46 protein-coding genes, 3 pseudogenes and 1 riboswitch are annotated in these 56329 nt (G+C 72.8%); of the genes and pseudogenes, 30 read left to right on the forward strand and 19 right to left on the reverse strand.

All coding sequences use genetic code 11. From position 1 onward, the window contains the following. The first annotated feature begins 139 nt into the window (after positions 1-139). The 5 genes from guaA (at position 140) to EAO76_RS28420 (ending at position 5375) form a co-directional block, all read left to right on the forward strand. Positions 140-1726, forward strand: coding sequence for a glutamine-hydrolyzing GMP synthase (gene guaA, locus EAO76_RS28400; protein WP_148838766.1), 1587 nt, complete (start codon positions 140-142; stop codon positions 1724-1726). A gap of 114 nt (positions 1727-1840) precedes the next feature. Beyond that, positions 1841-2449, forward strand: coding sequence for a Uma2 family endonuclease (locus tag EAO76_RS28405; protein WP_148838767.1), 609 nt, complete (start codon positions 1841-1843; stop codon positions 2447-2449). A 101-nt stretch (positions 2450-2550) separates the two neighbouring features. After that, complete coding sequence (locus EAO76_RS28410; RefSeq protein ID WP_148838768.1) at positions 2551-3345, forward strand: class II aldolase/adducin family protein; 795 nt, start codon at positions 2551-2553, stop codon at positions 3343-3345. A 113-nt stretch (positions 3346-3458) separates the two neighbouring features. Beyond that, positions 3459-4727 carry a hypothetical protein gene (locus EAO76_RS28415; RefSeq protein WP_187438903.1) on the forward strand — a complete coding sequence of 423 codons (1269 nt, stop codon included), beginning with the start codon at positions 3459-3461 and terminating at the stop codon, positions 4725-4727. A 111-nt stretch (positions 4728-4838) separates the two neighbouring features. Continuing rightward, positions 4839-5375: a DoxX family membrane protein gene (locus EAO76_RS28420; RefSeq protein WP_389531054.1), complete on the forward strand. Its 537-nt coding sequence runs from the start codon at positions 4839-4841 to the stop codon at positions 5373-5375. Positions 5376-5531: 156 nt separating this feature from the next. Here EAO76_RS28420 and EAO76_RS28430 read toward each other — a convergent pair whose 3' ends face one another. Continuing rightward, positions 5532-6896, reverse strand: a complete 1365-nt coding sequence (locus EAO76_RS28430) for a PspC domain-containing protein (protein WP_148838771.1) — start codon at positions 6894-6896, stop codon at positions 5532-5534. Positions 6897-7135: 239 nt separating this feature from the next. On the opposite strand from EAO76_RS28430, the gene EAO76_RS28435 reads away from it, so the two are divergent. Continuing rightward, positions 7136-8434 carry an ATP-binding protein gene (locus EAO76_RS28435; protein ID WP_148838772.1) on the forward strand — a complete coding sequence of 433 codons (1299 nt, stop codon included), beginning with the start codon at positions 7136-7138 and terminating at the stop codon, positions 8432-8434. Further along, positions 8418-9113: a response regulator transcription factor gene (locus EAO76_RS28440; RefSeq protein WP_148838773.1), complete on the forward strand. Its 696-nt coding sequence runs from the start codon at positions 8418-8420 to the stop codon at positions 9111-9113. Before EAO76_RS28435 ends, EAO76_RS28440 begins: the two co-directional genes overlap by 17 nt. Positions 9114-9200: 87 nt before the next feature. Here EAO76_RS28440 and EAO76_RS28445 read toward each other — a convergent pair whose 3' ends face one another. Further along, entirely contained in the window at positions 9201-9965 is a 765-nt protein-coding gene (locus EAO76_RS28445; protein WP_148838774.1) for a GNAT family N-acetyltransferase, read from the reverse strand. 122 nt (positions 9966-10087) lie between these two features. Next, positions 10088-11149: an NlpC/P60 family protein gene (locus EAO76_RS28450; protein WP_148838775.1), complete on the reverse strand. Its 1062-nt coding sequence runs from the start codon at positions 11147-11149 to the stop codon at positions 10088-10090. Positions 11150-11504: 355 nt separating this feature from the next. On the opposite strand from EAO76_RS28450, the gene EAO76_RS28455 reads away from it, so the two are divergent. Further along, a complete protein-coding gene (locus EAO76_RS28455; protein ID WP_148838776.1) occupies positions 11505-11858 on the forward strand; it encodes a hypothetical protein in 354 nt (117 codons plus the stop codon). 159 nt (positions 11859-12017) lie between these two features. Here EAO76_RS28455 and EAO76_RS28460 read toward each other — a convergent pair whose 3' ends face one another. After that, positions 12018-13181 carry a C40 family peptidase gene (locus EAO76_RS28460; RefSeq protein WP_148838777.1) on the reverse strand — a complete coding sequence of 388 codons (1164 nt, stop codon included), beginning with the start codon at positions 13179-13181 and terminating at the stop codon, positions 12018-12020. Beyond that, positions 13180-13348, reverse strand: a riboswitch (cyclic di-AMP (ydaO/yuaA leader). It overlaps the preceding gene by 2 nt. 255 nt (positions 13349-13603) lie before the next feature. Between EAO76_RS28460 and pcrA the strand changes: the two genes are divergently transcribed. Next, positions 13604-16084 (forward strand): DNA helicase PcrA, encoded by a 2481-nt coding sequence (gene pcrA, locus EAO76_RS28465; RefSeq protein WP_148838778.1) that lies wholly within the window; start codon positions 13604-13606, stop codon positions 16082-16084. A 99-nt stretch (positions 16085-16183) separates the two neighbouring features. Here the strand turns inward: pcrA and EAO76_RS28470 are convergent, their stop codons facing one another. Together EAO76_RS28470 and EAO76_RS28475 are read right to left on the reverse strand one after the other, a co-directional pair. After that, positions 16184-17776 (reverse strand): M23 family metallopeptidase, encoded by a 1593-nt coding sequence (locus EAO76_RS28470; RefSeq protein ID WP_148838779.1) that lies wholly within the window; start codon positions 17774-17776, stop codon positions 16184-16186. A 308-nt stretch (positions 17777-18084) separates the two neighbouring features. Beyond that, the gene (locus tag EAO76_RS28475) at positions 18085-19173 is read right to left on the reverse strand and encodes an alpha/beta fold hydrolase (protein WP_148838780.1); all 1089 of its coding nucleotides are present in this window, start codon (positions 19171-19173) and stop codon (positions 18085-18087) included. 413 nt (positions 19174-19586) lie between these two features. Between EAO76_RS28475 and EAO76_RS28480 the strand changes: the two genes are divergently transcribed. Continuing rightward, a complete protein-coding gene (locus EAO76_RS28480; protein WP_148838781.1) occupies positions 19587-20000 on the forward strand; it encodes a cobalamin B12-binding domain-containing protein in 414 nt (137 codons plus the stop codon). A gap of 137 nt (positions 20001-20137) precedes the next feature. Here EAO76_RS28480 and EAO76_RS28485 read toward each other — a convergent pair whose 3' ends face one another. Together EAO76_RS28485 and EAO76_RS28490 are read right to left on the reverse strand one after the other, a co-directional pair. Further along, on the reverse strand, positions 20138-21769 hold the full coding sequence (locus tag EAO76_RS28485; RefSeq protein ID WP_148838782.1) for a DUF5691 domain-containing protein: 1632 nt from the start codon (positions 21767-21769) through the stop codon (positions 20138-20140). A gap of 29 nt (positions 21770-21798) precedes the next feature. Further along, positions 21799-23292, reverse strand: a complete 1494-nt coding sequence (locus EAO76_RS28490) for an SWIM zinc finger family protein (protein WP_148838783.1) — start codon at positions 23290-23292, stop codon at positions 21799-21801. A 90-nt stretch (positions 23293-23382) separates the two neighbouring features. On the opposite strand from EAO76_RS28490, the pseudogene EAO76_RS28495 reads away from it, so the two are divergent. The 6 genes and pseudogenes from EAO76_RS28495 to sucD all read left to right on the forward strand — a co-directional run. Continuing rightward, positions 23383-23739: pseudogene (locus EAO76_RS28495) on the forward strand (hypothetical protein); the annotation flags it as partial. Between the two features lie 89 nt (positions 23740-23828). Next, positions 23829-24941: an AAA family ATPase gene (locus EAO76_RS28500; RefSeq protein WP_148838785.1), complete on the forward strand. Its 1113-nt coding sequence runs from the start codon at positions 23829-23831 to the stop codon at positions 24939-24941. Continuing rightward, positions 24938-27472 carry a DUF5682 family protein gene (locus tag EAO76_RS28505; protein WP_262375806.1) on the forward strand — a complete coding sequence of 845 codons (2535 nt, stop codon included), beginning with the start codon at positions 24938-24940 and terminating at the stop codon, positions 27470-27472. Before EAO76_RS28500 ends, EAO76_RS28505 begins: the two co-directional genes overlap by 4 nt. Beyond that, entirely contained in the window at positions 27469-28689 is a 1221-nt protein-coding gene (locus EAO76_RS28510; RefSeq protein WP_148838786.1) for a VWA domain-containing protein, read from the forward strand. The genes EAO76_RS28505 and EAO76_RS28510 overlap by 4 nt, the downstream gene beginning before the upstream one ends. Before the next feature lie 229 nt (positions 28690-28918). Beyond that, positions 28919-30100 carry an ADP-forming succinate--CoA ligase subunit beta gene (gene sucC, locus EAO76_RS28515; RefSeq protein WP_148838787.1) on the forward strand — a complete coding sequence of 394 codons (1182 nt, stop codon included), beginning with the start codon at positions 28919-28921 and terminating at the stop codon, positions 30098-30100. A gap of 21 nt (positions 30101-30121) precedes the next feature. Beyond that, on the forward strand, positions 30122-31006 hold the full coding sequence (sucD, locus tag EAO76_RS28520; RefSeq protein ID WP_148838788.1) for a succinate--CoA ligase subunit alpha: 885 nt from the start codon (positions 30122-30124) through the stop codon (positions 31004-31006). Positions 31007-31132: 126 nt separating this feature from the next. Here sucD and EAO76_RS46700 read toward each other — a convergent pair whose 3' ends face one another. Beyond that, positions 31133-32071: an RNA polymerase sigma factor gene (locus EAO76_RS46700; protein WP_399462943.1), complete on the reverse strand. Its 939-nt coding sequence runs from the start codon at positions 32069-32071 to the stop codon at positions 31133-31135. Beyond that, entirely contained in the window at positions 32068-32760 is a 693-nt protein-coding gene (locus tag EAO76_RS46705) for a helix-turn-helix transcriptional regulator (RefSeq protein WP_262375807.1), read from the reverse strand. The genes EAO76_RS46700 and EAO76_RS46705 overlap by 4 nt, the downstream gene beginning before the upstream one ends. A 125-nt stretch (positions 32761-32885) precedes the next feature. Here EAO76_RS46705 and EAO76_RS28530 point away from each other — a divergent pair, with 125 nt between their 5' ends. After that, a complete protein-coding gene (locus tag EAO76_RS28530; protein WP_222872213.1) occupies positions 32886-34619 on the forward strand; it encodes a DUF6350 family protein in 1734 nt (577 codons plus the stop codon). A 28-nt stretch (positions 34620-34647) separates the two neighbouring features. Here the strand turns inward: EAO76_RS28530 and EAO76_RS28535 are convergent, their stop codons facing one another. Beyond that, the gene (locus EAO76_RS28535; RefSeq protein WP_148838789.1) at positions 34648-35538 is read right to left on the reverse strand and encodes a hypothetical protein; all 891 of its coding nucleotides are present in this window, start codon (positions 35536-35538) and stop codon (positions 34648-34650) included. A gap of 309 nt (positions 35539-35847) precedes the next feature. Between EAO76_RS28535 and purN the strand changes: the two genes are divergently transcribed. Both purN and purH read left to right on the forward strand, forming a co-directional pair. Beyond that, on the forward strand, positions 35848-36504 hold the full coding sequence (gene purN, locus EAO76_RS28540) for a phosphoribosylglycinamide formyltransferase (RefSeq protein WP_148838790.1): 657 nt from the start codon (positions 35848-35850) through the stop codon (positions 36502-36504). Continuing rightward, positions 36491-38044, forward strand: a complete 1554-nt coding sequence (gene purH, locus EAO76_RS28545; RefSeq protein ID WP_148838791.1) for a bifunctional phosphoribosylaminoimidazolecarboxamide formyltransferase/IMP cyclohydrolase — start codon at positions 36491-36493, stop codon at positions 38042-38044. The genes purN and purH overlap by 14 nt, the downstream gene beginning before the upstream one ends. Positions 38045-38168: 124 nt before the next feature. Here purH and EAO76_RS28550 read toward each other — a convergent pair whose 3' ends face one another. After that, complete coding sequence (locus EAO76_RS28550; protein WP_148838792.1) at positions 38169-38891, reverse strand: RDD family protein; 723 nt, start codon at positions 38889-38891, stop codon at positions 38169-38171. A gap of 228 nt (positions 38892-39119) precedes the next feature. Between EAO76_RS28550 and EAO76_RS28555 the strand changes: the two genes are divergently transcribed. The 5 genes from EAO76_RS28555 to EAO76_RS28575 all read left to right on the forward strand — a co-directional run bounded on the left by EAO76_RS28555 (position 39120) and on the right by EAO76_RS28575 (position 44040). Further along, complete coding sequence (locus tag EAO76_RS28555) at positions 39120-39983, forward strand: bifunctional methylenetetrahydrofolate dehydrogenase/methenyltetrahydrofolate cyclohydrolase (protein ID WP_148838793.1); 864 nt, start codon at positions 39120-39122, stop codon at positions 39981-39983. A 30-nt stretch (positions 39984-40013) separates the two neighbouring features. Then, positions 40014-40757: a DUF3017 domain-containing protein gene (locus tag EAO76_RS28560; protein ID WP_148838794.1), complete on the forward strand. Its 744-nt coding sequence runs from the start codon at positions 40014-40016 to the stop codon at positions 40755-40757. A 357-nt stretch (positions 40758-41114) separates the two neighbouring features. Further along, on the forward strand, positions 41115-41336 hold the full coding sequence (locus EAO76_RS28565; protein WP_148838795.1) for a hypothetical protein: 222 nt from the start codon (positions 41115-41117) through the stop codon (positions 41334-41336). A 166-nt stretch (positions 41337-41502) separates the two neighbouring features. After that, positions 41503-42492, forward strand: coding sequence for a malate dehydrogenase (locus EAO76_RS28570; RefSeq protein WP_148838796.1), 990 nt, complete (start codon positions 41503-41505; stop codon positions 42490-42492). Positions 42493-42663: 171 nt separating this feature from the next. After that, positions 42664-44040, forward strand: coding sequence for a radical SAM protein (locus EAO76_RS28575; protein ID WP_148838797.1), 1377 nt, complete (start codon positions 42664-42666; stop codon positions 44038-44040). A 64-nt stretch (positions 44041-44104) separates the two neighbouring features. On the opposite strand, the gene EAO76_RS28580 is transcribed toward EAO76_RS28575, so the two are convergent. Continuing rightward, positions 44105-44839, reverse strand: a complete 735-nt coding sequence (locus EAO76_RS28580; protein WP_148838798.1) for an isocitrate lyase/phosphoenolpyruvate mutase family protein — start codon at positions 44837-44839, stop codon at positions 44105-44107. A gap of 144 nt (positions 44840-44983) precedes the next feature. Beyond that, positions 44984-45502: a carboxymuconolactone decarboxylase family protein gene (locus EAO76_RS28585; RefSeq protein WP_148838799.1), complete on the reverse strand. Its 519-nt coding sequence runs from the start codon at positions 45500-45502 to the stop codon at positions 44984-44986. Between the two features lie 47 nt (positions 45503-45549). Between EAO76_RS28585 and EAO76_RS28590 the strand changes: the two genes are divergently transcribed. The 3 genes from EAO76_RS28590 to EAO76_RS28600 all read left to right on the forward strand — a co-directional run bounded on the left by EAO76_RS28590 (position 45550) and on the right by EAO76_RS28600 (position 48559). Further along, positions 45550-46959: a PLP-dependent aminotransferase family protein gene (locus EAO76_RS28590; RefSeq protein ID WP_148838800.1), complete on the forward strand. Its 1410-nt coding sequence runs from the start codon at positions 45550-45552 to the stop codon at positions 46957-46959. Positions 46960-47080: 121 nt separating this feature from the next. Next, positions 47081-47353 (forward strand): hypothetical protein, encoded by a 273-nt coding sequence (locus EAO76_RS28595; RefSeq protein WP_148838801.1) that lies wholly within the window; start codon positions 47081-47083, stop codon positions 47351-47353. Positions 47354-47359: 6 nt separating this feature from the next. Next, positions 47360-48559 (forward strand): glutathionylspermidine synthase family protein, encoded by a 1200-nt coding sequence (locus EAO76_RS28600; protein ID WP_148838802.1) that lies wholly within the window; start codon positions 47360-47362, stop codon positions 48557-48559. A 38-nt stretch (positions 48560-48597) separates the two neighbouring features. On the opposite strand, the gene EAO76_RS28605 is transcribed toward EAO76_RS28600, so the two are convergent. Next, a complete protein-coding gene (locus EAO76_RS28605; RefSeq protein WP_148838803.1) occupies positions 48598-49362 on the reverse strand; it encodes an SMI1/KNR4 family protein in 765 nt (254 codons plus the stop codon). 165 nt (positions 49363-49527) lie between these two features. Beyond that, positions 49528-50733, reverse strand: coding sequence for an ornithine--oxo-acid transaminase (rocD, locus tag EAO76_RS28610; RefSeq protein WP_148838804.1), 1206 nt, complete (start codon positions 50731-50733; stop codon positions 49528-49530). Positions 50734-50979: 246 nt separating this feature from the next. On the opposite strand from rocD, the gene trpS reads away from it, so the two are divergent. Together trpS and EAO76_RS28620 are read left to right on the forward strand one after the other, a co-directional pair. Further along, the gene (gene trpS / locus EAO76_RS28615; RefSeq protein ID WP_148838805.1) at positions 50980-51993 is read left to right on the forward strand and encodes a tryptophan--tRNA ligase; all 1014 of its coding nucleotides are present in this window, start codon (positions 50980-50982) and stop codon (positions 51991-51993) included. Between the two features lie 111 nt (positions 51994-52104). Further along, on the forward strand, positions 52105-52695 hold the full coding sequence (locus EAO76_RS28620; RefSeq protein WP_148838806.1) for a 2'-5' RNA ligase family protein: 591 nt from the start codon (positions 52105-52107) through the stop codon (positions 52693-52695). Between the two features lie 102 nt (positions 52696-52797). On the opposite strand, the pseudogene EAO76_RS47740 reads toward EAO76_RS28620, so the two are convergent. From EAO76_RS47740 to EAO76_RS28635, 3 genes and pseudogenes are all read right to left on the reverse strand, one after another. Then, positions 52798-52947, reverse strand: a pseudogene (locus EAO76_RS47740) (decaprenylphospho-beta-D-erythro-pentofuranosid-2-ulose 2-reductase); the annotation flags it as partial. Positions 52948-53124: 177 nt separating this feature from the next. Then, positions 53125-53838 (reverse strand): annotated as a pseudogene (locus EAO76_RS46710) (SDR family NAD(P)-dependent oxidoreductase); the annotation flags it as partial. A 67-nt stretch (positions 53839-53905) separates the two neighbouring features. Then, positions 53906-55270, reverse strand: coding sequence for an FAD-binding oxidoreductase (locus EAO76_RS28635; RefSeq protein ID WP_148838807.1), 1365 nt, complete (start codon positions 55268-55270; stop codon positions 53906-53908). A gap of 142 nt (positions 55271-55412) precedes the next feature. On the opposite strand from EAO76_RS28635, the gene EAO76_RS28640 reads away from it, so the two are divergent. Next, the coding region (locus EAO76_RS28640) for a YihY/virulence factor BrkB family protein (RefSeq protein WP_148840356.1) at positions 55413-56329 on the forward strand (917 nt) is incomplete at its 3' end.

Below are 56329 nucleotides of genomic sequence, written 5' to 3' on the forward strand. Positions count from 1 at the left end.
GCACACGACCTTCGTCTTTACCTATGGCATCCGGCCCGCCGGCCCCGTGGGCATGACCTGAGCATGACGCCGGGTGGCTCGGTGACCCCGGTAGAATCGACAGAACCGACCCCTTTTTCCACCGCCGGAAGGCCGCCCCGTGCCAGCAGCACCCCCCGCCGCCGCCGACAGCACCACCGACGTGGTCCTGGTCGTCGACTTCGGCGCGCAGTACGCCCAGCTCATCGCCCGACGCGTCCGTGAGGCCCGGGTCTACAGCGAGATCGTCCCGTCCACCATGCCGGTGGCCGAGATGCTGGCCAAGAACCCCCGGGCGATCATCCTGTCCGGCGGCCCCTCCTCGGTGTACGCGGAGGGCGCGCCCTCCCTCGACCGCGCGCTGTTCGAGGCCGGGGTGCCGGTCTTCGGCATGTGCTACGGCTTCCAGCTGATGGCCACCACGCTCGGCGGCACGGTCGACGACAACGGTGCCCGCGAGTACGGCCGCACGCCGCTCACGGTCAGCAAGGCCGGCTCCACGCTCTTCGAGGGCACCCCCGCCGAGCAGTCGGTCTGGATGTCGCACGGCGACGCCTGCTCCGCCGCCCCCGAGGGCTTCACCGTCACCGCGTCCACCGACGTCGTACCGGTCGCCGCCTTCGAGAACGACGAGAAGAAGCTCTACGGCGTCCAGTACCACCCCGAGGTCCTGCACTCCACGCACGGCCAGCAGGTCCTGGAGCACTTCCTCTACCGCGGCGCCGGCATCGAGCCGAACTGGACCACGGGCAACGTGATCGAGGAGCAGGTCGAGGCGATCCGCGCCCAGGTCGGCGACAAGCGCGCGATCTGCGGCCTGTCCGGCGGCGTCGACTCCGCCGTGGCCGCCGCCCTGGTCCAGAAGGCCATCGGCTCCCAGCTGACCTGCGTCTACGTCGACCACGGCCTGATGCGCAAGGGCGAGACCGAGCAGGTCGAGAAGGACTTCGTGGCCGCCACCGGCGCCAACCTGAAGGTCGTCGACGCCAGTGAGCGTTTCCTGAAGGCCCTCGCCGGGGTCTCCGACCCGGAGGCCAAGCGCAAGATCATCGGCCGTGAGTTCATCCGTGTCTTCGAGCAGGCCCAGCTGGAGATCCTCCAGGAGGACGGCCCCGAGGTCGCGTTCCTCGTGCAGGGCACGCTCTACCCGGACATCGTCGAGTCCGGCGGCGGCACCGGCACCGCCAACATCAAGTCGCACCACAACGTCGGCGGTCTCCCCGACGACATCGAGTTCCAGCTCGTCGAGCCGCTGCGCCAGCTGTTCAAGGACGAGGTCCGGATGGTCGGCCAGGAGCTCGGCCTGCCGGACGAGATCGTCCAGCGCCAGCCGTTCCCCGGCCCCGGCCTGGGCATCCGCATCGTCGGCGAGGTCACCGAGGAGCGGCTCGACCTGCTCCGCGAGGCCGACGCCATCGCCCGCGAGGAACTGACCGCGGCCGGCCTGGACCGCGACATCTGGCAGTGCCCGGTGGTCCTGCTCGCCGACGTCCGCTCGGTCGGCGTCCAGGGCGACGGCCGCACCTACGGCCACCCGATCGTCCTGCGCCCGGTCTCCTCCGAGGACGCCATGACGGCCGACTGGTCGCGCCTGCCCTACGAGACGCTCGCCAGGATCTCGACCCGCATCACCAACGAGGTCGCCGACGTCAACCGCGTCGTGCTCGACGTGACGAGCAAGCCGCCGGGCACCATCGAGTGGGAGTGACCCCTCCCCGCAGGTCAACGCCGATGCCGTCGCTCATTCGTTTGGGCGGCGGCATCGGCGTATGCGCTGGGTACGCTGGCTGAGGAGACGAGACTCTGCCCCATGGGAGCAATCATGAGCGCCGCACCCGAGCCCAGGCTTGAGAAGCAGCGGTACCGCTGGCCCGTCCCCCCCGAGGGCGGCTGGACAGCGGACGACCTCGACCGGATTCCGGGCCTCCCGCCCCACACCGAGCTGATCGACGGGAGCCTCGTCTTCATGAGTCCGCAGCGGAAATTCCACACCCGCACGATGTGGTTGCTGGAGCAGGCGCTGCTGGCGCATCTGCCGCAGGATCTCGATGTCGACCGGGAGATGACCATCAGGATCGACAGGCGGAATCGTCCGGAGCCCGACATGGTGGTCTATCGTGCGGAGGCGGACACCGGAGCCGACCAGACCTGGTACGAGCCCGAGGATGTCGTTCTGGCCGTGGAAGTGGTGTCACCCGACTCCCAGGACCGTGACCGCGACGTCAAGCCACGCAAGTACGCAGCTGCCGGGGTCGTTCACTTCTGGCGGGTGGAAGCGGACGCAGACGGTCTGCCGATCGTGTACGTGTACGAACTCGACCCGGCCCGACAGGCGTACACCCCGACGGGCATCTACCACAACAAGCTCAAGCTGGACGTTCCGTTCCGGATCGAGGCGGACCTCACCCAGATCTACAACCGCGGCAGGTAGAGAGCGCCGAGCCAGGAGCAGAACCCCCGTACCCCTGGCCACTTGTGGCGACCGGCGGTAACTTCCGATCCCGTACGTCCTGGGAGTCCCGAGGAGCCGCCATGTCCGAAACCGCACCCGCGTCCGTCCCCGCCCCCGCGCCCATACCCGTGGACCGGCTCCACTTCGCGATGCCGCCCGTCCACGCGTCCGCGGCCGACGAGCGCGCGCACCGCAAGGAACGGCTGGCCGGGGCGCTGCGACTGTTCGGGGAGTACGGGTACGAGGACGGTGTGTCCGGCCACATCACCGCGCGGGACCCGGAGTTCGCCGACTGCTTCTGGGTCAACCCCTTCGGGGTCCCCTTCGAGGGGCTCGCGCCGGACGAGCTGATCATGGTCAACGGCGACGGGCAGGTCGTCGAGGGGCGTTACCACGTCAACCAGGCCGCGTTCGCCGTGCACGCCCAGGTGCACCGGGCCCGTCCGGACGTCGTCGCCGTCGCCCACACCCACTCCGTGCACGGGCGGGCCCTGGCCGCGCTCGGCGAACTCGTCGAACCGATCACCCAGGAGTCCTGCGCCTTCTACGAGGACCACGTCCTGTACGACGCCTACACCGGGGTCGTCGTCGACGAGGACGAGGGGCGCCGGATCGCCGCCGCGCTCGGCGGGCACAAGGCGATCGTGCTGCGCAACCACGGGCTGCTGACCGTGGGCGACTCGGTGGACGCGGCCGCGTGGTGGTTCATCGCGCTGGATCGCTCGTGCCAGGTGCAACTGGCCGCGCGGGCGGCCGGGAAACCGGTGATGATCGAGCACCGGGACGCGGTCGCCACCCGGGATCAGCTGGGCAGCGACCTGGTGGCGTGGATCAACTACCAGCCCCTGTGGCGCCGGATCAGTCGCACATTCTGACGATACGCGCCGTCGGTCCGCCCCGATGCGGCCCGAAGCCCCTCCGTGCGGCACAATTCGCAGCAATAACAGTCGAGTTGAATCGACCGGAGTGGGAAAGGGCGGCGTTCTCCGTGGCGTTGGACGAGGCGAGTGCGGGCAGCACGCACACGGGCGGCTGCACGTGCGGTGGCTGCCCGCACGGGGCGCGCGAGGGACATCGGCGTGCGGTGGCCGCGTTCCTGACCAAACGGGACGAGTTCGCCGCGGGGCAGGGACTGCCGTCCGGGGTCGCCCACTCCGCGTCCGCGACCCGGCAGTGGGTCTCCGACGAACTGACCCAGTCCGCCAGGACCGTCGCCGAACGGGGCCGGGAGGCGGGCGACGCCTGGCTGTACCGGGTGTGGCGGCGCACCCTGATCGCGGTGTGGGGCGGCGTCGTCCTGCTGGTCGTCGGCGAGGCCGTCACCGCCGTCGGAGGGGGCTGGACCAACGCCCGTACGGCGGGACTGATCGCCGGACTCGTCACCGCCGGGCTGCTCACCGGCGCCGCCCACCTCCACCGCGCCCGCGGCGGCCTCCTCGCCCCCGTGATCGGCGAGGACAACCGGCTCTCCACCTCCCGGGCGGTCGCCGCCTCCTGGGTGCTGCTCGCGGTCTTCTCCGTGCTCGTGCTGGCGCTCCAGCTCGCGGGCGCCTCCGACCACGCCGAGCGGGACGAACTGATCGAGGGACTCGACCTGGCGAGGGGCGCAGGGGTGGTGACGGTGCTGGCGCTGGTGTGCGCCGTCGCCGTGGTCGTGCGCCGGGTGGTGACCGTACGGACCCTGGCCGGCCGGCTCCAGAAGCTGCGGGCCGTCCGGCCGCGCGCCGCCGACCTGCTCACCGACGACTCCGGACGGGGCAGCTTCACGGACGTGCAGTACGTGCTGGTGAGCACCGTCGCCGTGCTGTTCGCCGCGGTCCGGCTGGCCCGCAGGCCCGAGCAACTGCCCGACCTGCCCTGGGGACTGGCACTGCTGGTCACCGTCTCGGCGCTCGCGTACTTCGCCGGGAAGTACGCGGAGGGCGGCCGTCCGGTGATCCTCTCGGTGGTGCGGGCCCGCGAGGCCGGGGACCTGGACGCGTCGGTGCGCACCGGCGACGACATCGAGATCCGCGGCGCGGGTTTCGTGCCGCCCGGGGCCGGGACGCCGGACCGGCTGGCCCGGCTGGTCGTCCGGATAGGGCGGGTCCATGTGCACGTACCGCTGATCCCGGTCACCGGCGGCTTCGCCAACCCGACGGACGGCGTCCTCACCGTGCCGGTGCCCGTCGAGGTCGAACCGGGGGTGGTGGAGGTGCAGGTCGTGACCGCCGCCGGGGTGGAGACGAACCGGGTCGAGATCGACGTGACGGACTGACCACCGCCCCTCGCCACCCGCCTGCCGTTCGGACGGCCCCACCGGGTGACCGGCGCGCGCGTCGCGTACGTATCGTCTGATGGCGGGGACGACGAGAGGTGAGGTGGCCACATGCGGGATCACGGCTTGTACGTACGAGGTATGGGCGGCCCGAACGGACTGAACGGATCGAGCGGGGCGCACGGAATCCGCGAACTGGCGCGGCGCCACGCCCTGCTGCCGCTGCGGATCTTCCTCGGCGTCACCTTCGTCTACGCCGGGCTCGACAAGCTGACGGACAGCTCGTTCTTCCACGCGAGCGGCCAGGGCTCCCTCGGCGAGACCCTGCACGCGGTGCGCGACTCGTCCGCGATCCCGGCCCTGGTCGACCTCGCGCTGAAGAGTCCCGGCGGCTTCGGCTACGCCATCGCCGTCGGGGAACTCCTCGTCGGCCTCGGCACCCTCCTCGGCCTGTGGGCCCGGATCGCCGCGCTCGGCGGGGCGCTGATCTCGCTGAGCCTGTGGCTGACCGTCAGCTGGCAGGTCGAGCCGTACTACCTGGGCAACGACCTGGCCTATCTCATGGCCTGGCTGCCGCTCGTGCTGGCCGGGGCACCCACGTTTTCGGCGGACGCCCTCCTCGCGGCGCGGCGGCGGCGGATCATGTAGTTCACCCAGGTCACGGTGGCGGCCAGCCAGAGGCCGCCGAAGAACAGGGGGAAGAAGAAGGTCCAGGGGGCGTTCCAGGAGCCCGCGGCGTCCGCCGCGTACCCCGCGGCCAGGGCGAGCACGACCACGCCCGTCACCGCACGTCCCGGACGGAACTCATGACGCAGCACGGGTGACCTCCACCTGTCCGATGCCGACTTCGAGAGTGAGCTCGACCGTGCCGGCCGGCTTGCTGCCCGGGGCCGGGGGCAGCGTCCGGTGCTCGTTCTGCGACGGCCTGATGTTCACGTCGACCGGCTGATCGGCCGATGCGTCGGCGGGGCGGGCGACCGGCAGCGAGATGTCCCCGAGGGTCGCCCGCGCGGCCACCTCCACCGTCACCTCCTTCGGCACGACGACGACCACGCGGCCGGCCCCGACGTCCACCTTCGTCGTGACGGTGTCGCCCCGGGGGACCGTGATCCCGGTGAGGTCCAGCCGGGCCACCCCGGTGCCCAGGTGGTAGTCGGGCCGGACGGCGGACGCCGAGGCCGGGCGCCAGCCCTCGCGCACCCACTGCGTGGAGATCTCCTTGGGCAGCGCGGAGGCGCCCGCCAGCAGAACGGCCGTGATCATTGCCAGCATGACCGTGCCGAACCCGGTCCGGCCGAGGAACGAGCTGACCAGCATGCCCAGCCCGAACACCGCGAGCGCGGCGGCCAGACCGAACTGCAGACTCGTGCCGAGCGGCTGCGAGTCCCAGCTCAGCCCCGTGCCCAGACCGCCCGCGATCAGCGCGAGCAGGAACACGAGACCGCCGATCGGGACCGGCCCCCGGGTGCCCGGCTCCCGCCGGGGCACGCGGAACGGATTGTCCGGGTTCTCCCAGGAAGGCCGGGGCGAGCGGCACGGCTTGCCCGGCCCGTCCGGCCGGTCCGGGGGCAGCGCGTCGTCCGGACCCCACAGATAGCCCAGGCCCACCGGCCCCGTCGTGCCGTCCTTGACGATCGGGTCGCGCCACCACGACGGGCTGCCCGGCGACGGCGGCGCCTTCACCTCGGGGGGCGCGTCGGCCACCGCCTGCGCGGCCGCCGGGTGCAGCGGGTCCGCGGGCGCCACCGTCCTGCGCTGCTGCGTCCACACGGCGAAGCCCACGACCGCGAGCGACAGCATCGCGGAGAACGCCAGCGTCCCGCCGTTGTTCAGCATGGAGAGGAACAGCCCGCAGCCGATCAGCGCGAGGAGCACCGCGATCAGCGACGCGCCGTCCACCCGGCCGGACAGCAGCCGGCGCGCCTCGTTCTCCTCCTCGCCGTCCGCGGGGATCAGCAGCCAGGCGAAGCCGTAGAAGATCAGCCCGATGCCGCCGGTCACCGACAGCACGCCGAGCACGATCCGGAAGATGACCGGATCGACGTCGCAGTAGCGGCCGAGTCCGCCGCACACCCCGGCCACGACCTTGTGCCGAGGGCTGCGCCGCAGCTGCGGAGCCGGTTCGGGGGGCTGGGCGACACCGGGGGCGGTGTCCTGGGGAACGGTCATGGCTCCATGGTGACGGGCCGGACGCCGGTCCGGGACCCGCCCCGACCCTGGCCGATCCCTGATATTGGCCCCGAGGCCCTCGGGGCCCGGGACCTCGAAGGACCCGGGAACCCGGCAGCCCGGGGCCCGCCCGGTCGGCCCGGAACCGGAGCCCGCCGCTCCCCGCCACAGGGCTCTCAGGGTCGAGTGGGGGACCGACCCTGATGCCACCACCCGCGCGGGCATGTGACGATCGATGCATGCCAGCCGCCACGCCCCGAGCCCCGGGCTCCCGCACCGCCGACCCGGACGAGCCGCCGCTGCGGCGGCTGTACCGCAGCGCGGACGGACGGATGCTCGGCGGTGTCGCGCGCGGCCTCGCCGGGCACATAGGGCTGCCGGTCGCCTGGGTCCGGTTCGTCTTCCTCGGCCTGTTCTTCGCGGACGGCCTCGGCGCGCTGCTCTACGCCGTGTTCTGGATCGTCGTCCCGCTCGGCGTCGGCGGCGTCGAACCGCCGCGCTCGCTCTTCGAGACCGCCCCGGACGGCACCCGCCGGCTCCGCAAACCCGACAAGGGCCAGGTCTTCGCCCTGATCGCGCTGTTCATCGGCGCCATGATCTTCGTCGGCAACGTCGACATGGGCAGCAAGGCCAACCGCTACATCTGGCCGACGCTGCTGATCGGCGCCGGTTCCGTACTGGTGTGGCGGCAGGCCGACAACGCCCGGCGCGCCCGCTGGATGGAGGTCGGCAGCCGCCGCCGGGTCCTGAACCTGGCCCGGGGCTTCGCCGGGGTCGCCCTGGTCGGCCTCGGACTGGCCGTCTTCATGGTGGTGCGCGGCTCCGCCGCCCAGCTCGGCAACGTCCTGACCGCCGCGATCGCCGTGCTCACCGGCATCGCGCTGCTGGCCGGCCCCTACCTCGTGCGCATGACCCAGGACCTGTCCGAGGAGCGCACCATGCGCATCAGGGCCCAGGAACGCGCCGAGGTGGCCGCCCACGTCCACGACTCGGTGCTGCACACCCTCACCCTGATCCAGCGCAACGCGGAGGACGCCGGGGAGGTCCGCAGGCTCGCCCGCGCCCAGGAACGCGAACTGCGCAACTGGCTGTACAACCCCGAGGGCACCGGCAAGGACGAGGACGACGAACCCGAGACCCTCGCCGAGGCCGTCAAGCGCGCCGCCGCCGAGGTCGAGGACAAGCACGGCGTCCCGCTGGAGGTGGTCGTCGTCGGCGACTGCCCGCTGGACGAGAAGCTGGCCGCACAGATGCAGGCCGCGCGCGAGGCGATGGTCAACGCCGCCAAGTACGGTGGCGAGGGCGGCGCAGTGCAGGTGTACGCCGAGGTCGAGGGCCGCACGGTCTTCGTGTCGGTGCGCGACCGGGGCCCGGGGTTCGACCTGGACTCCGTACCGGGGGACAGAATGGGCGTACGAGAATCGATCATCGGCCGGATGCAGCGCAACGGCGGCACGGCACGGCTGCGTTCGGTGCCCGACGGGGGCACGGAGGTCGAACTGGAGATGGAGAGGGCGAGCGATGACCAGGACCACTGAACCGGGCGGGGACCCGGAGCGCCGGGTACGGGTCGTGCTCGTCGACGACCACCGGATGTTCCGCACCGGCGTCCAGGCCGAGATCGGCCGCACCGAGGAGACCGGCGTCGAGGTCGTCGGCGAGGCCGCGGACGTCGACCAGGCGGTCACCGTCATCACGGCGACGCGCCCCGAGGTCGTCCTCCTCGACGTGCACCTGCCCGGGGGCGGCGGCGTCGAGGTGCTGCGCCGCTGCGCCCCGCTGATGGGCGCCGCGGAGAACCCGGTGCGGTTCCTGGCGCTGTCCGTCTCGGACGCCGCCGAGGACGTCATCGGCGTCATCCGGGGCGGCGCCCGCGGCTACGTCACCAAGACCATCACCGGCACCGACCTGATCGACTCGGTCTTCCGGGTCCAGGAGGGCGACGCGGTGTTCTCGCCCCGGCTGGCCGGCTTCGTCCTCGACGCCTTCGCCTCCACGGACGCGCCGCCGGTCGACGAGGACCTGGACCGGCTGACCCAGCGCGAGCGCGAGGTGCTGCGGCTGATCGCCCGCGGCTACGCGTACAAGGAGATCGCCAAGCAGCTGTTCATCTCGGTGAAGACGGTCGAGTCGCACGTCTCGGCGGTGCTGCGCAAGCTCCAGCTCTCCAACCGGCACGAGCTGACCCGGTGGGCGACGGCCCGACGGCTGGTCTGAGCCACACCGCCGGTCCCGCCGCCCCCGGGCCGCGGGTTGTTGCCGCGCTGCCGGGAGCACCGGCCGCGGCCGGCCGGCGGGTGATCGTCAGGCCGCCGGGTCGAGCGAGATGTTCAGCTTCTCGCCGATCCGGCGGAAGCCGATGCCCGCGTAGATCCGCTCGACGTCGGCGTCGCCCGGCTCCAGCCAGACCACCCGGCAGCCGCGGTCGAAGGCGGTCGCGGTGAGGTGGGCGGAGAGCGCGGCGCCGATGCCCCGGCGCCGGAACGCGTCGGCGACGGCGAGCCCGGCCAGTTCGGTGAGGCCGTCGACGGGGACCGAGCAGCCGCCCGCGCCCGCCGGTGTGCCGTCGACGGTGGCGAGGGCCGCGACCCCGCCGCCCCCGACCGCCGTGCGCAGCCACCGCTCCGTGCCGTCCTCGGGCTCGCCGGTCCCGCCGTACCCGTGGTGCTGGACGAGCGCGGCGGCGGCGAACTCCGCGTCGGTGGCCGGTTCGCCGATCACGAGGTCAGCCACCGGCTTCGGCGCCAGCAGACCGTCCGGGGCGCAGGCCATGATCGGGGCCCGGTTCTCGACGGTGAACCCGGCCGCGAGCAGCGCCGGTTCGACCGCGGGCGCCCAGCCGGGCAGGAACTCCAGCCGCGGCAGCCGGTCGTGCTCGCGGAACACCGCGATCAGGGCGTCGAGTTCCCCGGGCGTCGGTTCGGCGTCCTGGTCGGGTATGGCGTAATTGGCGTACTTGATGGACCAGTCGGGGTTGTACCGCACGGTGAACGGCCCGACCCGGAGGTGGTCGGGGGAGCGCAGGGCGAGGGTGCGGGCATGGGTCTGGACATCGACGTCCATGGGCATGTGTGGGTGTCCTCGGGCCGGTTGGTCGGTGGCGGGTCGCCCCCGACGGCGGGCCGACCCGGTGATGGTCCGACCCGGGCGCGGCCGCCCGCCGGCGCCCGCTCCGGATCGGAATCGGGAGCCTATGCCACGCGTGTCGCCCCGGCGAAGGGCATGTGGTCGATCGGCGCGATCCGGACCGTCGACCCGGTGCGCGGCGCGTGGATCATCTGCCCGTTGCCGATGTACAGCCCGACGTGACTGATCCCGGAGTAGAAGAACACCAGGTCGCCCGGGGCGAGTTGGGAGCGCGGGATACGTTGCCCGGAATTGATCTGGGTGTACGTGGTCCGGGGGAGGGAGACCCCGGCGGAGCGCCAGGCGGCCTGGGTGAGCCCGGAGCAGTCGAACGACGAGGGGCCGGTCGAGCCCCAGACGTACGGCTTGCCGATCGCCCCGTAGGCGAATGCGACGGCCGCGGCGGCACGGGCGTTCGGGGCCCGGACGGGGCCGCGCGCGGTGGCCCGGTCGGCCCGGGCGGCGGTGTCCGTACCGCCGGACCCGCCGTGGCCGGACTCCTCGTACGCGGCGCGCTCCGGCGGGGTCAGCCGGGCGAGGAGCCGCTGCGCCTCGGCCAGCTTGGCCCTGATCGTGGTCCGCTGCTTCTTCAGCTCGGCCTGGCGGGCGGCCAGCACGGTCAGCTTCTCGTCGGCCCGCGAGCGCACTTCGGCGATCCGGGCGACCTGCTTGCGGACCCGGTCGATCGCGGCGGCCCGGCGGTCGCCGACCCGGTCCACGAACGCCGCGCGTTCCAGGTACTGGTCGGGGTCGGAGGAGAGTGCCAGCTGCACGGACGGGCTGATGCCGGCGGCGCGGTACTGCGCGGCGGCGTACGCGCCCAGCTCGTCGCGCGCGGTGTTGAGCCGCTCGGTCCGGCGGGCGGCCTCGTCGCGCAGGGCGTTCAGGGCCCTGGTCGCGGCGCTCGCCTTCTCCTTCGCGCCGTTGTACTTCTCGGTGGCGACCTCCGCGTCGTGGTACAGCCGGTCCACCTCGGCCTTGACCTGGGCGGGGGTGAGGTCGGGGTCGGCGTGGGCCGATCCCGGCAGCACGACGGCGGTGGCGGCCCCGGTGAGGGCGAGACCGGCCGCGGTGCGGGCAGCAGAGCCGGAGAACGGGCGCTGCTTGGGTTTTCGATGCGCTGCCACGAGGGCGTGCGTCCTTCCTGATGACTGCCCGTCGGGGACTACCGACGGGCCCGCCGGCGAACCGGCGACGGGTGCCACGGGGGAGCGGTCCGCCGCCGGACCGCCGGCGGGGTGACCGGTGCGCCGTCCGGGGACGGAGCGGCGATGGAGTCGGTCACCTGGTCAGGGACGCTAGACCCGGGGCACGGGCAGGAGTCGTAATGACGCTTATTGTCTGAATTTGGCGCGGCGGTGTCGTCGAGTGATCGAGAAAAATGCACCAGAGTGAGGCATTGGGTGCAGACACGAGTGAAGCGGCCGGGAAGTGGCACCTGCCTGCGGGGCGGTGATATGGGCGGGGCTAGGCTGCGGCCTCATGGACGTACTCATTCATGTCTTCGTCGCCCTGCACATCATCGGCATCGCCTCGCTGCTGGGTGGTTTCCTGACCCAGATGAAGGCGATGGGCGCGGGCACGGCCCGGTTCGTGCCGGCGATGCTGCACGGTGCGCTGACCATGCTGGTCACCGGTGTCGCGCTGGTCGGGCTGAACGAGGCCGACGGCGGCCACGTGAACAACATCAAGATCGGGATCAAGACGCTGATCCTGATCGCCATCCTCGCGCTCGTCTACGTCAAGCGGGACGAGGAGACGGTCGGCAAGGGCGCCTTCGCGGCGGTCGGCGGCCTGACGCTCGCCAACATCTTCATCGCCACGCTCTGGACCTGAGCCCGCCCGCCGGGCCCCGCGCCCGGTTCCGGGCCTGTTTGCACCTCGGCCCCGGCCGCCGACCCGCCTCGCGCGGCGGGTCGGCGGTCGGGGCCGAGGTGCCGGACGGGCTCGGAGCGGCGAGCCCGTCCGGCGGCCGCAGGCCGGGCGGTAAGGCCGTCACGCAGGGCGCACGCTGCCGTAGATCGGCATGTAGTAGATCGACTCCTCGCGCACGTTCGCCCCGGGCTTCGGCGCGTGGATCATCATCCCGTCGCCCTTGTAGATGCCGACGTGGCTGATGTCGTCGTAGAAGAAGACGAGGTCCCCCGGCCGCAGGTCCGCCGTGGCGACCCGGGTGCCGACCTTCACCTGGTCCCATGTGGTGCGCGGGAGGTCGACGCCCGCCGCCTTCCACGCCGCCTGGGTGAGCCCGGAGCAGTCGTACGAGTCCGGCCCGGTCGCACCCCAGACGTATGGCTTGCCTATCTGGGCCCTGGCGAAGGCGAGCACCTTGTCCGTCTTGCTGGTGGCGTCGCTGTCCGAACCGGTCCCGGTGCCCGTACCCGTGCCCGTACCGCTGCCGGGACCCGTCTCCTTCGCGGCCTCCTCGGCCTTGCGGTCCGCCTCCGCCTCGGCGGCGGCCTGCCGCTTCGCCAGCTCCTCGGCCTTGCGCCTGGCCTCCGCCTCCTTCTTCCGCTCCAGTGCCGCGAGCCGCGCCTTCTCCTCGGCGGTCAGCTTCGACAGCAGCGTGCGCGCCTCGCCCAGCTTCTTCTGGACGTCCTGCTTGCTGGTGCGCAGCGTGGCCTGGGTCGTCGTCAGGGTCTCCAGGCTCCGTACCGCCTCGGAGCGCTTCTTCGCCGCCCTGGCCTGCTGGGCCTGGAAGTCGGTGACCGCCTTCTGCTGCCGGCTGGTCATCCGGTCCATCAGCCGGCTCTGGTCGAAGTACGCCTGCGGGTCGTCGGCCAGGAAGAAGGTGGCGGTCGGTGTGATGGAACCGCTGCGGTACTGCGCGGCCGCGTAGGCGCCGAGCGTCCGGCGCGCCTCGTTGAGCTTGTCGGCGCGCTCGGCCACGTCGTCCAGCAGGGCCCGGACCTTGGCGCGCTGGGCGGTGGAGGCCTCCTTGGCCAGGTTGTACTTCTGGGTCGCGGTGCCCGCCTGCCGGTAGAGGTCGTCGACCTTCTTCTGGACGTCCTCGATGCCGGGCTTCGGGTCGGGCGCGGCCGTGGCGCTCTGCGTGGAGAGCAGGGTCACGGACGCCAGCGCCGCCGTGGTGAGCCCGACGGCCGGCGCGGTGCCGAGTGTGCGGGGGCGCGGTTTGCGGTGCGATGCCAAGTCGGGCATCTCCTTCCGTGGACCGCCTGCCGGGTCAGCTGTCGGGTTCGGGCGGAACGGAAGGTTGCCCTACGGTCCGTTCAGTGGGGGATGAGGACCGATTCACCCCGGTGCTGCCTGTGGGTCCCCGGCTCCGAACGCCCGCGAGAGCAGCCCGGATTCGGCGTGGGCGCCCGCTCGGCGTGGTTCGCCGCAAAGGGGGTACGGGCGGCCCGGTCGAGCACGCTAGCCAACCGGTGTGCCGCTGGGAAGGTCGATGTTCGATATGCCCGATACATTTTCGTGACCTGGGCGGCGGGGACGGCCGAGGGGCCGGAACTCCTCACGTGGCGTGTACGCCCGCTCTCCACCCGTGTTCGACGGGTGGTCGCCGGGAGCGGTTCGGCAAGGGCCCGTCGGGTGTCGGCGCGGCGGCTTAGACTCGACAAGCGATGAGCAGCCTCTTTGACGACAGTTTCCTGGCCGGCCTCCAGCACTCGGAGGAAGAGCCCCCGCCGCCCCCCGAGGACGCCGCACCCGAAGAGGTGCCGGAGGGGCTCTTCGGGGACGTGTTCGACGGGCCGCCGCCCAGGGACGCGTACTACCGCGACGGCGCCCCCCGCCCCGTCATCGACCCGGCGGCGCTCCTCGACGGGCTGAACACCGAACAGCGCGCCGCCGTCGTGCACGCGGGATCCCCGCTGCTCATCGTCGCCGGGGCCGGTTCCGGGAAGACCCGGGTGCTGACCCACCGGATCGCCCACCTCCTGGCCGAGCGCGGGGTGCACCCCGGTCAGATCCTCGCGATCACGTTCACCAACAAGGCCGCGGGCGAGATGAAGGAGCGCGTCGAGCAGCTCGTCGGACCGCGCGCCAACGCCATGTGGGTCATGACCTTCCACAGCGCGTGCGTGCGCATCCTGCGCCGCGAGTCGAAGAAGCTCGGCTTCACCTCGTCGTTCTCGATCTACGACGCGGCCGACTCCAAGCGGCTGATGGCCCTGGTCTGCCGCGACCTCGACCTGGACCCGAAGCGCTTCCCGCCGAAGTCGTTCACGGCCAAGGTCTCCAACCTGAAGAACGAGCTGATCGACGAGGAGACCTTCGCCGGCCAGGCCGCCGACGGCTTCGAGAAGACGCTCGCCCAGGCGTACACGATGTACCAGTCCCGGCTGCGCGAGGCCAACGCGCTGGACTTCGACGACATCATCATGACGACGGTCCACCTGCTCCAGGCGTTCCCCGACGTCGCCGAGCACTACCGCCGCCGCTTCCGGCACGTCCTGGTCGACGAGTACCAGGACACCAACCACGCCCAGTACACCCTCGTGCGGGAGCTGGTCGGACCGGCGGGCGAGGGCGACGCCCCGGCCGAGCTGTGCGTCGTGGGTGACGCGGACCAGTCGATCTACGCCTTCCGCGGCGCGACCATCCGCAACATCCTCCAGTTCGAGGAGGACTACCCGGACGCGACCACGATCCTCCTGGAGCAGAACTACCGCTCCACGCAGACGATCCTGTCCGCCGCCAACGCGGTCATCGAACGCAACGAGAGCCGCCGCCCCAAGAACCTGTGGACGAACGCCGGCACGGGCGCCCGGATCACCGGCTACGTCGCCGACACCGAGCACGACGAGGCGCAGTTCGTCGCGGACGAGATCGACCGGCTCACCGACGCGGGCGACGCCAGGGCCGGTGACGTCGCGATCTTCTACCGCACGAACGCCCAGTCCCGCGTCTTCGAGGAGATCTTCATCCGCGTCGGCCTGCCCTACAAGGTCGTCGGCGGTGTGCGCTTCTACGAGCGCAAGGAGGTCCGGGACATCCTGGCCTACCTGCGCGTCCTCGCCAATCCGGAGGACACCGTCCCGCTGCGCCGCATCCTCAACGTGCCCAAGCGCGGCATCGGCGACCGCGCCGAGGCGATGATCGACGCCCTCTCCCTGCGCGAGAAGATCACCTTCCCGCAGGCGCTGCGCCGGGTCGACGAGGCGTACGGCATGGCGGCCCGGTCGGCCAACGCCGTCAAGCGGTTCAACACGCTGATGGAGGAGCTGCGCACGATCGTCGAGTCCGGCGCGGGCCCCGCGGTGGTCCTGGAGGCCGTCCTGGAACGCACGGGCTATCTGGCCGAGCTCCAGGCGTCCACCGACCCGCAGGACGAGACCCGGATCGAGAACCTCCAGGAACTCGCCTCGGTGGCCCTCGAATTCGAGCAGGAGCGCGCGGCGGCGGGGGAGGGCGCGACGGCCGGGGACGGCACGCCCGCGGCCACCACCGGGACGGGCACGCTCGCCGAGTTCCTGGAGAAGGTGGCCCTCGTCGCCGACTCCGACCAGATCCCCGACGAGGACGAGGACGGATCCGGCGTCATCACGCTCATGACGCTGCACACCGCGAAGGGCCTCGAATTCCCGGTGGTCTTCCTGACCGGCCTGGAGGACGGCGTCTTCCCGCACATGCGGGCGCTGGGCCAGACCAAGGAGCTGGAGGAGGAGCGGCGGCTCGCCTACGTCGGCATCACCCGGGCCCGCGAGCGGCTCTACCTGACCCGGGCGGCGATGCGCAGCGCGTGGGGGCAGCCCTCGTACAACCCGCCGTCGCGGTTCCTGGAGGAGATCCCGGACCAGCACCTGGAGTGGAAGCGGACCGGGCCGATGGCGGCTCCGGCCGGGCCGACGACGGGGATCACCTCGTCGCTGTCCGCCTCCCGCGCGCGCTCCGGCCCCTCGGGCTTCGCCACCCGGCGGGCCTCGGACAACAAGCCGATGGTCACGCTGGCCGTCGGGGACCGGGTCACGCACGACCAGTTCGGCCTCGGCACGGTGACGGCGGTCGAGGGCGTCGGCGACCAGGCGAAGGCCACGGTCGACTTCGGGGACGACCGGCCGAAGAAGCTGCTGCTGCGGTACGCCCCGGTCGAGAAGCTGTAGCCCCGGCCCCGCGCGCATGATTCTGCCCGCCACACCGACGGTGTGGCGGGCAGAATCATGCGCGTCCGTGTTCCGGGCCGCGGGCTCGGGGCCGTCGGCTCAGGTCGGGTCGACGCCGTGGCTGCGGAGCCAGGGCAGCGGGTCGATCGCCGCGCCGCCGCCGGGACGCACCTCGAAGTGCAGGTGCGGGCCGGTCGAGTTCCCGGAGTCGCCGGAGTAGGCGATGACGTCGCCGGCCTTGACCGGACCCGAGCGGATCTTGGTGCTGCTGAGGTGGCAGTACCAGGTCTCGGTGCCGTCGGCCGCGGTGACGATGGCCATGTTCCCGTAGGCGCTGTTCAGCTGGGTGCGCACGGTGCCGTCCGTCGCGGCCATCACCGGCGTGCCCTGGAGGACGGGGAAGTCGATGCCGGTGTGCCGGGACATCCAGTTGACGCCCGACTGGCCGAAGTACGCGCTGAGGGTGTGCTGGGCGACCGGCATGACGAACTTGGGCCGCAGCGCCTCCTTGCGGGCGGCCTCCTCCTCGCGCTTCTTCTTCTCGGCGGCCTGCCGCTCCCGCAGGTCGATGCGTTCCTGGGTGCGGCTGGCGCGGTCGGCGAAGTTCTCGGCGTCGGCGCTGAGGTTGGCCAGCTGGGTGTCCAGCTCGTTGTTGGCCACGCCCGGCTTGACGGTTCCGGCGTCGGGAGCCGCCATCGTGGTCTTGCCGTCGTCCTTCTTGTCCTCGCCGCCCAGTCCGCCGACGGAGGCGGCCGCGATGCCGGCCACGCTCATCACGCAGGCGGAGGGAATGGCGACGGTGAGGAGCGCGGAACGCTTCGCGGGGGAACGCCGCCTGCGGCTGTTGCCGCCGTTGCCGCGGGCCGAGGTGCGGCCGATCGGTCGGTGCGGGTCGTTCGCCGGGGCGGGCAGATCCGCGTCCAGGACCGGGAAGTCGCGGGTCGGGACGTCGTGGATCGAGGGGCCCCGGTCGGCGTCGCCGTCGGTGCCGTGGTCCGGGTCGGCCGCGTGCTCGGCGTCGTGCCCGTGCCCGTCGGTGCGGTAGGGGTCGTACGGGTCGTAGGAGCCCTCACCGGTGTAGAACTCGTACGACTCGTGCGCCGCGCGGGTCTCCTGGACCCCGTACGCGTCGTGCGCCGCCGGTGCCTCGTGCGGCACCTGTTCGGTCTGCGCGGTCTGTGCCGTCCGCTGTTCGTGCTCGGGCGTGGCGCCGGTGTTCCAGGCCGTGGCGTCGTACACGCCGGAGTCGTACGCGGCCGTGTCGGTCGCCGCCCATTGGTTGCCCGGCTGCCAGCCGCCGGTGTCCCACTGGCCCGTGGCGTCCGGGGAGTCGGCCTGGGCCGGGACGCCCATGAAGCCGGAGGTGTCGGTGAGCACGGTCGCGGTCGTGCCGTAGTCGGCGGCGGGCGTCCAGGTGGCCGTGGTCGAGTAGGTCGGCGCCGCCTCGTACTGCTGCTGGGGCTGTGCCGCGTACGTGCCGTACCCGTCGTACGAGGCGGTCGGGTGCGCGCCCGTGTCCCACTGCGTGGAGTCGTACTGGCCGCTGTGCCCCATCTGTCCGGCGCCGTAACCGTTGCCGTAGGCGCCGTCGTGGCCGCCGGGGAGCGAACCGAAGAGGGGGTCGGTGTGGAAGCTGCCGGTGGCATCGCTGTCGTACCCGGCATACCCGGCGTGGGGGTGCTGGTCGTTCACCAACTTCTCTCTCGCCTCGGCAGCAGGACCTGTGGGCCCGGGTTCCGGTGGGGGGATCCCAGGGGGGAGCAGTGGCCGCGACTGTACCCGGCGGTATGCGACGCCGACAATCTTCGGCGGGCCCTGACGGCTCAGGAAACGGGCAATCGGCCGCCTTTCGACGGTCCGGGCACACAGCCTTGGCTCTATGTTCGAAGTTTGTTCTATTTGCGGGGTGTCGGCGGACACGGTATGGGAGCGCGGAACGGGGCGCCGTGGGTGTCCAGGGCACCCGGGCTGCTCGGGGTGGCCCGGGAGTCCGGGCCGGGTCAGGCCGCCGAGACGGTCCCGTCGGTTCCCCCGGCCTTCCCGGGGCCTTCGGGCTCTTCGGCTCCGGCCGTCGGCTCACCGGATTCCAGTGCCTGCCGGACCGCGGCGACGACCGACGGGTGCACCGGCAGCGCGAGATGGCCGATTCCCGTGACCCGTACGTTCAACGCGTCGAGATCCGGATGGTCGATGCGGGCCGCCTCGGTCGGGACGACCACCCGGTCCAGCTCGCTCCAGAAGCTCACGAACCGGGTGCGGCAGCCGGGCGCGGGCCTGCGCAGCTCCTCGATCGGGACGGAATCCGTGCGCATCTGCCGCACGATGGGGTGGGCGCTCGCCAGCGGGGCGACGGCGGTGCCCTGGTGCGGGGTGCCGAGGGTGACCAGGGTGCGGACCCGCTGGTCGCCGCCCAGTCGCTGCACGTAGTAGCGGGCGATCAGGCCGCCGAGGCTGTGCCCGACGATGTCGACCTCGTGGTGCCCGGTGCGGGCGCAGATCTCCTCGACGTGCCGCCCGAGCAACTCGGCCGCCGTACGGATGTCGCAGGTCAGCGGCGAGTAGTTGAGCGATTCCAGATGGCGCCAGCCGTGCCGGGCGAGGGAGCGGCGCAGCAGGACGAAGACCGAGCGGTTGTCGACGAAACCGTGCAGAAGCACGACGGGCGGCCGCTCGTCGCCCTCGACGGGGAGGCCGGAGGTGCCGGCCGGAGCGGTGGGCTCGACGGGAACGGCGGGCGGGGGAACGGCGGGGCCGAGGCAGTCCGGGACGGTACGTGGCCCTGCGGAGCCTGCCCGGCCTGCGGAGCCTGCTCGGCCTGTGGGGCCTGCTCGGCCTGTGGGGCCTGCTCGGCCTGTGGGATCTGCGAGATCTGTGGGGTCTGTGGGATCTGCGGGGTTTATGGGATCTGTGAGGTCCGTGGGGTCCGACATGGGGTGGCGCTCTCCGGTGATGCCGGTGGGGTAGAGCAGTACGTGTCCGGCGAAGACCACCAGCTCCAGTGCTTCGGCCTTCAGTAGGGCGGGTGACGGCCGGGTGCGGACCGGGAGCGGCAGGCACAGCAGTGCGGGAAGGAAAGGCGGGACCTTCATGGCCGACCTCCTTGCTCCGGCATCCGGGGGCGGCCGCCGCGACCCGGATGCCCCCATGGGGTTCCGGGGCGAGGCCGCGGCCGGACCGGCCGGGGACCGGCCCCGGCGCGCGTACCCCTGCTCACCGGCGGTGACCGAGGGGCGGCCGACGGGCCGGACGGGCGGGGCTGGCCGTACCACCGTGCCGCGCGGCTGGCGGCGCGGTGGTACGGCGACCTCGTAGCGGCTCCCCTGGCGGCCGGTCCCGCGCGGCAGACCTGCCGTCTCCCGAGGGACCGGCGCCCGGTGAACATGTCCCAGGTGTGATTTCCCCCTCCCCGTCCACCGCGAAACGACGGCTTGCGGGATGCTGTAGATAACGTTCGTTCACATCCCCGGCCCTTCAGGCACGGGAGACGCATGTGGAGGCAGTGATGGGTGTGACCGGTCCGATCCGTGTGGTGGTGGCGAAGCCGGGCCTGGACGGCCATGATCGCGGCGCCAAGGTGATCGCGCGGGCCCTGCGCGACGCAGGGATGGAGGTCATCTACACCGGGCTCCACCAGACGCCCGAGCAGATCGTGGACACCGCGATCCAGGAGGACGCCGACGCGATCGGCCTCTCGATCCTCTCCGGTGCGCACAACACGCTCTTCGCCAAGGTGATCGAGCTGCTGAAGGAGCGCGAGGCGGAGGACATCAAGGTCTTCGGCGGCGGCATCATCCCGGAGGCGGACATCCCCCCGCTGAAGGAGCAGGGCGTCGCGGAGATCTTCACCCCGGGTGCCACGACGGTCTCGATCGTCGAATGGGTCAACGCGAACGTGCGCCACCCCGCCGAGGCCTGACCGCCCCGCCTTCTCCTTCCCCTCCTTCTCCCCCGGTTCCTTCCGGTCCCTTCCGGCGTCCATGTGGCGGCGGGCCACCTCTCCCGGCCCGCCCGCCAGGCTTCGCCCCGGAGTTTCCCGCGCCGCTCCGGGCCACGTCAGTCCGGTGCCGATGCCGGCGTCGACGCGGGTACCGGTGCCGGTACCGGTATCAGTTCCCGTTCCATCGCCGCGCGCAGCCGCAGCGTGGAGACCAGCCGCTGGAACGCCTCCGACCAGTAGCCGTTCGCGCCCGGCGAGGCGTCCTCCGGTTCGTCCGGGGTGGTGGTGAGGACCTCCAGGCGGTCGGCCTCGGCCGGGTTCAGGCAGCGTTCTGCGAGTCCCATCACACCGCTGAAGCTCCACGGGTAACTGCCCGCGTCCCGGGCGATGTCCAGGGCGTCGACCACCGCGCGGCCGAGGGGTTCGGCCCAGGGCGTCGGGCAGACCCCCAGCAGCTGGAACGCCTCGGACAGGCCGTGCGCGGCGACGAAGTCGGCCACCCACGCGGCCCGTTCGGGTGCGGGGAGCACCGAGAGGAGCTTCGAGCGCTCGGCGAGCGAGGCCGTGCCGGGGCCGTTCGACGGCGGGACGGAAGGAGCGCCGAGCAGTGCGCGGGCCCACTCCGGGTCCCGCTGCCGCACCGCCGCCCGGCACCACGCCGCGTGCAGCTCCTCGGCCCAGCCGTCGGCCACCGGAAGACCGACGATCTCCCGCGCGCCGCGGCCGCCGAACCGCGTCGGCCAGGTCGCGAGCGGGGTCGCCTCCACCAACTGGCCGAGCCACCAGGACCGTTCGCCCCGGCCGGACGGCGGCACCGCCACCACGCCGTCGCGCTCCATCGAGGCGTCGCACTCGTGCGGTGCCTCCACGGCGACCGAGGCGCCGTCGCCGGTGAGGTCCGGGCCCACGCACGACAGGGCGCGGGCCGCCATCCGACCGGCGAGCGCCGACTCCGGCAGCGCGGAGAGGAGTTCGGCTGCCGTGGAGCGGACGTTGCGGCTGCGGTCGGAGAGGGCCTGTTCCAGGAAGGGCTCGTCGGCCGCGGAGAGTCCGGAGCGCAGCGAGTCGAGGAACATCAGCCGGTCCTCGGCACGCTCGGTGGACCACGTGGACCCGAGCAGCGCGAGCGCCTCGGCGGGGTCGTGCTCCCGGACGGCCCCGAGCAGGGCGACCCGCTCCGCGAACAGCCCCTCCTCCCACAGCTCTGTGACCGCCTCCGGGTCCGTCACATCGGGCAGCGACGAACCGCCCGACGAGCCGCGCAGCGCGAACTTCCACTCGGGGTTCAGCCCGGCCAGCCACAGCCCGCGCGGCCCGGCGAAGGCCAGGGCCTGCGGCCGCAGATCGGTGCGGGCCCGGGCCGCGTCCAGCAGGGCCGGGAGCAGCGGGGCCGGGGCCCGGAAGCCGTACCGGTTGGCGACGGCCAGCCACTGCGGGATCAGCTCGGTGAGGTCGGGGGCGGTGCCGCGCCGGCCGCCGGAGCCGCCCGACGCCGACCGGTCCGCGAGCAACTGCGCGAGTCTGCGCCGCGCGGCAGGCGGCAGCGGCGGCCGGGGGTCGGAGGGCGCGGGTGCGGGCCGGGCCGCCGGGGCCGCGGGCAGCAGCCCCGCCCGGCGGCGCACGGTGTGCAGCGCCGCCGTGTCCAGCAGGCCGGTCGGTCCGTCGGCCCCCGCCGGGCGTCGGTCGGTGCCCAGGAGCGCCGTGGTGACGAGCTCTTCCCAGGCCGCGGGTGTGATCGTGCGAGGCATTGCTCCCCCTTCGAACTTCGAATCCGACGTCAGATGAGCGGTACGGTCCCGAACGCCGCGTCGACGGGACCGGCCCAGAGGTCCTCGGTGCCGTCCGCACCCGCACCCGTGCCCGTACCGGTATCGGCCCCGGCCCCGTTCCCCGTATCGGCTTCGGCTTCGGCTCCGGTGGACCAGGCCGCGAGCGGGTCGAAGCCGCGGTGGCCGCATTCGCCGAAGACGGTGACCGGGGCGCCGCCGGAGAGCGCGACCAGCTTCCACAGGCCGGGCCGGGACAGCGCCGCCGGGGCGACGGGCAGGGCCGCCCCGCCCGCCGCGTCCACCAACTGCCAGCCGTCCCCGGACGGCACGGGTATGACCTCGCCCAGCGTCACCGGCCAGGAGTCCAGCCAGGGATCGTCCCGCAGGGCCCGCCCGTACGCCCCGATCGCATCGGCCGCGGTGCCGCCGGGCGGCGGGGTGCCGACCTGTGACGGCGTCCCGAACTGCTCGCCCAGCTCCGCCCGCAGCTGACCGGCGCCCGGGTAGGGCGTGATCTCGGCGTCGATCGTGACGCCCACCGGCAGTGCCGGGGCGGGGGAGCGTCCGGGAGCCCCGAAGGACAGCAGCAGCGCCGTGCGGCCCGTCCTCCTGCCGTGCAGCCAGATGCGGCGGGCGACGATCCGGCCGTCCGGGGTGTCGTACCGGGCGAGGACCAGCCAGTGGTCGCGGACCGGCGGGCCCTCGGCGTGGGTCGTCAGCCCCACCCGGGTGCGGACCGTGGCAGCCAGCGGCTCCGGCAGCCGGTCGATGCCCAGCCAGGCGCTGTCCAGCAGATGGAGCAGCGCGCACTCCTCCAGCAGCCGCACCGGCCATCCCTGGCCGGACCCCGGGACGGACCCCAACTCCCGCACCCTGGCCGCCAGCCCGGGCGCCTGGGCGTCGACCATGCGGGCCGCCGTCTCCTCCCAGAGCCCGTACCCCGACTGACCGGCCGCCGCGAGCCCCCCGCGCAGCAGGTCCGCGAGCCGCTCCTCCAGCTCCTGCGCACCACCGGTGATCCGCTCGGCCCGGCGCTCGGCCCGGCGCCGGGCGGCCTCCGGATCGGCCGGACCGGACGCCGCACCACCCCCCGGTGCGTCCTTCCCCGTCTTCCCGGCCGTCCGCGCGCGACGGCCCGTCAGCCACTCCCCGGCCCAGTCCGGCGCCTCGCCGCCGGGCAGCGCCGCCCCGTCCGACGCCCAGACCAGCAGCAGCCCCAGGGCGTGCTTGCACGGGAACTTCCGGCTCGGACAACTGCACTTGTACGCGGGGCCCGTGACGTCCACGACCGTCCGGTACGGCTTGCTCCCGCTGCCCTTGCACAGCCCCCACACCGCACCCGAGCCGTCGCACCCGCCACCCGACCACGGACCCGCCGAACCGAGCTTGCTCCCCGCCTTGCGCGACGCCTCGTCAGGAGCGAGGGCCAGTACCTGCTCCACCGTCCAGCGCGCCACCGCAGCGGCGGTGCGCGAAGGTTCTCCCCCGTGAGATAGCAGCATGGGAACGACGGTAGAGCGCACCACTGACAATCGCCCTGACCTGTTGCTTCAGCGGCCGGCACGCATTTCGACCCCACTCGTCCTACGCGAGTCGACCAGGTGGACGAGGCCGTCGACGAGGCGTACGAGGTCACCGGCAAGGACATCGACGAGATCCAGTTCCACGGCGGCAGGGGCGATGCCATGGAACCGGAGATCGAGACGGTCGAGTCGCCCGGGCCGCCGTGGCGGAAGACCGTCACGCCGCGCGGGATCATGCCGTCCGCCGTCATGCCGTTCATCGTGGACGGGAGCACCGCCGACGTCCGCTGCTCGATCACGTACAAGGGCAAGGTCATCAAGGAGGGCGAGGGCAGGCACATGATCGCCGCGGGCGGCTGCGTGGCCGTCTCCCCGGTGGCGGGCCGACCCCCGGGCCCGCGGCGGCCCCGCGCCCGTGACGGGTGAATCGGCCCCCGGTCGGGGCCGGGGGCCGATTGTCAGTGCCGTGGTGCACGGTGGAACCACATCAGGTCGACCGATCTGGAGGGGGATCCATGACCGTGCCCGAAACCACCGCCGCCACCGGCGCGCAGGCACTGCGCCCGCACGCCGAGGACGCCTTCGCCCACGAGCTGAAGGCCCTCGCCGCGGCCGACGACCGCCCGCGGCCCGCCCGTTGGCAGCTCTCGCCGTGGGCCGTCGCCACCTACCTGCTCGGCGGCACCCTGCCCGACGGCACGGTGATCACACCCAAGTACGTGGGCCCGCGCCGCCTCGTCGAGGTCGCGGTGACCACGCTCGCCACCGACCGCGCCCTCCTGCTCCTCGGCGTTCCCGGCACCGCCAAGACCTGGGTCTCGGAGCACCTCGCGGCCGCCGTCAGCGGTGATTCGACCCTGCTCGTCCAGGGCACGGCGGGCACCCCCGAGGAGGCCGTCCGCTACGGATGGAACTACGCGCAGCTGCTCGCGCACGGCCCCAGCCGCGACGCCCTGGTGCCCAGCCCGCTCATGCGCGCCATGTCCGGCGGCATGACCGCCCGCATCGAGGAACTGACCCGGATCCCCGCCGACGTCCAGGACTCGCTCATCACGATCCTGTCGGAGAAGACGCTCCCCGTCCCCGAGCTGGGCCAGGAGGTCCAGGCGGTCCGCGGGTTCAACGTCATCGCCACCGCCAACGACCGCGACCGCGGGGTCAACGAACTGTCCAGCGCGCTGCGCCGCCGGTTCAACACCGTCGTGCTCCCGCTGCCGGCCACCCCCGACGCCGAGGTGGACATCGTGTCCCGGCGCGTCGACCAGATAGGGCGTTCCCTCGACCTCCCGGCCGCCCCCGACGGCATGGCCGAGATCCGGCGTGTCGTCACGGTCTTCCGCGAGCTGCGCGACGGCGTCACCACCGACGGCCGCACCAAGCTCAAGTCCCCCTCGGGGACGCTGTCGACGGCCGAGGCGATCTCCGTCGTCACCAACGGCCTGGCCCTGGCCGCGCACTTCGGCGACGGAGTGCTGCGCCCCGGCGACGTGGCGGCCGGCATCCTCGGCGCGGTCGTCCGCGACCCCGCGGCCGACCGGGTGGTCTGGCAGGAGTACCTGGAGACGGTGGTCCGGGAGCGGGACGGGTGGAAGGACTTCTACCGCGCCTGCCGCGAGGTATCCGCATGACCCGGGCCGAGCGCCCCGCGGGGCCGCTGCTGCTGGGGGTGCGGCACCACGGCCCCGGCTCGGCGCGGGCCGTCCGCGCCGCCCTGGACGCCGCACGCCCGGGGGCCGTGCTCGTCGAGGGGCCGCCGGAGGGCGACGCGCTGCTGCCGCTGGCCGCCGACGAGGGGATGCGGCCGCCGGTCGCGCTCCTCGCGCACGCCGTGGACGATCCGGGACAGGCGGCGTTCTGGCCGTTGGCCGCGTTCTCGCCCGAATGGGTCGCGATCCGCTGGGCCCTCGAACACGACGTCCCGGTCCGCTTCATCGACCTGCCCGCGGCACACTCCCTGGCCATGACACGCGCCGCGGAACAGGCGGCGGCCGACGGCGGTGACGGCGACGAGGCGGGGGACGGGCCCGCGGCGGCCGACGGCGCGGGCGCGTCCGACGCGGGCGCCCCGTCCGCCACCCCATCTGCCGATCCGTCCGGAGACCCGTCCATCGGTCCATCCGTCGATCCGTCCGTGCGGGCACCGGTCGATCCCGTCGCCGTGCTCGCCGGGGCGGCGGGCTACGACGACCCGGAGCGCTGGTGGGAGGACGTCGTCGAACACCGCACCCAGGACGGCGGCCCCGCCGACCCGCTGGCCCCCTTCGCCGCGCTCACCGAGGCGATGACCGCCCTGCGCGAGGTGTACGGGGACGGCGGCCACCCGCGCGACACCGTCCGCGAGGCGTACATGCGCATCCAACTGCGCAAGGCGGTCAAGGAGTTCGGCGACGGCATCGCGGTCGTCTGCGGCGCCTGGCACGTCCCCGCCCTCGGCGCGGTGACCACGCTCACCGCCGACCGCGCCCTGCTCAAGGGGCTGCCCAGGATCAGGACCGAGATGACCTGGGTGCCCTGGTCGCACCGCAGGCTCGCCCGGCACAGCGGATACGGGGCGGGCATCGAATCGCCCGGCTGGTACGGGCACCTCTTCGAGGCCGCCGACCGCCCGATCGAGCGGTGGATGACCAAGGTCGCCGGACTCATGCGCGACGAGGACCGGTTCGTTTCGTCCGCCCACGTCATCGAGGCCGTCCGGCTCGCCGGGGCCCTCGCCGCCCTGCGCGGCCGCCCGCTCGCCGGGCTGAGCGAGACGACCGACGCGATCAGGGCCGTGATGTGCGAGGGCTCCGACGTGCCGTTGGCCCTCGTCCGGGACCGGCTCGTCGTCGGCGAGACCCTCGGCGAGGTCCCGGACACCGCCCCCGCCGTCCCCCTGCAACGCGACCTCGCCCGCCGGCAGCGCACGCTCCGGCTCAAACCGGAGGCGCAGGAGCGTGAGCTGGAGCTCGACCTGCGCAAGGACAACGACGCGGCCCGCAGCCGACTGCTCCACCGGCTGCGCGTCCTCGCCGTCGGCTGGGGCGAGCCCGTGGCCGGCCGGGCGAGCACCGGCACCTTCCGGGAGAGCTGGCTGCTGCGCTGGGAACCCGAGCTGTACGTACAGGTCGCCGAGGCCGGGACCTGGGGCACCACCGTGCTCTCCGCCGCGACGGCCAGGGCCGGGGCGCTGGCCGAGGCGGCCACCACGCTCGCCGAGGTCACGGCACTGGCCGAGCAGTGCCTCCTCGCGGAGCTGCCCGAGGCCCTGCCCGTCGTGATGCGGGCCCTCGCCGACCGGGCCGCGCTCGACTCCGACGTCGGCCACCTCGCCGACGCCCTGCCCGCGCTGGCCCGCACCCTGCGCTACGGCGACGTGCGGTCCACGGACACGACGGCGCTCGGCGAGGTCGCGGCCGGGCTCGCCGAACGGATCCGGGTCGGGCTGCCGCCCGCCTGCACCGGGCTCGACGCCGACGGAGCCGAGGAGATGCGCCGCCGGGTGGACGGCGTGCACACCGCGATCGGGCTGCTCTCCGGGACCGCGCGGGCGGTGGCGGACGCGGACGGGCTGCGCGAGCGCTGGGCGGACGGGCTGCGCGAGCGCTGGGCGGACGCACTGCGCGGACTCGCCGCCCGGGACACGGTCGCGGGGGTCGTCCGGGGCCGCGCCGCCCGGCTGCTGCTCGACGAGGGGCGGCTCGGGGAGGACGACGCGGCACGGCTGATGGGCCTGGCCCTCTCGCCGGGCACGCCCCCGGCCGACGCCGCCGCGTGGATCGAGGGGTTCGTCGGGGGAGCCGCCGGGGGCGGGATGCTGCTCGTCCACGACGAGCGGCTGCTGGGCCTGGTCGACGCCTGGCTCACCGGAGTCCCCGCCGACACCTTCGTCGACGTGCTGCCGCTGCTGCGCCGGACGTTCTCGGCGTACGAGGCGGGCGTACGGCGCACGCTGGGCGAGCTCGTGCGGCGCGGCCCGGCCGCGGGCGGTCCGGCGGCCGTCACCGGGGCCGGTGCGACGGCACCCGGTTTCGGCCCCGCACTGGACGGGGCCAGGGCCGACGCGGTGGAGCCGGTGCTGCGCCTCCTGCTCGGCCTGCCCACCGCCCCGCACGCCGGAACCACCACGGAGAACACCGAGAGCACCGAGAACACCGAGGAACCGCTGGGGGCAACGGGATGACCACGCACACGGCCCGCACCACGGACACGGCGACAGGGACGGCGGGCACGGCGACAGGGGCGGCGGACGGGGAGCGGCTGCGGCGGTGGCGGCTGGTGCTGGGCGGGGCCGGCGCCGAGAGCACCGGCCACACCCTCACCGGGCGAGACGCCGCGATGGACGGCGCGCTGACCGCGCTGTACGGCGGGGGCAGGCCCGGCGACCGGGGCAGGGGCAGCCGTTCGGCCGGGCTCGGGGCCTCCGCGCCCTCCGTGGCCCGCTGGCTCGGCGACATCCGCACGTACTTCCCCAGCTCCGTCGTCCAGGTCATGCAGCGCGACGCGATCGACCGGCTCGGCCTCTCCGCGCTGCTCCTCGAACCCGAGATGCTGGAGGCCGTCGAGGCGGACGTCCACCTCGTCGGAACGCTCCTCTCGCTCAACAAGGCCATGCCCGAGACGACGAAGGAGACCGCGAGAGCGGTGGTGCGCAAGGTCGTCGAGGACCTGGAGAAGCGGCTCGCCACCCGTACCCGGGCGACCCTCACCGGCGCGCTGGACCGTTCGGCGCGGATCAGCCGGCCCCGTCACCACGACATCGACTGGGACCGCACCATCCGGGCCAACCTCAAGAACTACCTCCCCGAGTACGGCACCGTCGTCCCCGAACGGCTCATCGGCCACGGACGGGCCGACCGGTCCGTGAAGAAGGACGTGATCCTCTGCATCGACCAGTCGGGGTCGATGGCCGCCTCCGTGGTCTACGCCTCCGTCTTCGGCGCGGTGCTCGCCTCCATGCGCACCCTGCGGACCAGGCTCGTCGTCTTCGACACGGCGGTGGTCGACCTCACCGACCAGCTCGACGACCCCGTCGACGTCCTCTTCGGCACCCGGCTCGGCGGCGGCACCGACATCAACCGGGCGCTCGCCCACTGCCAGTCGCACATCACCCGTCCGGCGGACACCGTCGTCGTTCTCATCAGCGACCTCTACGAGGGCGGCATACGCGACGAGATGTTGAAGCGGGTCGCCGCGATGAAGGCGTCCGGTGTGCAGTTCGTGGCCCTGCTCGCGCTGTCCGACGAGGGCGCGCCCGCCTACGACCGCGAGCACGCGGCGGCGCTCGCCGCCCTGGGCGCACCGGCCTTCGCGTGCACCCCGGACCTGTTCCCCGAAGTGATGGCGGCGGCCGTCGAGAAGCGGCCGCTCCCCGTGCCGGACCGGGAGCCGGACCGGTGACCGGGCCACCGCGACCCGGCCACCGGCGTGATCTGTGACCGTAATCACCGCTCCGTCGGTATCTGTGATTTAGGGTCCTGCGGGACGCGGGGATAACCTGCGAGATGGACATGCCGCGTACCGGGGTCACCGTGTGCGCCTTCCTGGTGACTCAGCAGTCACGTTGCCCCTCGCGGCACGCCCACGCAGAAAACGAACCGCGAGACCATTGATTAAGGGACGGACGCGCGTGGACCTGTTCGAGTACCAGGCGAGGGACCTCTTCGCCAAGCACGGTGTACCGGTGCTGGCCGGTGAAGTCATCGACACGCCTGAGGCGGCCCGCGAGGCGACCGAGCGGCTGGGCGGCAAGTCTGTCGTCAAGGCGCAGGTGAAGGTCGGCGGCCGCGGCAAGGCCGGCGGCGTCAAGCTGGCCGGCACCCCCGACGAGGCGGTCGCCCGCGCGACCGACATTCTCGGCATGGACATCAAGGGCCACACGGTCCACAAGGTGATGATCGCCGAGCTGTCTCCGGAGATCGAGGCGGAGTACTACGTCTCGTACCTCCTCGACCGCACCAACCGCACCTTCCTGGCCATGGCCTCGGTGCAGGGCGGCATGGACATCGAGGAGGTCGCGGAGAAGACCCCCGAGGCCCTCGCGAAGGTCCCGGTCAACGCCGTCGATGGCGTCACGATCGAGAAGGCCCGCGAGATCGTCGCCCAGGCCGCGTTCCCGGCGGAGGTGGCCGAGAAGGTCGCCGAGGTGCTGGTGACGCTCTGGGACACCTTCGTCGCCGAGGATGCCCTCCTCGTCGAGGTCAACCCGCTGGTCAAGACCAAGGACGGCCGCATCCTGGCCCTGGACGGCAAGGTCTCGCTCGACGAGAACGCCGACTTCCGCCAGCCCGAGCACGAGGCGCTGGAGGACAAGGCCGCGGCCAACCCGCTGGAGGCCGCCGCCAAGGCCAAGAACCTCAACTACGTCAAGCTCGACGGCGAGGTCGGCATCATCGGCAACGGCGCCGGTCTGGTCATGTCGACCCTGGACGTCGTCGCGTACGCCGGTGAGAACCACGGCAACGTGAAGCCCGCCAACTTCCTCGACATCGGTGGCGGTGCCTCCGCCGAGGTCATGGCGAACGGCCTGGAGATCATCCTCGGCGACCCGGACGTCAAGTCCGTCTTCGTCAACGTCTTCGGCGGCATCACCGCGTGCGACGAGGTCGCCAACGGCATCGTCCAGGCGCTCGCGCTCCTCAAGTCCAAGGGCGAGGAAGTCACCAAGCCGCTGGTCGTGCGCCTCGACGGCAACAACGCGGAGCTGGGTCGCAAGATCCTCTCCGACGCGAACCACCCGCTCGTTCAGCGCGTGGACACCATGGACGGCGCGGCCGACAAGGCCGCCGAGCTCGCCGCGGCTGCGAAGTAAGGGACGAGGGACTCCAACACCATGGCTATCTTCCTCACCAAGGACAGCAAGGTCATCGTCCAGGGGATGACCGGCGCCACCGGTATGAAGCACACCAAGCTCATGCTCGGTGACGGCACCAACATCGTCGGCGGTGTGAACCCGCGCAAGGCCGGTACGTCCGTCGACTTCGACGGCACCGAGGTACCCGTCTTCGGCTCCGTCGCGGAGGCGATGGAGAAGACCGGCGCGAACGTGTCCGTTCTCTTCGTGCCGCCGGCCTTCGCCAAGGCCGCCGTCGTCGAGGCGATCGACGCCGAGATCCCGCTCGCCGTCGTGATCACCGAGGGCATCGCCGTCCACGACTCGGCCGCCTTCTGGGCGTACGCGACGTCGAAGGGCAACAAGACCCGGATCATCGGCCCGAACTGCCCCGGTCTGATCACCCCCGGCCAGTCCAACGCCGGCATCATCCCGGGCGACATCACCAAGCCCGGCCGCATCGGTCTCGTGTCCAAGTCCGGCACGCTGACCTACCAGATGATGTACGAGCTCCGCGACATCGGCTTCTCGTCCGCCGTCGGCATCGGTGGCGACCCGGTCATCGGCACGACGCACATCGACGCCCTCGCGGCGTTCGAGGCGGACCCGGAGACCGACCTGATCGTGATGATCGGTGAGATCGGCGGCGACGCCGAGGAGCGTGCGGCCGACTTCATCAAGGCCAACGTCACCAAGCCGGTCGTCGGTTACGTCGCGGGCTTCACCGCCCCCGAGGGCAAGACCATGGGCCACGCGGGCGCCATCGTCTCCGGCTCCTCCGGCACCGCCCAGGCGAAGAAGGAGGCCCTCGAGGCCGCCGGCGTCAAGGTCGGCAAGACGCCGACCGAGACGGCCAAGCTGGCGCGCGAGATCCTCGGCGCCTGATCGCCCGATCGCATCGCGGCACCGCACGGACGGCGCGGGCCCGTACCCCGGTCAAGGGGTACGGGCCCGCGCCGTTGCCGTCGGTTGTGCCGGTCCTGTCGTTCCTGCGCTGTCCGGGCCGGTGGTTCAGCCGGCGCCGGGGACCAGCCGTGCCGGACCCTGCACGAGTTCGCCGTGCAGCTTCTTCCGCAGCTTCAGGTCCTGCGGCGTCAGCTTCTCCGGACCGTTGTGCGGCGGCACCCCGTCGACCTGCCGGGCGGGTGACGCCGGGGCCTCGTACCGTGCCGTGGCCGTCGCCAGGGTGAACAGCGTCAGGCCGATGATCAGCACCGTGAAGGAGACGGCCGCCCTGGTCCACAGCTGGGCCTTGCGCTCGCTGCCCTCGCGGACCATGGCGGGCGGAAGGAGCGAGCCGCAGGGCTGGGCCAGGGCGAGCGCGCCGAGCTGTTCGTGCAGGAGCGCCGACCGGTCGGCGGACGCCTCGGCGCCGGACTGCCCGGAATCGGCGCCGGACCATCCGGAATCGGCGTCGGGCCCGGCAGGGGCGCCGGGTTCCGTCGGCGCGGAGAGCCGCTCGGCGATCGCGGCGCGGGCGTTCATCAGCCGGCTCGCCGCCGCCGGGGTGCTCGCCTCCGTCTCCGCCGCCGTGTCCGGCAGGTCCAGGCCGACACCGTCATGGAGCAGCAGGGTGCGCCGGTAGGACGGCGGCAGTTCGAGCAGTGCGTCGAGCAGGGCCCGCGCACCGGGCTCGGCCTGCGGCGGGTCGGGGTGGCGGTGGGCGCGGCGCAGCCGGTGCCACGGCGACACGGCGTACTCGTACGCCGCGGCCCGTACCCAGCCCACCGGGTCCCGGTCCACCGCGACCTCGGGCCAGCGGTCCCAGGCCAGGGCGAAGGCCTGCGCGACGGACTCCCGGGCGAGGGCCCGGCGCCCGGTCAGCAGGAAGGCCTGCCGGAAGAGGGCCTCGGCGCAGTGCCGGTACAGGGCGTCGAACGCCTGGGCGGGGGAGGGCCCGTCGGCCCGGTCCTCCGCGGTCCCGTTCTCCGGGGCCTCGGCGGGCGTCACGGGTGCCGCGGGTGTCGAGGGCGCCGCAGGCGGTGCCGCGGGGGTCTTGGAAGCCTTGGGGGCCTTGGGCGCCGCAGCCGGTGCTGCGGACGCGCGTTCAGCGGTCGGCGCGCGTTCGGCGGTCGGCGTGCGTCTGATGGTCGGCGTGCGTCTGGTGGCGGAGGCGCGTTCGGGCGCGGGGGCGCGGCGGGTGGTGGGCGTGCCGGGCAGATCGGGGGTGGTGCCGGGCGCAGATCGGGGGTGGTGCCGGGCTCGGTCGGGGCCATGGTGGTGCTCCCGGTGGCTTCGACGGGGTTCGGCGGACGGGACGGCGGCCGTGCGGACGGTCCCGGCTTCGTGGACACCACCGGTTTGGCCAGCCTCGCGACCGACGTCGGCGACGTCGGCCGGGCGGCCCGCTTGGCGGCGGCCTTCGGCCGGGTGTTCGCGGCGGCCGTCTTGGTCCGTGCGTTCGGAGGCGTGGCCTGTGGGCCCGTCCTGCCTCCGCCGATCAGCCTGGCGTATGCCTCGCGCTTCCGCCCCCGGGGAGAACTGCGTCCCGTCTCCCAGGACCGGACCGTGGCCCGGGTGACGCCCACGGCCGTCGCCACCTGCTCCTCACTCAGTGACTTCGCCTCGCGCAGTCTGCGTCGCTCCTTGGGGGAGGGGAGTGGGTGGGCAGCGGCCGGGTCGGCCGGACTCCGCGTCATGTAGAACCCCCGTTGGAGCGACACCGGGTGGAAAAGAACATAAACGTATATTGAGCGACACAGCGGCCATTCGCCTGTTGCGCGAAATAAGCGCGTGTCGTTGGGAGCATTGCGGTGTGACCCGAATGACCGAACGCAGTCCGTCGTCGCCGGCGGAGTCCACCCGGTCCACCGCGCCGCTCTTCGCCCTCCTGCGCGGAGCGATCGCGGCCGGGCTGGGGCTGGGCTCGCTGACCGTGCTCGTCCTGGTGCTGTGGATCTGCTCCCCGGACCCGGACAGCAGCCCCGGCGGCGCCCTCCACACGGCGGCCGGGCTCTGGCTGCTCGCGCACGGCGCCGAGCTGATCAGGACCGACACGCTCAGCGGGGTTCCCGCTCCGGTCGGCCTCGTTCCGCTGCTGCTCGCCGTGGTGCCGGTGTGGCTCGTGCACCGGGCGGTCCGGGACGCGCTGGCCGACGAGGAGCGCCCGGCGTCCTCGACGACGGTCACCTTCCTCATGGTCGTCGGCGGGTACCTGCTGGTGGGTGCGGCCGTCGTGGTCTACGCGCGGGGCGGCGGCGCGCTGTCCGTGCGTCCGATGTCGCTGCTCCTCCCCTCGGCCGTCGTAGTGATGGGCGCCGCGGCGGCCGGGGTCTGGACGGCGGCCGGACGCCCGGTCGGACCGCCGCCGTCCTGGGCACCGGTGCGGCTGCACGAGGCACTGGCGCGCGACCGGTTCGGGGAACGGGTGAGGACGGCGTGCCGCTCGGCCGCGGCCGGGACGGCGGTACTGCTCGGCGGCGGCGCGCTGCTCGTCGCGGTGGCGCTGGTCCGGCACGCGGAGTCCGCGCAGCAGTCGTTCGCCCGGCTCTCGGACGACGGGGCGGGGCAGGTCTCGGTCCTGTTGCTCGCGCTGGTGCTGGTGCCGAACGCGGCGGTCTGGGCCGCTGCGTACGGGCTCGGGCCGGGCTTCGCGCTCGGTACGGCGTCCACGGTCACCCCGCTCGCCTTCTCGGGGAGCCCGGCGCTGCCCGCCTTCCCGCTGCTCGCCGCGGTACCGGCGGAGGGCCCCGGCACGGCCCCGAACTGGGCGGCCGGTGCGGTGCCGGTCGCGGCGGGGGTGACGATCGCCTGGTTCACGGTGCGCCGGGCCGTGCCCGTGCGGGCGGCACGGGAGGAGGCGTGGAGTCAGCGGGAGACCGCGCTGACGGCCGCCCTGGGCGCGGTGGGGTGCGGGGTCGGCGCGGCGGTGCTGGCGGCGGCGTCGGGAGGGCCGCTCGGGACCCGGGCCCTGGCGGAGTTCGGGCCGGTGTGGTGGCTGACGGGGGCGGCGGCCCTGGCATGGGCGATGCTCGTCGGCGTTCCGGGAGCGCTGCTGCTGAGGACCTGGCGGCTGCGGGAGCCCGACGAGAACGGGAACGGGGAACAGCCTGCCCGGGAGCAGAAGGAGCAGAAGGAGCAGAAGGAGCAGAGGGAGCAGAGGGAGCAGAAGGAGCAGAGAGAGCGGCAGGACCGGCGGGAGGAGGACGGCGAGGGGCGGTGGTGGTGGTGGCCGTGGCACGGCCATTGGGGCGACGACGGTACGGCGGGGGCCGAGCCGCCCGTGCCGGACGCCGTGTCCGCGACCGCCCCGGCTCCCGCCCCGGAACCGGGCTCCGAACCGGAGCGGAAGGCGAGGTCGAACGCCGGTGTCGGTGCCGGCGGTACCGGTGGGGCGGCGATGTCCGCGCCCGCCTCCTCCGCCCGGGTGCCGGGCCCGGCCGTCGCGCCCGGAGCGGACGAGGACGACGGCTTCGAGCCGTACGACTTCCTGCCGACCGACCCGTGGCACGAGCGGACGGCCCGGCCGGGAGAGGCCGGACCGTCCGGGGACCGGTGAGCGCGCGGAGGGCTCGTGCCGGTTCTTCCTAGTTCTTCACGCCGAAGAACGGCTCCAGCGGCTTCGGCAGCTGGTCGTTGCAGGCCAGCTGGGCGGACTTGGTCAGGGCGTCGTTCACGCAGGTGTAGTAGTCGCGGTAGACCAGCTGCACCGTGAACGTCGTCGCGACGATCGAGAGCGCGATCAGTGCCGTCACCAGACCGCTGATCGCCGCCGTGGTCTGCTGCCTGCCGCCGTTCTGGACCGCGGGGGCGCCGGGGGTGCCGGGCGCGGCCGCCGGGACGTGTCCGGAACCGGAACCCTGGAGCGGTCCGCCGGCCGGGGCCCCCGGAGCCGGGGCGGAACCGGCCCGGCCGGTGGCCTCCCCCGGCTTGGCCCGGAGCGAGCTGATCGACCAGTACACGGCGAGCGCGCCGAGCAGCAGGGCGATCTCCGGGAAGTCGAAGATCGCGAAGAAGAAGGCCCACATGCCGCAGAGCAGCGCGTAGCGCGCCCGGCGCTGGGCGGGGTCGGTCGGGTCCCAGCGCAGACCGCCGGGGTTGCCCTCGGATCCGCCCTGGCCGTTCGGCCCGCCCTGGCCCCCGGGGCGCCCGCCGAAGCCGCCGCCCTGGCGGCCCGGCTGCCGGCTGCTCCACTGACCGCCCCGGCCGGACCGGTCGTCGGAGGAGCCGCCCTCGGACGAACCCTCGCCGTTACCGCCGCCGTTGCCGGTGTTCGAGGGGAGGCGGGGCTGCCAGGGCTGGTCGGGCCGGTTCTCGGGCGGTGCGGCGAACGGGTTGTCGTCCGCGGGGCCGGGCGTCCCGGCGGACCCCGGGGTGCCGGAGGAGGAGTCCGTGGAGGACTGGCGCTCCCGCATCAGCAGTGGGGCCCGCTCGGGCAGCGGGCGGCGGAAGGCGGTGCTGCGGCGTGGGTCCGGCATGTGGTGAACGTCTTCCCCATCTCGTCATTTCCGCCCTGTGGACGGTTCGCTGTCCCCTGACGCTACCTCCCGGCCAGGAGCAGCCGAAAGCGGGGAGCGGAGCACGGATGGCCGATACCCGTCACCCGGGCGCGCGCCGCGGGGCCGGGGGCCCGCGCCCCCCGTCCCGTGGGGGTTCTCCGCGGTGCCGGTATCGTTGCTGGCGGTCGACTTGTTCGTAGAGTTCCCCGTATCGAGGGGCTCGGTTCTTTCGTACGACCATACAAATTCAGCACCGCTCTGCTTCATCACGCGAGAAAGGGCCCAGCCGTGGCCTCCCCGCCCCCCTCCGCCGCCCCGGCCCGTCTGGTCGTACTGGTCTCCGGCTCGGGCACGAACCTCCAGGCACTGCTCGACGCCATCGGCGACGACCCCGAGGGCTTCGGCGCACAGGTCGTCGCGGTCGGCGCCGACCGCTCGGGCATCGCCGGTCTCGAACGGGCGGAGCGCGCCGGACTGCCGACCTTCGTGTGCCGGGTCAAGGACCACGCCACCCGCGAGGAGTGGGACGCGGCGCTCGCGGCCGCGACGGCCGAACACCGCCCGGACCTCGTGGTGTCCGCGGGGTTCATGAAGATCGTGGGCAAGGAGTTCCTCGCCCGGTTCGGCGGCCGGTTCGTCAACACCCACCCCGCCCTGCTCCCCAGCTTTCCCGGTGCCCACGGGGTGCGTGACGCCCTCGCGTACGGCGTGAAGGTCACCGGGTGCACCGTCCACTTCGTCGACGACGGCGTCGACACCGGCCCGATCATCGCGCAGGGCGTGGTCGAGGTGACCGAAGAGGACACGGCGGAGGGCGAAGAGGCCCTCCACGAACGCATCAAACAAGTCGAGCGCAAGCTGCTCGTCGAGGCCGTCGGCCGGCTCGCCCGCGACGGCTATCGCATTGAGGGACGAAAGGTTCATCTCGGTCATGTCGGTGAATAAGCCCATCCGCCGCGCCCTGGTCAGTGTCTACGACAAGACGGGGCTCGAAGACCTCGCCCGCGGTCTGCACGAGGCGGGTGTCGAGCTGGTCTCCACCGGCTCCACCGCCGGCAGGATCGCCGCCGCCGGAGTCCCGGTCACCAAGGTCGAGGAGCTCACCGGCTTCCCCGAGTGCCTCGACGGCCGCGTCAAGACGCTGCACCCGCGCGTCCACGCCGGCATCCTCGCCGACCTGCGCCTGGACGCCCACCGCGAGCAGCTCGCCGAGCTGGGCGTGGAGCCGTTCGACCTGGTGGTCGTCAACCTCTACCCGTTCAAGGAGACCGTCGCCTCCGGTGCCTCCGCCGACGAGTGCGTGGAGCAGATCGACATCGGCGGCCCGTCCATGGTCCGCGCCGCCGCCAAGAACCACCCGTCCGTGGCGGTCGTGACCAGCCCCGGGCGCTACGCCGACGTCCTCGCGGCCGTCCGGGCGGGCGGCTTCGACCTGACCGCCCGCAAGCGCCTGGCCGCCGAGGCGTTCCAGCACACCGCCGCGTACGACGTCGCCGTGGCGTCCTGGTTCGCGGACGACTACGCCGCCGCCGACGACTCGGGCTTCCCCGACTTCTTCGGCGCGACGTACGAGCGGAGCAACGTCCTGCGGTACGGCGAGAACCCGCACCAGCCCGCCGCGCTCTACACCACCGGCACCGGCGGCCTGGCCGGGGCCGAGCAGTTGCACGGCAAGGAGATGTCGTACAACAACTACACGGACACCGACGCCGCGCGCCGGGCCGCGTACGACCACGCCGAACCGTGCGTCGCGATCATCAAGCACGCCAACCCGTGCGGCATCGCGATCGCCGACGACGTCGCCGAGGCCCACCGCAAGGCCCACGCCTGCGACCCGCTCTCCGCCTTCGGCGGCGTCATCGCCGTCAACCGCCCGGTGACCGTCGCGATGGCCGAGCAGGTCGCGGAGATCTTCACCGAGGTCATCGTCGCCCCGGCCTACGAGGACGGCGCCGTCGAGGTGCTGGCCCGCAAGAAGAACATCCGCGTGCTGCGCTGCCCCGACGCCCCGGCCGCCGAGGTCGAGGTCAAGCCGATCGACGGCGGTGCGCTGCTCCAGGTCACCGACCGCCTCCAGGCCGACGGCGACGACCCGGCCAACTGGACCCTCGCCACCGGCGAGGCCCTGACCGCCGACGAGTTGAAGGAGCTCGCCTTCGCGTGGAAGGCGTGCCGCGCGGTCAAGTCCAACGCGATCCTGCTCGCCAAGGACGGCGCCTCGGTCGGCGTCGGCATGGGCCAGGTCAACCGCGTCGACTCCGCGAAGCTGGCCGTCGAGCGGGCCGGCGAGGAGCGCGCCCGCGGTTCGTACGCCGCCTCCGACGCCTTCTTCCCGTTCCCGGACGGACTGGAGATCCTGACCGCGGCCGGTGTGAAGGCCGTGGCCCAGCCGGGCGGTTCGGTCCGTGACGAACTGGTCGTCGAGGCCGCGAAGAAGGCCGGCGTGACGATGTACTTCACGGGTACGCGCCACTTCTTCCACTGATTTCGCCGACGGTTCACAACACCGTTCCGCAACGCCGGTGCACAACACCGGCGCACAACACGAAGGGCCGGAACTCCGGGAGGAGTTCCGGCCCTTCGTGTCGTGGAACGGAAAAGGCGTCGCGTTACTTCTTGACGACGATGGTTCCGGCGGCGCGGTCGTGCCAGCCCTGGAGCTTGCCGGAGTTGTCGAAGAACGGCGACAGGTAGACCAGGATGGCGCCGATGTAGCAGAGGAACGCGCCGACGATCGGGATGATCCAGCGGATGAAGCCGCCGCCGAGGCCCGGGTTCTGCCCGGTGTTCTCCTTGACGACCTTCAGGCCGAGGGCCATCTTGCCGAGGGTCGCGCCGGCCAGCGCGATCATCAGCCACTCGTAGAGCAGCGTGATCAGACCGAAGAGGGCGACCATGCCGAGCATGGTGACGATGATGCTGCCGCTCGCCTCGTTGACGCAGGACTGGTAACCCGGGTCCAGAGCGGAACCGCAGTCCTCGGCGCTCTCCGCGAGGCCCAGGGCGCCGGCCACGCCGACCGCGGTGAGGATGCCGTAGAGGACACCGATGATCAGGCCGTCGAGGAGGCGCGCGCCGAAGCGGCGGCCCATCGAGGCGACCTGGACCGTGCCGAGGACCGGGACGTTGATGTAGCCGTTGTTGGCCTGGAGCGTGCCCGGGGCCTGGGGCGGGTAGCCGTAGCCCGGCTGACCCTGCGGCGGCTGCTGCGGGTAGCCGTAACCCGGCTGACCCTGCGGGGGCTGCTGCGGGTAGCCGTAGCCGGGCTGGCCCTGCGGGGGCTGCTGGCCGTACGGATTGTTCGGGTCCGGGTTCGGGGCGCCGAAACTCATGTGGGCGTTCCTCCAACGTGCATGCGGGGACGATGCGGCCGCACGGAGGAAAGAAGAGTTCAGTGGTCCGCCCCCCGGGTACTACTGCGGCACTGCGGCGTTAATCGTTATAAATGAAAAGTAAGTTTGTCCAGTCGCGGCCGGTGGATGTTGCCCAAGTGCAACATCGTGGCCGCTCACAGCAGCTGGAATTGGTATGGGGGCGGGGTCATCCGCGAGTATGGGGACATGACTGCCCAGATTCTCGATGGCAAGGCCACCGCAGCCGCGATCAAGTCCGATCTCACCGTCCGCGTGGCGGCCCTCAAGGAACGGGGCATCACCCCCGGCCTGGGAACCCTGCTGGTCGGGGACGACCCGGGCAGCCGTTGGTACGTGAACGGCAAGCACCGCGACTGCGCGCAGGTCGGCATCGGCTCCATCCAGCGCGAACTCCCCGACACCGCCACCCAGGAGGAGATCGAGGCGGTCGTGCGGGAGCTCAACGAGAACCCCGACTGCACGGGTTACATCGTGCAGCTCCCCCTGCCCAAGGGGATCGACACCAACCGCGTCCTGGAGCTGATGGACCCGGCCAAGGACGCCGACGGCCTGCACCCGATGAACCTCGGCCGCCTGGTGCTCAACGAGACGGGCCCGCTGCCCTGCACCCCGCAGGGCGTCGTCCAGTTGCTCCGCCACCACGGCGTGGAGATCAACGGGGCGAACGTCGTGGTCGTGGGCCGGGGCGTCACGATCGGCCGCCCGATGCCGCTGCTGCTGACCCGCAGGTCCGAGAACGCCACCGTCACCCAGTGCCACACCGGTACGCGTGACCTCTCCGCCCACCTCAAGCAGGCCGACATCATCGTCGCCGCCGCAGGGGTGCCGCACATCATCAAGCCCGAGGACGTGAAGCCGGGCGCCGCCGTGCTCGACGTCGGCGTCAGCCGGGACGAGAACGGCAAGATCGTCGGGGACGTCCACCCGGGCGTGGCCGAGGTCGCCGCCTGGATCTCCCCGAACCCGGGCGGTGTCGGCCCGATGACCCGCGCGCAGCTGCTCGTCAACGTGGTCGAGGCGGCCGAACGCAACGCGGCCGCCGCCGTCTGAACCGGCCGACCCGAATCCGGAAGGAACCCCATGGGTGCTGGTACGAGTCCGGCCGACCCGACCGCCGAGGACACGCGTACGGACGAGGCCCCGGAGACGGGTGCGGGGACGGGCGCGGGGACCGGGGCGGAGACCGGAGCGGGCCCGGGGAAGAAGAGGACCGGCCCGGAGCCGGAGAAGAGCGCCGCCGGTGGCGGGGCGCGGCCGGACGCGGACGCGGGTGAGGACGCGGGTGAGGAAGCGGTCTCCGCCGCGCCCGCCGACGTGCCCGGCCCGGACTCCGGGAAGGAAGCGGGTTCCGGTACGGATACGGCCCCGGACGCCGCGCCCGCCGCCTCCGGCAGCACCCGGGCCGGGGGCTCCGGCACCGCTCCGCGGGCGTCCCGGCGGTTCCCCCTGTTCACCAAGGACACCGCGCGACCCGAGGGCGGCGGCCGGGCCGCGCCCGGGGACGCACCCGCCCCGGCCCGGCAGTGGCCGCTGCTCGCCGTGCTCTGCACGGCGGGGATCGGGCTGCTGATCGTGGCCGTCGATCCCTTCGCCGAGGCGTTCCGGGTCGGCACGATGCTGATCGGCGCGGCCCTCATCGGCGGCGCGGTGCTGCGGATGACGGTCCGGTCGGTCGGCATGCTGGCGGTCCGTTCCCGCTTCACCGACCTGGTGACCTACGGAGTGCTCGGCTTCCTCATCGTGATGCTGGCGCTGGTGGCTCAGCCCAAGCCGTGGCTGGACGTCCCGTTCCTCGAACAGGTCGTCCACTTCACGATCCGCTGATCCGTCGACTCGTCGGTCCGCGAGCGGCCGGCGAGCGGTCGGCCGGTCGACGACCGGCCGGTTCGCGGTCCGTCGGCCCGGTCCGTCGGGCCCGGTCCGTACGGGCGGTCGCGCGGTTGCGGGACGGTGCCCGTCCCCTCCCCCGAGAAGGGACGGACACCCGGGGCGAGACCCGGTCCGGAACGCTTCCGTCCCGGACCGCGGCGACTTGATCGGCCTTGCCCCCGTCCTGCGTTCAGCCTGGTCGAGGGGACGATGGTGTTCAAGGGACGGCTGGGGCCTGTGGCACGGAAGTGACCATTCCGCCAAGGTGTGATTGTCCGGCAACGGAGTGGCGAACAAGGGCGCACGGAGGGCGTGAGCCTGGTTCCGAACACTCCCGTGCACCCCGTCCCCCCACTGCTGATGCGGGAGCGCCAGTCCTCCACGGACTCCTCCTCCGGCACCCCGGGGTCCGCCGGGACGCCCGGCCCCGCGGACGACAACCCGTTCGCCGCACCGCCCGAGAACCGGCCCGACCAGCCCTGGCAGCCCCGCCTCCCCCCGGCCTCCTCCGAGCGACCGGATTCGTCCGGGTGAGCGCTGTGTGACGGGTTGTGTGCGGTGCCACAGGGGGCCGGGCCGCCGGAAGGTTCCGGGTCGGATAGCCTGACCGCTGGATATCTCTTCACGTCAAGATTCAGACCGGGGATGTCCAGCACCAGGGGCAGGGACCCCCACCGCCAGCTGTCTAACGGAGATCGCCATGACCCGCACTCCCGTGAATGTCACCGTGACCGGCGCAGCCGGCCAGATCGGCTACGCGCTGCTCTTCCGCATCGCCTCCGGCCACCTGCTCGGCCCGGACGTGCCGGTCAACCTGCGCCTCCTGGAGATCACCCCGGCCCTGAAGGCCGCCGAGGGCACCGCGATGGAGCTCGACGACTGCGCCTTCCCGCTGCTGCGCGGCATCGAGATCACCGACGACGCCAACAAGGCGTTCGACGGCGCCAACGTCGCCCTGCTGGTCGGCGCCCGCCCGCGCACCAAGGGCATGGAGCGCGGTGACCTGCTCTCCGCCAACGGCGGCATCTTCAAGCCGCAGGGCAAGGCCATCAACGACAACGCCGCGGACGACATCAAGGTCCTCGTCGTCGGCAACCCGGCCAACACCAACGCGCTCATCGCGCAGGCCGCCGCCCCGGACGTACCGGCCGAGCGCTTCACCGCGATGACCCGTCTGGACCACAACCGGGCGCTGACGCAGCTGGCGAAGAAGACCGGCACCACGGTCTCCGACATCAAGCGCCTGACCATCTGGGGCAACCACTCGGCGACCCAGTACCCGGACATCTTCCACGCGGAGATCGCGGGCAAGAACGCCGCCGAGGTCGTCAACGACGAGGTGTGGCTGGCCGACACCTTCATCCCGACCGTCGCCAAGCGCGGCGCCGCGATCATCGAGGCCCGTGGCGCGTCCTCCGCCGCCTCCGCCGCCAACGCCGCCATCGACCACGTGCACACCTGGGTCAACGGCACCGCCGAGGGCGACTGGACCTCCATGGGCATTCCGTCGGACGGCTCCTACGGAGTGCCCGAGGGCATCATCTCGTCCTTCCCGGTCACCACGAAGAACGGCACGTACGAGATCGTCCAGGGCCTGGAGATCAACGACTTCTCCCGCAAGCGCATCGACGCCTCGGTGAAGGAGCTCACCGAGGAGCGCGACGCGGTCCGCGAGCTCGGCCTGATCTGATCCGTACGCCCCTTCGCGCGTACCCCGTCGCCCCCGGCAGCACCCGCTGCCGGGGGCGACGTGTGTCGGGGAACGTGACAGAAGGGCCCCCGACTGTCACGTTCCCCGACGACGTGGAGTACCCGGCCCCGGCCGGGAACTGATCGCGGGGCTTCCCGAGTCTGGGCTTTCATGCGCGTGACGATGATCCTCCCGGCACTGACCGAGGCGACCAGCCCGCTGTTCCGGCCCATCAAGTACTCGCTCTTCCCGCCGCTGGGCCTGGCGACCCTCGCCGGGTACCTCGACCCGGACGACGAGGTGACGCTCCTCGACGAGCACGTCGAACGGGTGGACATCGAGGCGCTCGAAAGCCCCGACCTCCTGGTCGTCCAGCCGTACATCACCTCCGCGCGGCGCGGCTACGAGATCGCCGACCACTTCCGCGCCCGGGGCGTCCACGTCGCCATGGGCGGCCTGCACGTGACCTCGCTGCCGGACGAGGCCGCCGCGCACGCCGACACGATCTTCACCGGGCCGGGCGAGGACACCTGGCCGCTGTTCCTCAAGGAGTTCCGGGACGGGGCGCCGGGCCGCCGCTACGACTCGAAGCTGCGCACCCTGGCCGGGCTCCCGCCCGTACGGCGCGACCTGATCAAACGTCATCTGTACCTGGTGCCGAACTCGATCGTCGTCTCGCGGGGCTGTCCGCACCACTGCGACTTCTGCTACAAGGACGCCTTCTTCGAGGGCGGGAAGTCCTTCTACACCCAGGCGGTGGACGACGCGCTCGCCGAGATCGAGCGGCTGCCCGGCAGGCACCTGTACTTCCTCGACGACCACCTGTTCGGCAACCGCCGCTTCGCCGAGGCGCTGTTCGACGGGATGGCCGGCATGGGGCGGCTCTGGCAGGCGGCCGGCACGGTGAAGTCCGTGCTCCAGCCGGACCTGCTGGAACGCGCCGTGGACGCGGGGCTGCGCAGTCTGTTCGTCGGCTTCGAGACGGTGAACAGCGCGAACCTCGCCGAGCGGCGCAAGGACCAGAACATCGGCAAGGACTACACCGCCGCCGTGCGCCGGCTCCACGACGCCGGGGTCATGGTCAACGCCAGCTTCGTCTTCGGGCTCGACCACGACGGCCCGGACGTCTTCGACCGCACGGTGGAGTGGGCGGTCGGGCAGGGCATCGAGACGGCCACCTTCCACATCATGACGCCGTACCCGTCCACCGGGCTGTGGAAGCAGCTGGAGGCGGAGGACCGGATCGTCCACCGGGACTGGGACCTCTACGACACCCGCCACGTCGTCCACCGCCCCAAGGGCATGACGCCGCGCCAGTTGGAGGACGGCTACTGGCGCGCGTACCGCGACTTCTACCGGTGGTCCAACATATGGCGCGGCGCCGCGGCCCAGCCGGGTACGCACGAACGGCTCAGGCACCTGGCGTACGCGGGCGGCTGGAAGAAGTTCGAGCCCGCCTGGGACGCCCTGATCCGCTCCCGCAACGTGGTACGGGCCATGCCGATGCTGGAACGGACCCTGGCGGCCTTCGGCGGCAGACGGGCATGAGGGGCCGCGGCCGCTCCCGGAAGCCTGTCGGGAGCGGCCGCGGCATGGCCCGGACGGCCCGGCCCTACGCCTTCCGCAGCTCCTGCGCGATCTCCCGCACGGCCGCCAGGGCGCGGCGCTGGAGCCCGGGGCCGAAGGTGATCCGGGTGGCGCCCAGCTCGCCGAGCCGGCGCGGGGCCGGGCCGTCCGGCAGGGCGAGGGCGTTGAGCGGGCCGGGGACGGCGGCGGCCAGCCGGGGCAGTGCCTCGGGCGGGGCCAGGATCGGGTAGACGCAGTCCGCGCCCGCCGCCACGTACAGCAGGGCCCGGCGGACCGTCTCCGCCTCCGGGTCCGCGGTGTCGGGGGAGCCGTGGACGTACGTGTCGACGCGGGCGTTGACGAAGAGGAGATCGCCCGCGGCCTCCCGGACCGCGGCGATCCGGTCCGCCTGCCGCTCGGCCCCGACGAGCGTGCCGTCGACCGAGTCCTCCAGGTTGCAGCCGACGGCCCCGCTCTCCAGGAGCCGTTCCACGAGCTCCTTCGGGGCCAGCCCGTAACCCGCCTCGACATCCGCCGACACGGGCACGGAGGCCGGGACGGCCCGCACGATCCTGGCCACGGCCGCGAACATCTCGGCGGCGGGCGTCGCCCCGTCCTCGTAACCGAGCGAGGCCGCGATCCCGGCGCTGGGCGTCGCGAGCGCCGGGAAGCCCGCGTCGGCGAAGGCGCGGGCGCTCGCCGCGTCCCACGGACCGGGCAGGACGAGCGGGTCGCCCGGGGTGCGGTCGTGGTGCAGGGTGCGGAGGACGGACGCGGTCATGCGTGACTCCTGTGGGTGCGGGCCGGAAGGCGGACGAGGGCGGGGACGCGGATGCGCCGGGTGGCACCGGGCGCGTGACCCGGCACGCGGCGTGCGGGCCAAGCGCCGCGGTCGGGCCGGGGCCGCACCGGGACCGCTGCCGGGTCAGTGCTTGATGTCGCCCGGCTTGTAGTGGCCGGGAACCATGCGGGTGGTCACCGCGAAGCGGTTCCACGCGTTGATCGTGATGATCGCGGCGACCAGGTGGGAGAGCTCGGTCTCGTCGAAGTGCTCGGAAGCCTTCTCCCACACCTCGTCCGGCACGAAACCGTCGGTCAGCACGGTCACCGCCTCGGTCAGCTCGATGGCCGCGATCTCCTTGGGCGTGTAGAAGTGCCGCGACTCCTCCCACGCGCCGAGCTGGATGATCCGCTCGACCGACTCGCCCGCCGCGAGCGCGTCCTTGGTGTGCATGTCGAGGCAGAAGGCGCAGTGGTTCAGCTGCGAGGCACGGATCTTCACCAGCTCGGCCAGGACCGGGTCGAGACCCTTCCGGGACGCCCCGTCCAGCCGGACCATCGCCCTGTAGACGTCGGGGGCGAGCTCGGCCCAGGGCTGCTTCAGGCGGGGGGTGTGCTCGGGGTTGAGGCCGGAGGCCGGTGCGCTGTTCTCGTTCGTCGTCATGAGTACGACACTACGAGCCGGGTGGCGCACATGTATGGTCCATTTCCATGACGGATTCATGGGCCACTTTCGGTGCCGACCTGCATCTCGACACCACCGGATCGACCGGGCTGCGGGCCGGGCTCATGGACGCCCTGCGGGAGGCCGTGCGGACGGGCAGGCTGGCCCCCGGCACCCGGCTGCCGTCGTCCCGCGGGCTCGCCGCCGACCTCGGCATGGCCCGCAACACCGTCGCCGACGCCTACGCGGAACTGGTCGCCGAGGGCTGGCTCACCGCCCGGCAGGGCTCGGGCACCCGGGTGGCCCGGCGGGCGGAGCCGCGCCCCTCGGCCACCCGGGTCACCCGGACCCGGACGACGCGCTCCCGGCCCGCGCACAACCTGCTGGGCGGGTCGCCCGACCTCTCGACGTTCCCGCGCGCCGAATGGCTCAGGGCGGCCCGCCGCGCCCTGACGGCCGCGCCCCACGACGCCTTCGGGTACGGCGACCCGAGGGGACGCGTCGAACTGCGCACCGTGCTCGCCGACTACCTGGCCCGTGCCCGGGGCGTCCACGCCGACCCGGAACGCATCATGATCTGCGCCGGCTTCGCGCACGCGCTGAAACTGATGGGGACGGTGCTGCGCAGGCGGCGGGTGCGGGAGGTGGCCGTCGAGTCGTACGGGCTGGACATCCACTACGACCTGCTCCGGGAGGCCGGGCTGCGGCTGCCCTGCCTGCCGGTCGACGGCTTCGGGGCGCGGACCGACGAGCTGGCCGGACTGCGGGGCGTGGGCGCGGTCCTGATGACGCCCGCGCACCAGTTCCCCACCGGGGTGCCGCTGCACCCCGACCGCCGGGCCGCGGCGGTGGACTGGGCACGGGCCACGGGCGGGCTGATCCTGGAGGACGACTACGACGGCGAGTTCCGCTACGACCGCCAGCCGGTCGGCGCGCTCCAGGGCCTCGACCCCGAACGCGTGGTGCATCTGGGGACGACGAGCAAATCGCTGGCCCCCGGCCTGCGGCTGGGGTGGATGGTGCTGCCGGAGGACCTGGTGGGGGAGGTGTCCGAGGCCAAGGGGGTGAGCGACTGGTCGTCGAGCGCGCTGGACCAGCTGACGCTCGCGGAGTTCATCGGGTCGGGCGCGTACGACCGGCACGTGCGTTCGATGCGGCTGCGCTACCGGCGCCGCCGCGACCAGCTCGTCGAGGCCCTGGCGGAACGGGCCCCGGAGGTCCGGATCAGCGGCATCGCCGCCGGACTGCACGCCGTGCTCGAACTCCCCGAGGGCAGCGAGCCGTCCGTGCTGCGGGCGGCCGCGTGGCAGGGGCTGGCGCTGGAGGGGATCTCGCGCTTCCGCCACCCCGACGCGGCACCGGGGCGGGACGCCCTGGTCATCGGCTACGGAACACCCACCGACAGCGCCTGGGCCGGCGCCCTGGACGCCCTGTGCCGGGTACTGCCCACCCGGTGACCTCCCGGCCGTGCCCGTCGGGCCCGAGACCTGTCCCGCCGGGGCCCGAACCCCCCGCGCTAGTCTGATGAACGGTCGCGTTCGATGGTCACACTGGCTTGATCTTTACTACGGGGGAGACATGGCTGTACGAAGGCTGCGGTCGAGCACGGTGGTGCTCGGCGGCATGGGGGTGCTCGCCGCGATGATCACCTCCTGCGGTTCGGAACCGGACAAGCGGTGCGTCGACCCGGTCAGCCGGGACAAGCTGCCGAGCTACGAGTGCAAGGGCGGCGGCAAGGGCTCGTACTACTACGGCGGCAGCAGCAAGAACGGCAAGGTCGAGGGCGGCAGCTTCAACAAGTCGGCGGTCGACCGGGGCGGTTTCGGCTGCTCGGGCACCGGCGGCGGCTGAGCCGGCATGGAGCGCCGCACCACGCAGCCGCGTCCCGGCTGGCAGCAGACGGTGGAGGAGCAGGGGATCGTCTTCCCGCTCACCCGCTACCCGGACGGATCGCTGCGCCCGTACTGGGACGAGAGCGCCTACTACGTCTTCTCCCTGCCCGAGGTCGAGGCACTGGAGGAGGTGGTCGAGGAGCTGCACGCGATGTGCCTGGCCGCGGCCGCGAACATCGTGGCGAAGGACCGGTTCGCCGAACTCGGCATCACCGACCGCCGGCTGGCCGGCCTGATCGCCCAGTCCTGGCACCGCAGGGCCGAACTCCCGTCCCTGTACGGCAGGTTCGACCTGCGTTACGACGGGACCGGCCCGGCGAAGATGCTGGAGTACAACGCGGACACCCCCACCTCCCTGGTGGAGGCCGCGAGCGCCCAGTGGTTCTGGATGGAGGACCGCTTCCCGGGCGCCGACCAGTGGAACTCGCTGCACGAACGGCTCGTGGACGCGTGGCGGCGGCAGGCCGCCCTGCTGCCGCCGGGGCCGCTGCACTTCGCGCACTCCGACGGGGACGAACTGGGCGAGGACCTGATGACGGTCGCGTATCTGCGGGAGACCGCGGAGCAGGCCGGCATCGAGACCGAGGCGCTCTCCGTCGAGCGGATCGGCTGGGACCGGCTGAGCGGGCGGTTCGTCGACGAACGGCTCCGGTTCATCCGCAGCTGCTTCAAGCTGTACCCGTGGGAGTGGCTGGCGACCGACCGGTTCGGCCCGCACGTGCTGGACACCCTCGACAACGGCGGCGGCAGCGGCACCACCTGCTGGATCGAGCCCGCCTGGAAGATGCTGCTGTCCAACAAGGCGCTGCTGGCGATCCTCTGGGAGCTCTACCCGGGCCACCCGAACCTGCTCGCGTCCTACCTCGACGGCCCCCGCGACCTGGCGGCGGGCACGGGCGACGGACCCGGCCCCGGTTACGTCGCCAAGCCGCTGCTCGGCCGCGAGGGGGCCGGGGTCACGGTCCACGGACCGGGCAGCCCCGCGGTGCTGAGCGACGAACCGTGCTGTTACCAGGAGCTCGCGCTGCTGCCGGACTTCGACGGCAACCGCGTGGTGCTGGGGGCCTGGGTGGTCGAGGACGAGGCGGCCGGCCTGGGCATCCGGGAGTCCGCCGGACCGGTCACGGACGAGTACGCCCGCTTCCTGCCGCACGTCATCCTCTGAGGGCCGTCCGGGCGGGGCGGCGGGAACCCGTCGCCCCGTCAGGCCCCGGCCGCGCGCAGCCAGCCGATCAGGTCGTCCGTCACGGGTTCGCCCGCCGCCGCGACGTCCGCGCGGACCGCGCCCAGCCCGAGCCGGTGGACGGAGACGCGGTCGCGGCCGTGGCGGCGCATGAAGAACCCGTCGCCCCCGCCGTCGTCCCCGACCAGCACCCAGTGGGGCGCGTACCGGGCCACCTCGAAGGTCTCGTTGCGTTCCGCGATGGTGTGCGGGCCGTAGACGTGGACGCCGTTGCCGAGCAGCACGCCCGGGGTCGAGCGCCACAGCCGGGCGACCGTCGGGTTGGGGCCGTCCCGCAGCCCGCGCAGCCGTGCGGCCCGGACGGCCAGGAACCCGGCGAAGGACTCCGCCACCGGGTACTCCTCGCCGTCGATGCCGTCCCGGCACACCACCGGATGCTCCCCGGCCCCGGCCTCCCCGTCCCGGTCGAGGGCGAAGGAGTAGCTGTCCCCGCAGTCGGGCTCGACGGCGAAGCACAGCCGGGCGCCGCTCAGCCGCCACGCGGCCGTGATGGCCTCGTACATGTCGTCGTCGGCCGCCCCGGCGGGCCCGGCCGTCGCGATCTGCGCGCCGCCGGCCCGCCCGTGGCCGAACTCGGCCAGCCACCACCGGTACGAGGGCGGCAGCGGGCCGACGCGCGTCTCGGCGTCCCGGATCGCCTCCTCCGGCACGGCGGAGGCCGACCCGCGGCCGAACCCCGGCGACTCCTCGACGAGGTCCCGCAGTTGCGTCAGGTCAGGTCTCACGGCGCAGAGTCTGCCAGGCCGGCCACCGGACCGTGCCCGCGGGAGAAACCCCCGCCGCGGCCCGGCGGTCCGGCGGCCCGGCACGTCGGCCGAGCCGCCGGACCGGAGGTCCGATGCCCCGATCCGGAGGCCCGCTGCCCCCGGACCGGCGCGCCGGCTCCCGGGTCAGTGGCGCAGGACGCCGCGGAGCTGTTCCAGCCCCCAGTCCAGGTCCTCCTTGCTGATCACCAGCGGCGGCGCGATCCGGATCGTCGAGCCGTGGGTGTCCTTGACCAGCACCCCGCGTTCCATCAGCTTCTCGGAGATCTCCCGGCCCGTGCCGAGGGCCGGGGCGATGTCCACGCCCGCCCACAGCCCGCGGCCCCGTACCGCCTCCACCGCGCCGCCGCCCACCAGCAGCCCCAGCTCCTGGTGCAGGTGCTCGCCCAGTTCGGCCGCCCGCTGCTGGAACTCGCCGGTGCGGAGCATCGCGACGACCTCCAGCGCGACGGCGCAGGCGAGCGGATTGCCGCCGAACGTCGAACCGTGCTCGCCGGGGCGGTACACCCCCAGCACCGCCCGGGACGAGACCACCGCCGACACCGGCACCACACCGCCGCCCAGCGCCTTGCCGAGCACGTACATGTCCGGCACGACGCCCTCGTGCTCGCACGCGAAGGTCTTCCCGGTCCGGCCCAGCCCCGACTGGATCTCGTCCGCGATGAACAGCACGCCGCGCTCGCGGGTGAGCTCGCGCACCCCCGGGAGGTAGCCCGGCGGCGGCACCAGCACCCCGGCCTCGCCCTGGATCGGCTCCATGAGCACCGCGACGGTGTTGTCCGTCATCGCCTCCCGGAGCGCGGTGAGGTCCCCGTACGGCACGATCTCGAACCCCGGTGTGTAGGGGCCGAAGTCCTCCCGCGCCTCGGGGTCGGTGGAGAAGCTGATGATCGTCGTCGTCCGGCCGTGGAAGTTGTTCGCGGCGACGATGATCTTCGCCATGCCGTCCGGGACGCCCTTCACCCGGTAGCCCCACTTGCGGGCCGTCTTCACCGCGGTCTCCACGGCCTCCGCCCCGGTGTTCATCGGGAGCACCGACTCCATGCCGCACAACTCGGCGAGCTGCGTGCAGAAGTCGGCGAACCGGTCGTGGTGGAAGGCGCGCGAGGTGAGGGTCACCCGGTCCAGCTGCGCCCTGGCCGCGTCGAGCAGGCGCCGGTTGCCGTGGCCGAAATTGAGTGCCGAGTAACCGGCGAGCATGTCGAGGTAGCGCCGGCCCTCGACATCGGTCATCCAGGCCCCCTCCGCCGTGGCGACCACGACAGGGAGCGGATGGTAATTGTGCGCGCTGTGCGCCTCGGCGGAGGCGATGGCGTTTTCCGTGATCGACACGGGATCTCCGTTCGTCGTGGGCATGGGCGTGGGCGGGGTGGTGCCCACTTTGTATCGTCGGTCGGATCCGGTCCGAGGAAACCTCCGATTCCCGGCGTGCCCGACCGGCCGGCACCGGCGTCCGCGCCCGCCCCTCCCGGCCCCCGCCGTGATCCTCGTCTCATCCGCGGCGGTGCGCGCGCCCGGTCCGGGTGCCTTCCGCACCGGCTGCCGGAGATCGCTCCCGTACCTGAGACAATGAGTCCCATGGCCTCTGAACGCCCCCGCGTGCTCTCCGGAATCCAGCCCACCGCAGGCTCGTTCCACCTCGGCAACTACCTCGGTGCGGTCCGCCAGTGGGTGGCGCTGCAGGAATCCCACGACGCCTTCTACATGGTCGTCGACCTGCACGCGATCACCGTTCCGCAGGACCCCGCGGAGCTGCGCGCCAACACCCGGCTCGCCGCCGCCCAGCTCCTCGCCGCCGGTCTCGACCCCGAGCGGTGCACGCTCTTCGTCCAGAGCCACGTCCCCGAGCACGCCCAGCTCGGCTGGGTCATGAACTGCCTCACCGGCTTCGGCGAGGCGTCGCGCATGACGCAGTTCAAGGACAAGTCCGCCAAGCAGGGCGCCGACCGCGCCACCGTCGGTCTCTTCACGTACCCGATGCTGATGGTCGCCGACATCCTGCTGTACCAGGCCGACCAGGTCCCGGTCGGCGAGGACCAGCGCCAGCACCTGGAGCTGACCCGCAACCTCGCCGAGCGGTTCAACGGCACCTACGGGGACACCTTCACCGTGCCGGACCCGTACATCCTCAAGGAGACGGCGAAGATCTACGACCTCCAGGACCCGTCGTCCAAGATGAGCAAGTCGGCGGCCACCCCGAAGGGTCTGATCAACCTCCTCGACGAGCCGAAGGCCACCGCCAAGAAGGTGAAGAGCGCGGTCACCGACACCGACACGGTCATCCGCTTCGACCGCGTGGAGAAGCCCGGCGTCAGCAATCTGCTGAGCATCTGCTCGACACTCACGGGCGTCGGTATCGCGGATCTGGAGCAGAAGTACGAGGGCAAGGGCTACGGTGCGCTCAAGACCGACCTCGCCGAGGTCATGGTCGAGTTCGTCACACCGTTCCGGACCCGCACCCAGGAATATCTGGACGACCCGGAGACGCTGGACTCGATCCTGGCCAAGGGCGCGGAGAAGGCGCGGTCCGTCGCGGCCGAGACCCTGGCTCGTACGTACGACCGAATGGGCTTCCTGCCTGCGAAGCACTGAGTCCAAGGACCCTGGCGGTTTCGGGGCCGCAGGCTGCACACTGGCGACGGAAGCCGACCAGGTGGGTGGCCGAAAACAGGTCATCGACCATCGAGGATTGAGGAGAACGACGTGGGGACCGTAACGCTCGGCGTTTCGATCGCGGTCCCGGAGCCCTACGGCAGCCTGCTCCAGGAGCGGCGCGCGAGCTTCGGGGATCCTGCCGCGTACGGCATTCCCACCCACGTCACCCTGCTTCCGCCGACCGCGGCCGACGCGGCCGCCCTGCCCGCGATCGAGGCGCACCTCGCCCGGATCGCGACGGGCGGCCGTCCCTTCCCGATGCGGCTGTCCGGCACGGGGACCTTCCGGCCGCTGTCGCCGGTGGTCTTCGTGCAGGTCGTCGAGGGCGGCTCGGCCTGCTCCTGGCTCCAGAAGCGGGTCCGGGACGGCTCGGGGCCGCTGGTCCGCGAGCTCCAGTTCCCGTACCACCCGCACGTGACCGTGGCGCACGACATCCCCGAGGCGGCGATGGACCGGGCGTACGAGGAGCTCTCCGACTACGAGGCGTCCTGGACCTGCGGTTCCTTCGCGCTGTACGAGCAGGGCGCGGACAGCGTCTGGCGCAAGATCAACGAGTTCCCGTTCGGGACCGGGGACGGCATGCCGGCCGTGCCCGCGCAGGGCAGCTCGTCCGTGGACGAACCCTCCCTGCAGTCCTGATCACCGCCCCAGTCCTGATCGCCACCCCCCGCACGCCTCCTTCGACCCCGGCGTGCCCCGGGTGACCCTTTCGCCTCCGCCGCCCCGTCCGGTTCCTCCGGTTCAGAGCGGCAGGCGCCGGAACAGCGGGCGCGGCACGTGCCGCAGCGCCGACATCACCGCGCGCAGCGATCCGGGCACCCAGACCGTCTCCGAGCGCCGTCGCAGCCCCGCCACGATGGCCTCCGCGACGGCGTCCGGGGTCGTGGTGAGGGACGACGCCTCCAGGGGCGCCGAGGCGAACCGGGCGGCGGCGAGCCGGGCCGCCTCGACCCGGGGCGCACCGATCCACGGCGCACCGGCCCGCGACGTGCCGATCCACGGGGCACCGATCCGCGTACCGCCCCGTGCGTCGACCCGCGTACCGCTTCCGCTTCCCGCGGTGCCCGTCGGATCCGTGATTCCGGCCACTGCCGCCACCGCCACGGGTTCCGCCACCGGATCCGTCGCCGCGGTCCCGGCCGCCGTCTCGCCGGCCCCGGTCGTCCCCGTCGCGTCGTCGGGGGCCGTCCCCGGCCGCACGGGGCCGGACCGTACGAGGCCGGGACGCACGACCATCACATGCACCCCCGTGTCGTGCAGCGCGTCGCCCAGCCCCTGAGCGAACGTGTCCAGACCCGCCTTGCTGGACCCGTAGATGAAGTCGGCGCGGCGCACGCGCTCGCCCGCCACCGAGGACAGCACCACCAGCGAACCGTGCCCCTGCGCCTGGAGCGCGCCGGCGCACACCAGCCCGGCGGAGACGGCCCCCGTGTAGTTGGTCTGGGCGACCCGGACCGCGGAGAGCGGCTCCTCCTCGTCGCGCTCCTGGTCGCCCGCGATCCCGAAGGCGAGCAGCACCATGTCGACGTCGCCCTCGGCGAAGACCTCGCCGAGCACGGCCTCGTGGGACTCGGAGTCGAGGGCGTCGAAGTCGACCGTGCGGACGTCGGCGCCGCGTGCGCGCAGTTCGGCGGCGGCCGCGTCGAGGGCGGGGGAGGGGCGCCCGGCCAGCCGGACCGTGCGGGTCCGCAGCGCGATCAGCCGCCGTGCGGTGGCCAGGGCGATCTCCGACGTGCCGCCGAGTACGAGCAGGGACTGCGGGGCCCCGAAGGCGTCCTTCACGAAAGCGCTCCTTGCAGACAGGGGTGGTGACCAGAGGGATGGTGGGGTGTGCGGAACGCGGCGCCGGTCAGAGCGACAGACGGCGCGACAGGTCCGATCGGAACGCCCCGTACGGGTCCAACTCGGCGCGCAGCGAACGGAATCGGTCCAGCTTCGGATACATGGCGGCCAGCAGCTCGGGCCGCAGCCGGGAGTCCTTCGCCAGGCAGACCCGGCCGCCGGCCGCCGCCACCTCCTCGTCCAGCGAGTCCAGGAACCGGGCCAGGCCGGGCAGGGCGGCGGGCAGGTCGAGGGCGAGCGTCCAGCCGGGCACGGGGAACGACAGCCAGCCCGGGTCGCTCGCGCCGAACCGCTTCAGCACCGCGTACGACGACGGGCAGCGCCGCAGGGAGATCCGGCGCACGATCCGCCGCAGCGCCTCCTCCTGCCCGAACCCGACGGCGAACTGGTACCGCACCGACCCGGCGCGCCCCCGGGGCCGGTCCCGGACCGGCCCGTCCAGGAGGCGGAAGAACTCGGCGGGCCGCTGGAGTTCGCCGGGCCGGTACCCGGGCGCGCCGCGGTACCGGAGCTCGCCCAGGAGGGCGGCGCAGACCCCGCCGGGCAGCGAGTGGGGCACGAGGGCGGAGAGGGACGGCAGCCGTCCCGGGCGGAACGCGGACGGGGTGCGCCGGGCGCGCGCCGGACGCGCGTACCGGGGTGCCCGTCCGTCCACGGGCACGGGCTCGCCCCGGGTGAGCACGGCGCGCCCCGTCGCCCGGCCGCGGGAGAGCAGGTCGATCCGGGCGGCCGAGTAGCGGTAGCGGTGGTCCCCGGCGGAGAGCCGGTCCAGCAGGTCGTCCAGGTCGACGGCGCGTTCGGTGTCGACCGACAGCCACGACCCGGTGGCGCGGTGGCAGCGCAGTGTCGCCGAGAGGATCACGCCCGTCAGGCCCAGACCGCCCGCGGTCGCGTGGAAGAGCACGGTGCCGGGACGGACCGTGTGGATCTCGCCGTCGGCGGTCAGCAGCTCCAACTCCTGGACGTGGCGCGAGAAGGAGCCGGAGTGGTGCTGGTCGTGACCGTGCGCGTCGGCGCCGATCGCGCCGCCCACGGTGACGTACCGGTTCGGGGACGGGGTGGGCACGGACCAGCCGAGCGGTCGCAGGACCTCCGCCAGCCGGTGCAGGCCGACCCCGGCGTCGCAGACCACCAGCCCGGCGGTGGCGTCGACGGTGCGGATCCGGTCCAGCGCGGTCATGTCGAGGACGGAGCCGCCCGCGTTCTGCGCCGCGTCGCCGTGGGATCCGCCCAGCCCCCGGGCGATGGAGCCACGGGGTCCGCAGCCGCGTACCGTCGCCGCCGCCTCCTCGTACGTGCGCGGGCGGAACCGCAGAGCGGTCGTCGGGGCGGTACGGCCCCAGCCGGTCAGGGACACCGTGTCGACAGACATGACGGTGACCGTAGCGCCAGGGAAAACCCTTTTGGGGGATTTGTTACAGTGCTCACCGTTATGGGTGATTGAGGGAGTGTCGGGCCGCACACCGAGGGGGCCGGGTACGGTTCCCGGCGCCCGGACGGGTAAGCCGTACGTCATGGACTGGCTGAAGAAACTCCCCGTCATCGGGCCGATCGTCTCCCGGCTGATGACGACGCACGCCTGGCGTTCCTACGAGACGCTGGAACGGGTCCACTGGACCAGGCTCGCCGCCGCGATCACCTTCACCAGCTTCCTGGCGATCTTCCCGCTGATCGCGGTCGGTGCGGCGATCGGTGCCGCGCTGCTCTCCGACGAGCAGTTGCGCAAGATCGAGGACAAGCTCGCCGAGCAGGTGCCGGGCATCTCCGACCAGCTCGGCATCGAGGGCCTGGTGGCCCACGCGGGCACGGTCGGGGCGGTGGCCGGTGCGCTGCTGCTCCTCACCGGGATCGGCTGGCTCGGCTCGATGCGCGACTGCCTGCGCGCCGTCTGGGGCCGGGACGACGTGGACACGGGCAACCCGGTCGTCCGCAAGCTCAAGGACGCGGGGCTGCTGCTCGGGCTCGGCGGCGCGGCGCTCGCGACCCTCGCGATCTCCTCGGTGGGCACCGTCGCGGTCGGCCGGACCGCCGGTCTGCTGAACATCTCGGACCGGGGCGCGGGCGGTGTGGTGCTCCAGGTGGCCGCCATGGCCGTGGGGGCGCTCGGCGGCTTCCTGCTGCTGCTCTACCTGCTGACCCTGCTGCCCGGCGTGGAGCCGCCGCGGCGCAGTCTGCTGGTCGCGGGCGCGATCGGCGCGATCGGCTTCGAACTGCTCAAGCTGCTGCTCGGCAGCTACATGAAGGGCGTGGCGTCCAAGAGCATGTACGGCGCCTTCGGGGTGCCCGTGGCCCTGCTGCTCTGGCTCAACTTCACGGCGAAACTGCTGCTGTTCTGCGCCGCCTGGACGGCGACGCAGAACAGCAGCAGTTTCGCCGTGAAGTTGAGCCAGAGCAGCAGGGCCACGGGCACCCCGAAGGCGCCGTACATGCT

The organism is Streptomyces sp. sk2.1 (genome assembly GCF_008120935.1).
In the GTDB taxonomy this organism is placed as follows: Bacteria; Actinomycetota; Actinomycetes; order Streptomycetales; family Streptomycetaceae; genus Streptomyces.

Excerpts from the sequence above, each read along its gene's own strand:
- EAO76_RS28430 (WP_148838771.1), bottom strand. The coding sequence starts at position 6,896 with ATGACCGTTCCCCAGGACACCGCCCCCGGTGTCGCCCAGCCCCCCGAA.
- EAO76_RS28595 (WP_148838801.1), top strand. The coding sequence starts at position 47,081 with ATGGCTGTACGAAGGCTGCGGTCGAGCACGGTGGTGCTCGGCGGCATG.
- EAO76_RS28560 (WP_148838794.1), top strand. The coding sequence starts at position 40,014 with ATGGGTGCTGGTACGAGTCCGGCCGACCCGACCGCCGAGGACACGCGT.
- EAO76_RS28505 (WP_262375806.1), top strand. The coding sequence starts at position 24,938 with ATGACCCGGGCCGAGCGCCCCGCGGGGCCGCTGCTGCTGGGGGTGCGG.
- EAO76_RS28570 (WP_148838796.1), top strand. The coding sequence starts at position 41,503 with ATGACCCGCACTCCCGTGAATGTCACCGTGACCGGCGCAGCCGGCCAG.
- pcrA (WP_148838778.1), top strand. The coding sequence starts at position 13,604 with ATGAGCAGCCTCTTTGACGACAGTTTCCTGGCCGGCCTCCAGCACTCG.
- EAO76_RS28510 (WP_148838786.1), top strand. The coding sequence starts at position 27,469 with ATGACCACGCACACGGCCCGCACCACGGACACGGCGACAGGGACGGCG.
- EAO76_RS28585 (WP_148838799.1), bottom strand. The coding sequence starts at position 45,502 with ATGACGACGAACGAGAACAGCGCACCGGCCTCCGGCCTCAACCCCGAG.
- EAO76_RS28600 (WP_148838802.1), top strand. The coding sequence starts at position 47,360 with ATGGAGCGCCGCACCACGCAGCCGCGTCCCGGCTGGCAGCAGACGGTG.
- EAO76_RS28555 (WP_148838793.1), top strand. The coding sequence starts at position 39,120 with ATGACTGCCCAGATTCTCGATGGCAAGGCCACCGCAGCCGCGATCAAG.
- EAO76_RS28410 (WP_148838768.1), top strand. The coding sequence starts at position 2,551 with ATGTCCGAAACCGCACCCGCGTCCGTCCCCGCCCCCGCGCCCATACCC.
- EAO76_RS28530 (WP_222872213.1), top strand. The coding sequence starts at position 32,886 with ATGACCGAACGCAGTCCGTCGTCGCCGGCGGAGTCCACCCGGTCCACC.
- EAO76_RS28635 (WP_148838807.1), bottom strand. The coding sequence starts at position 55,270 with ATGTCTGTCGACACGGTGTCCCTGACCGGCTGGGGCCGTACCGCCCCG.
- EAO76_RS28550 (WP_148838792.1), bottom strand. The coding sequence starts at position 38,891 with ATGAGTTTCGGCGCCCCGAACCCGGACCCGAACAATCCGTACGGCCAG.
- EAO76_RS28405 (WP_148838767.1), top strand. The coding sequence starts at position 1,841 with ATGAGCGCCGCACCCGAGCCCAGGCTTGAGAAGCAGCGGTACCGCTGG.
- sucD (WP_148838788.1), top strand. The coding sequence starts at position 30,122 with ATGGCTATCTTCCTCACCAAGGACAGCAAGGTCATCGTCCAGGGGATG.
- purH (WP_148838791.1), top strand. The coding sequence starts at position 36,491 with ATGTCGGTGAATAAGCCCATCCGCCGCGCCCTGGTCAGTGTCTACGAC.
- EAO76_RS28440 (WP_148838773.1), top strand. The coding sequence starts at position 8,418 with ATGACCAGGACCACTGAACCGGGCGGGGACCCGGAGCGCCGGGTACGG.
- EAO76_RS28475 (WP_148838780.1), bottom strand. The coding sequence starts at position 19,173 with ATGAAGGTCCCGCCTTTCCTTCCCGCACTGCTGTGCCTGCCGCTCCCG.
- EAO76_RS28435 (WP_148838772.1), top strand. The coding sequence starts at position 7,136 with ATGCCAGCCGCCACGCCCCGAGCCCCGGGCTCCCGCACCGCCGACCCG.
- EAO76_RS28420 (WP_389531054.1), top strand. The coding sequence starts at position 4,839 with ATGCGGGATCACGGCTTGTACGTACGAGGTATGGGCGGCCCGAACGGA.
- EAO76_RS28575 (WP_148838797.1), top strand. The coding sequence starts at position 42,664 with ATGCGCGTGACGATGATCCTCCCGGCACTGACCGAGGCGACCAGCCCG.
- EAO76_RS28590 (WP_148838800.1), top strand. The coding sequence starts at position 45,550 with ATGACGGATTCATGGGCCACTTTCGGTGCCGACCTGCATCTCGACACC.
- EAO76_RS28500 (WP_148838785.1), top strand. The coding sequence starts at position 23,829 with ATGACCGTGCCCGAAACCACCGCCGCCACCGGCGCGCAGGCACTGCGC.
- EAO76_RS28580 (WP_148838798.1), bottom strand. The coding sequence starts at position 44,839 with ATGACCGCGTCCGTCCTCCGCACCCTGCACCACGACCGCACCCCGGGC.
- EAO76_RS28480 (WP_148838781.1), top strand. The coding sequence starts at position 19,587 with ATGGGTGTGACCGGTCCGATCCGTGTGGTGGTGGCGAAGCCGGGCCTG.
- EAO76_RS28485 (WP_148838782.1), bottom strand. The coding sequence starts at position 21,769 with ATGCCTCGCACGATCACACCCGCGGCCTGGGAAGAGCTCGTCACCACG.
- EAO76_RS28490 (WP_148838783.1), bottom strand. The coding sequence starts at position 23,292 with ATGCTGCTATCTCACGGGGGAGAACCTTCGCGCACCGCCGCTGCGGTG.
- EAO76_RS28460 (WP_148838777.1), bottom strand. The coding sequence starts at position 13,181 with ATGCCCGACTTGGCATCGCACCGCAAACCGCGCCCCCGCACACTCGGC.
- EAO76_RS28535 (WP_148838789.1), bottom strand. The coding sequence starts at position 35,538 with ATGCCGGACCCACGCCGCAGCACCGCCTTCCGCCGCCCGCTGCCCGAG.
- EAO76_RS28455 (WP_148838776.1), top strand. The coding sequence starts at position 11,505 with ATGGACGTACTCATTCATGTCTTCGTCGCCCTGCACATCATCGGCATC.
- trpS (WP_148838805.1), top strand. The coding sequence starts at position 50,980 with ATGGCCTCTGAACGCCCCCGCGTGCTCTCCGGAATCCAGCCCACCGCA.
- EAO76_RS46705 (WP_262375807.1), bottom strand. The coding sequence starts at position 32,760 with ATGACGCGGAGTCCGGCCGACCCGGCCGCTGCCCACCCACTCCCCTCC.
- EAO76_RS28445 (WP_148838774.1), bottom strand. The coding sequence starts at position 9,965 with ATGCCCATGGACGTCGATGTCCAGACCCATGCCCGCACCCTCGCCCTG.